Source organism: Alteromonas sp. S005 (assembly GCF_036864475.1).
Lineage (GTDB): Bacteria > Pseudomonadota > Gammaproteobacteria > Enterobacterales > Alteromonadaceae > Alteromonas.
The window spans coordinates 519,043-576,713 of the sequence record NZ_JAZETN010000001.1 but is presented as its reverse complement, the minus strand read 5'-3'; the positions used below and the strand labels follow the sequence as shown (position 1 = coordinate 576,713).

Here is a 57,671-nt window from a genome sequence, read left to right as displayed (position 1 = left end):
CTACTTCTAAATCAACTTCTACACCGAAAGAGCTAACTTTAGATTCAATACCGTCACGTACGTCGCGGTTCTCAGGGTTTCCGAAGCTATCAAAAGTAGAAATATTTGTGTTATATGCAGAATTCAGCGCTTGTGAACTTGCGTCATAACCTGGTACTGGGCCGTACTCACCATCACCTTTCACAAGTACTGGTGAAGGAAGATATGTTGATACCTTATCATCCAAGTTTTTGTAGTGGAAACGGATGTGGCCGTTATCTAGCATTTTAGTAATGTTAAATTTAACCTGACCGCCTTGGTCGCCGTTGTAACCAGTTTCACGAGGGCCTTCACCGCCACGAGCAAAACCGGCAATATGATAATATAGATCATCAGTGATTTCGCCACCGTAGCGGAAATCTAAACGGAACTCTTCATAGTCAACACCGAATGATGTACCGATAGCACCACCACCTACTTCACCAGTATTACTGATCATGTTGATAACGCCGCCGGGCGAGTTACTTGCAAACGTTGATGCTGAACCACCACGCACTGCTTCAACATTCGCCACTGACCAGTCGTAACGTAGGAAGTTATCTGCGTTACCAAAGTTAATGTCACCATACTCTAATACTGGTAAACCGTCTTCATGAAGCTGAAGAAATTTGGAACCGCCTGTTGCTAGCGGGATACCACGGATGGTGATGTTTGCGTTACCGCCACCACCAGAAGACTCAGCGCGAATACCAGGAAGAGCGCGGAAAACTTCGGCTGTTGAACGTGGAGCAAGTTTTAAAATATCTTCTTCGTCAAATGCGCTCACAGAAACACTAGCTTCTTGCATAGTAGCACCGCCAGGTGCAGCGGTTACAACGATTTGCTCAAATTTTTCTTTCGACTTGTTTTCCGCATCTGGCGTTGCAGTTTCTTGTGCAATTACAGACCCTGACAATGCGGTACAAACTGCAAGAGTCAGTGCGTTGAGTGTGTGATGTTTTTTCATGTTTTTCTCCGGCAATGTGTTGGAGTTGTTAAATCCTAAGTAGCCTCTTCCCCTAGACTACTAGGTTTAGTGGCAACACAATAAGCTTAATCGATTAAGAATCTATAACAAAAAAACAACATTGTAAACAACCTGTGAAATATTTATTTTAAAAACACCGTTTAGAAAGAGACAAATGTTAATAGCCTTATTCTAAAGTCCAACTTAAATAGCTTAACAGGCACTATCACCTCAAATTAAAAACATCGATTAAGATAAGTTAATGTAACAGTATGAACGCTAGCAATATGCTCAATAACTTGCTGACTTGTTAGCAGCGCGAACTTGCTAAACTGTGATCTTATTAGAACTATTAATTGAAAAACGTACTATATTGTAGCTGTATATTTTTATGTGTAGGCTGAGATAAATTTAAAAGACGAATAAAATCGAAATGTGTATGCGTAACAAACCTTGCTTAGACAAGTAAGTACTACCGATAGGTTTCAAAGGTTGAATAAACAACACGACAATATCTCAAGAGTCGAAATAGAAAGAGACACCACCGACATGCTTTTGGGCAATAGTTTCGTCGGTCTTCTGATGACGATATTCGCGTTTTCAGGCCTTGTTTTTTTCTTCGAAAACGACCAGCCGTCGGTCTTTACGCACAAGCTGCAAGTGTGGGTTGCTATGGCAGGGGGAGCAGGTACGGTTCTATCGCCAGACAAAAAGCTTGTAGGTTATTATTCTACGGCACTTCTCGTCCCTATGTCGTTATGCGCTATTACAGATGAAGAGGGCGAGTTTTTTATTTTAGGCGTTTTGGGATTGGTCTTTTGGTTTGGTATTTTTATGAGTGCTTTTCGTTACCACAAGTTTTTCATAGGTACGCTACACCTGAAAGCAAGAAACAATAGCCTAGTAGAGCAGATGAAAATTGAGCGCAGCGAAACAGAAAAAGTTAATCAGCTTCTTATTGCCTCTAACGAAAAGCTCGATGCCTCAAACGCGACCCTTGAAGCTGAAGTCGAACGACGAACCGCTGACCTCTACCGACTCTCGAATCGTGATCCGTTGACTAATCTACTTAACCGAAATGGCTTTTTAAAATACCTTAATAACTTACTCGATACCACGCGGGCGCTAGATAATTCGCTGGCGCTTCTATTTATTGACCTGGATGGTTTTAAGCAAGTTAACGACAGTTTAGGCCACAAAATCGGAGACATAGTGCTGGCAGAAATTGCTGACCGTTTGCGCAACTATACAGAAGAAAACCATCTCGGTAGATGGGGAGGTGACGAATTTGTAGCAGTCATCCCCTACGCTAATGTCGACACGGCAAAAGCGGTAGCTCACGCCATGCGCAGTGGTGTCACCATTCCTATTATTGCCAATGATAATCAAATAACCCTTGATGCAACCATTGGTATAGCTATGTTTCCCGAACATGGTGAAACTGCTGTTGATTTGATTCAGCAGGCTGATTTGACCATGTATGATCAAAAGCGCGAACAGCGAGGCTCCATTGGTGTTTTCAGCCAAGCACTTCATCAAGAAATCAAGCGTGAGCAACAACTTTGCGAACGTTTGCGCTGCGCCATCGATAATGGGGAATTTACCGTTTTCTATCAGCCAATTATAGACGTTACTTCAAATACGCCTTCTTCAGTAGAGGCGCTGCTAAGATGGAAATGCGATGATGAAAGTATTTCCCCAGCTGTATTTATCCCACTTGCTGAGCGTAGCGGACTTATGCCGGAAATAGGGGCATGGGTATTAAACCGCGCACTTATCGACCTGTCTCACTGGCATTTTAGACAAGGTCTTGCAATATCAGTCAATGTGTCAGTCTCTCAACTGCTTGATGATAGCTTTCTTAAAACTGTAGACAATGCACTAAAAACTACACAAATCTCTCCGGCGCGGCTTCATTTGAAAATTACAGAGAGCGTTTTCGCTATCGATAAAGAAGTGGTAAGCGTAAAAGTCAATGAACTCGTCGCGCGAGGCATTAAAGTTTCTATTGATGATTTTGGTACAGGCTACTCATCATTGAGTCGCCTACAGTCAATGCCATGCGATTTTATTAAGATTGATCGTTCTTTTGTACAGAATAGCTCTGAAGAGAGTGATACCATTATAAGGGCGACACTTTTGATGGCAAAAGAGTTTAACTGTAAAACTATTGCAGAAGGAATCGAAACCGAAGAGCAAAAGCTTCATCTTGCTCAGCTAGGTACTGATTACTTGCAAGGTTTTTACTTTGCTAAACCTATGAATGCCAGCGACCTAATCTCTTGGTATAACGAAAATTATTAATCACCATGGCTCAACTTTATTTTTATTACTCTGCAATGAATGCAGGAAAATCCACATCTTTACTTCAATCTGCTTACAACTACCGCGAACGCGGAATGCACTCAATTATCTACACAGCAGCGTTAGATGACAGATACGGCGTTGGCAAAGTAACGTCGCGTATTGGCCTGCAAGCCGACGCTAAGTTATACGCGAAAGATGACAATTTATATGCGTCGATAAGCAAAGATTACGAAGCACGTAAACCCGATTGCGTCTTTATTGACGAAGCACAATTTTTAACTAAAGCGCAAGTTAAACAGTTGGTTGACGTTGTTGATGAATTGGGAGTTCCCGTTCTAGCTTATGGGCTAAGAACTGACTTTTTAGGCGAAACTTTTGAAGGCAGTCACTATTTACTGGCTTGGGCTGATAAGCTGTCAGAGTTAAAAACGGTCTGTCATTGCGGAAAAAAGGCAAGTTTCGTAGTCCGTTTGGACGAAAATGGCAATGCCGTAAAAAATGGCGACCAGGTTCAAATAGGTGGTAACGACACTTACGAATCCATGTGTCGTAAGCACTTTAAAGAATTGGTGTGGAGTAAGACTTAAATTCAAATGCACCTAAGCCTTTTGTTTCAGGGTAGTTTCACGTATTGCTCAACTAAGGTTATAAACTTAAAAAGCAAGTTACTTCCACGGGCTTGCTTTTTTTACTTAAACATTTAAGCCACTAACTTGCACACTCGCTAACCTGCCACTATTGTTAAATTGCTGTAAACAAAACTGTATTCAAAGCATTTAGCAAGGATATCGCATGAAGCACACAAGCAAATTCAAACCTGCACTGGTTGCCATCTCAATCGCAGCAGCGCTGCACGGAGCCTCAGCAATAGCACAAGAAACGAAGGATGAATCGCAAGTTGAAGTTATTCAAGTTTCAGGGATTCGAGGGTCGCTAATTCGTGCCCAAGCAGTAAAGATGGACAATGACTCAATTGTAGAAGCCATTTCAGCAGAGGATATCGGTAAGCTCCCAGATTCGTCCATTGCAGAGTCCCTTGCCCGCTTACCCGGGCTTTCCGGTGAACGGGTTGGAGGGAGAACGTCAGGAATATCTGTTCGCGGGTTTAAAGAGGACTTCACCGGAACTTCACTAAATGGCCGCGAGCTGATAGGTATTGGTGACAACCGTGGTGTTGAATATGATTTGTACCCTGCAGAAATAATGACAGGCGCCACAATTTATAAAACTTCAGATGCGTCGCTAATAGTACAGGGTATCGGCGGTACAGTTGACCTTCAAACAGTACGCCCTCTAGCTGCTCAAGAAACGCTTACCGTAACCGGCGTTTATGAACTCGGAGGTAACGACTCTGACAACCCAGAGTTTGATAACAGTGGCAATCGATTTGCCCTCTCATTTGTAGAAAAATTTGCAGATGACACCGTAGGTCTAGCACTCGCTATTGCTTCAACCGAGTCGCCCAGAAATGAGAGAAAATACGGCGTTTGGGGTTACGGTGAAAATGATGAAGGACAGGTCCTTCCTTTTGGTTTAGATTCGCAAGCAATTAGCCGAGTATTAGAGCGGGATACAGTTTCAGCTATTCTGCAATGGCGCCCTACAGATAGACTAGATATTGTATTTGACGCCCTCGATATTGATTACTCTGATTCAGGCGTTATCCGCGGTTTTATAGAACCTTTTGCAGCCGCAAACGTTACCGGCAGCGGTGTAAATAGTTCTGGCACACAGATTAATGCCAACCCTGTGTTAAGAACAGATCCCGCTCAAAAAGACGGTGAGCTTCAAACCTTTGGTTTAAATATAAAATACGACATAAGCGATGACTGGACTGTAATGCTAGATGTCGCAGATAGTGAATCAAGTAAGCGAGACCTACGGGGTGAATCTTATGCAGGCCTCGCACGCTCTGGCGCGCTTAGCGAAGATCAACTCGGCTCGCGCCAATTCCAAATGAGTGCCGATGGCATTTTCTTTACTGACAGTAGCGGTCTTGATGCATTTTCTGACCCAGCCTTATTGCAGCTCGCCGGCCCTCAAGTTTGGGGTGGCGGCATGGCTAATATTGCCGATCAATTTGCCACTGATGCCCTGCAAGCGAACGGCCAGCCTTACAGCTATTTCAATGCGCAAGACGGCTTCTTAAACTTCGCCGACTTTGAGGAAGAACTCACCACTGTGCGCTTTGAAGCAGTTGGCTATGTTAACTGGAGCATATTTAATACCTTTACTGCGGGAATTAACTACAGCGATAGATACAAAGCGAAAGACAACAAAGGCTTTTTCGCAACAGCCTCATCGTACCCTTTTTCAGAAGCGATTCCCCAGCAGTATCTATACAACGGACTAGCCGATCTGACATGGGCGGGAATGGGCAATGTAGTAGCGTACGATGGATTTGCTCCTTACAATGATGGTGAGTACACACTAAACGATGCCGGTCTATTAGAACCAGACCGTTTGGGCGATACTTACACAGTAAATGAAGAAGTCACTACCGTTTACGTACAGCTAGATTTTGAGACCGAAGTGCAGGGTTTCAATGTAAAAGGCAATGTGGGCGCTCAATATGTCCAAACTGATCAAACCTCATCAGGTTTCATTGGTATTGTCGGACCAAACTTCGCCGTATGTGATGATGACGGTAATGAGGCAGTCGATGCCGATTGTATAATAACGGACGGCGATGATTACTCGCATTTCCTGCCTAGCTTGAATATTAGTGTAGAGTTGGATGAAAACCGCTATTTACGCTTGGGCGCGTCTAAAACCATAAGCCGTGCTCGAATCGATCAGATGAAGGCATCGGGATTTGTTAAATTTGATCAAAACATTGAGCTTATTGCCACGGAAAACTCTGAAGAAGCAGTAAGAGAGTTTGGTTCTCCGTGGTCTAAGTTTACAGGAAATCCAACCCTTCGTCCGCTTGAAGCGAATAACTTTGATTTATCTTTTGAAAACTATTTTGATGAAGAAGGTTATGTCTCAGTTGCGCTTTTTTATAAAGACTTAGTTAACTGGACCCGTGACGGTAATCAACTCATCGACTTTACAAACGATGTCACAAACGAAGGCGCAAACTACTTTATTCCAGGGTTTCACGACAGAGTGATCGATGTGGCTGGTAATTATGGCCCTCAGGATACGCCTTACGAAGTGGGTGACTTAGTAACGCCACCAGATCAGGGGTTCTATTCATTCTTCGAAGACGGTCTTGAAGGTGAAATGAAAGGTATTGAGCTGACGGCCAATATTCCATTGAGAATGGTGGGGGATGTACTGGACGGCTTTGGTATTGCCGCTTCAGCAACTATCTTAGATGCTGAACTCGAAGATGGCACAGCTATTCCCGGTCAATCTGACAATACATACAGCATTACGGTTTACTACGAGGCTAACGGATTCGAAGTAAGGGTAGCCGCTACAGACCGCTCAGAGTTCCTTACTTATCAACGCGGGGGCTCCAACAAAATTGAAGCTGCTACGCGGGATGCTGTCACCCAGGTCGATGCACAAATAAGTTATGACTTTGCAGATAGTGGCATTGAATATTTGGAAGGACTAAGAGTTTCCCTTCAAGGCGTTAATCTGACTGATGAGAAGGAAGAAACCATTGATGATGCAGGCATTGTTACGCTCCGCCGGGAGTTTGGTCCCTCATATATGCTTAATTTAAATTACGCTTTCTACTAAAAAAAACACTGGGCATATCTAACCTTGCTACAGGTTAATAAGGCGCACTTATCTCGGGCGTCTTATTAACCTTTTCGAGAAAATTTCTTTAAACAGTTTCTCCAACGCGAAGCTCAAAAGGCAAGGTACTTTTGGTAGAAACCATGCTAAGTAAAGCTTTGGTTGCTTCAACACCTTTACTTGCACTCGATTGACATACAGTAGTTAGGCTAGGTCGAGCACGCTCGGCTTCTTCGATTCCATCAAACCCCGTTATTTTAAGATCTTCTGGGACCTTAACTCCCATATCTAATGCTGAGTTAAGTAACTCGAGTGCGATGATATCACTCATACACAAGACAACATTTGGCCTGGGAGAACTGGTCAACACTTCTTTGGCTGCCTGCTTGGCAAAGTGTCTATCACTTTCTGGAAGGTGCCATATACGCTCATTGCTTACCGTAATATTTTTTTCTTCCGCAGCTTTCAAATATCCATCAAGACGGCGGTGGGCAATTGAGCTATCTACATCAATCAATGGGCTATCATATATACGACACGTAGAGGGTGAATCGATAAGGCGTAGCCCAAATATTGCCACGTTGTCACCCTCTTTTAATGCATGGGACGCAACCCGATAAGCCGCTTCTTCGTTGTCGATATTAATCGACGGCTTATCTTCGATATCAAAATCTACCGTAACAACCGGCTTCGGAGACACTGCTAATTCTTTTACCAGATTATTATTGCGAGGCTGACCATAGCAAATAAACCCGTCAACAAAATCTACTACATCAAGAAGGCTGTTTGAATCACCCGCGTAAAGTAATAAGTGCTTACCATTCTCTTGCAGAGCAGATGAGACCCCTTTGATAAATGTGCTAGCTACTGGGTCGCTCACCATATAGGAGATACTGTCGGCGAGCACTAGAGCCACAATATTTGAAGTGCCCTTCCTTAGAATTTGCGCGGCTTTGTTTGGCCCACTGTATCCAATCTTTTTACACTGCGACAAAATTTCTTCGCGCCTCGCTTTGGATAATTGGTCTGGACGATTAAACGCGTTTGAAATGGTTGCCGTTGATACGCCTAACTGCTCAGCAACATCTTTTAGGGTTAGTTTCGTTTTATTCATTGTTATAAGCTCTTTTAACGAGACTTACTACCCTGATCAAAAATAAACAAAGGGTAGCAAGCTTGCGCTTCGACTACCCTTTGACTATACCATTAACTTAAACGTTTAACGCGCAATTTAGTCACTAATTTAACGTCTAAGTATAAAAATACATTGAGAAGCTTAATTTTAAGAAGCTCTCTTTCTACCTTGTGCCGAAAATTTTATCCCCGGCATCACCGAGCCCTGGCAGTATATAGCCTTTTTCATTCAGTCTTTCATCAATAGCAGCTGTGAATATATCGACATCGGGGTGAGCATCGACTACGGCTTTGATGCCTTCAGGTGCAGCAACAAGAAACAACCCCATTATTCGACGGCAGCCTTTCTTTTTGAGTAGGTCAATAGTTGCGATTAACGTTCCTCCGGTTGCAAGCATAGGGTCGACAATCAGTGCGGTTCGTTCGTCGATATTTTTAACTACCTTATCAAAGTAAGCAATAGGCTGAAGGGTTTCTTCATCGCGATAAAGCCCAACCACACTAATTTTCGCATTTGGAATTAGCTCTAATACACCTTCTAACATCCCCAACCCGGCGCGAAGGATAGGCACTACCGTTATCTTTTTCCCTTTAATTTGTCTTACTTCTACCTCGTCGCCTGACCAGCTTTTAATTGTAGCTCGCTCTGTCGGCAGCGTTCGCGTTGCTTCATAGGTCAGCAGATTTCCTACTTCAGAGGCAAGCTCGCGAAAATCTTTGCTACTAATTTTGGCATTTCGCATAAGCCCTAATTTGTGCGCAATGAGAGGGTGGGTAATTTCATGAACGGCCATGTAAGACTCCTAGTAATCGATTTCATGCTATTTTAACCCAGCCGTACTTGAGTTAAAGCGATTAGTCGTAAAAATATGTTTATTCAATGCTTTGAAATGTCATTTTTTACTCTAGACAGCACTCATATTTGCTTTAACCTAGAGTTGCAGCTTTCAATATCCATATGTACTTATTATGGAGCCATTTAGTAACCCTATGCGATATTTTCACACTCGTTTCGCTGGAATTTAGGGATATATTTCTATTGGTAATTCGTGAGAACAACGGGAAGTACAGTTCTTTCATAAAGCCTGCTTAAAGTCACTTTATAAAACCATGTTTATCTATTTCAAAAGGAATTGTTTATGCCTTACGCTAAACGTTTTCGTTATCTTGCTATAATCGCACTCAGTTTTTGTACTCATAATGCGTTCGCACAATGGGAACAAATTACGCCTCATAATGAAGTTGTCGTATCTGTACCTGGCGGTGGAGAGAAAACCGCTTATCCATCATGTTCCCTTCCCGCTTTACCTGGGCCTGAAGGGTTAGCTCCAAATCCATTTTCGTTTTATTTCGAACAGGGCGAGAGTGACAATTTACTGATTTACTTTAACGGTGGAGGCGCATGCTGGGATGACGCAACCTGCCTTGCTTCTATGCAGCTCGAGTTCGACGACAACCCGATGTCACGGGCCGCTTATAATCCTTCAGCCGTAATCGAGAATACGCCTTTTATTTCGGGCGGAATATTTGAGGATACGGAAGAAAACCCTTTTCAAACTTGGTCAAAAGTTTTCATTCCTTACTGTACTGGCGACTTACACTTGGGCTCTAAAGATACGCAGTATGTTGACGAGCTTGGAATCGTTACAGGCCTACCAGGTGCAGAAGTTACATTAAGACACCGTGGCCACGACAACGCGCTAGTTGTTATGCAGTGGATTAAAGATAAACTGAATAATGATGATTTATCACCTAATAAAGTGTTACTCAGTGGAAGTAGTGCCGGTGGATACGGCGCTACATTCAACTTTCCCTACTTCCAATCGCTGTTTGGACGCACCAAAGTAGCGCTTTTTGCTGATGCGTCCCTAGGCGTTATTTCAAAAGGTTTTACGCAAACAGTGCTAAATTATCAAGGCCCGTGGGGTATTGAAGACACACTTCCAAGAAATTTCCAACGTTTAATAGGTAACTTTAACTATCTAACCCTTAATAAACAGGTGATGTTGCGACTAGCTTATCAGTACCCTTGGAATCGCTTTGCCCAGTATTCAACCGGGACTGATATTGTCCAAATTCAGTTTTCAAAAATTTCAGATCAGGTTTCAAGAGGTAATTTAGACCCAACGACATGGGGAGTAACAGAATCTGATTTAGGCTACATACTTGGCTGGCAGCTTCAAGCTAATGCATCGGTTCATGCGCTGTCAGCATTCACATGGAACTACCAATTTTATATTGGAGAAGGCACGTGCCATATGGTGCTAAACGATTTCTGTGAGGACAATGCATTCCCAGTATCGTCGCCTAGCCCATTCTACAATGAGCAGAGTGCACAGGGTATTTCCTTTAACGAGTGGCTATATACGTTCGCTACATCACGCCGCTTTAGAGAAAATAGCGCAGCATATTATCAGTAGAATACGCAGCTCAAATTCTTATTAGCATTGACCAACAATATGGCGAGTCCAATCCAGTAGCGGTTGGATTAGCCATCTTAAAGACGAAGACTTGTTGGTTATAATTTAGCATTTTTAAAGCAAAAGCCCCTTCTCCCTTACCCTACTTGTAATGTAGCGCCATCTGGCATAGTCACTTCAATTTTCATATTTCCGCCAACGGCTGCTAAATATGCTGCTGCGCGTTGAAGAGAAACATCCTGGATACGCTTCGATTCCAACTTGCTCACGCCAGAAGCCGTTACCGATAATGCCATTGCTACAACTTCTTGTTTAACCCTGTGCTGTTTTCTTATGTCACCTAGTGTAATTTCTTTCATTGTCTTTTACCGAGAATTTCGGGCATTAAAAAAGCCCAGATGGTGATACCTTCTGGGCTTTTGCAAAACGTTCTTACCTGCAGTGCCCAGAAGCCAATACTTGCCCCTGAACACCGACGGTCAGGTGCAATCAGTAATTAAAATTATAAAAATAACCAGTTGAAACGTTTTGCATGATAATTCTCTTTTCACAATGTGCTTGTACAAACGACCCTGTGCCGCGACTAAGCTAAATGTTTAGGCTTCGGTGCTTTTTAAAAATTCAGCAGCGGCCTTCAGTCACTTATCCTTAACCATACCATGTAGATAAGCAATAGCAATGACTTTCCAAAAAGGAAAGTGCCTACAGTAGGCTATGGGTGAGTGATTAGACAAGAAGTACCTTTAAAAGGCTACGCTATCACCCACCGCCGCTTGCTTGAGTGATGCTAGAAAATTGGGGACCTGGTCGCTTCCTTCTTCAGGAGACCAGCTTGCAAAGCCTTTATCATCGACGGCTTCGTAAGGGCCCTCTTTAACTTCCATGAAAACTACTGGGCTATGACACACCGTTGCGTGCCAGGTATTAGGAGGAATCTCAATTCCGCTGGTCTCTCCACTGGCCGTTAGCGTTACTCTGTTTTCAACGTCGCCATCTTCGCTGAAAAATAGAATGTCTAATTCGCCTTCTACCACCATGAAGAACTCCCACTTATGAGACTGTACATGTCGATGAGGCCGCACGTAAGAATCGGCCATCATTGCAATAAAAAGACGCTGGACCATATCAGTATAAGATTTGTGGACGTTAAAATTTGCTCGCCGGCGAGGGCTTGTCTCTGCCGACTGCTTAAGCGTTTCAAACAATGCTTTATCAAAATACTGAATAGTGTCCAACGTCACGTCCTGTTAATTATTGCGATAGTGTCTAAAGCGTATCGCTCCTTCACGAAGCAATGCAAGCTTAAGTGACCAATAGATCTCCTAATGTAAGTTACCACATCATCAAAGGCTCGCGACCTCTATCCATCCACCTTGTATATGCTTCACTTTTTTATCTTGGTGACAGAACACAGGGATCTTCCAGCCTTCCTCGCTTCGTTTTTCTAACCGACTGTCAGGCCAGGTGTACGCCGCTTGAGAGGAGACCTTAACCCATTGTTTATCCGTAGTTACTGGCGCTCGTCCAAGCGACTGCCACCCTTTGCTGTGCGTATTCACTTCCACACCATTTGGGCTAAACCTGAGCATGGGCGATTGGTGTTCATCCAATACCACCATATGATGATCCCCTTTATAACTAACTCGAATTGCCCGTTCAGCGCCTGGGACCACCATAGCGTTCAAGTCCGCGATTGGCGACGACGCATTATCTACGGTTACCAAAGTACGCTTATCAGGGGGCGCCAAAGACTTAAAGTAACCGGAAATATCACTACGCTTTCCGTTTAAAGCAATCGCAACATTCCAGTTATCGATGTGCTCATCTGTTTTTTCAAGTCGTTTGTCATACCAGCCATAGTAGTTATTCTTACTTACCAGCTCCCATTTAGATTCCAGCTTATTGTCTGTCACCCACTCTGGCAATGGTCTAGGCCCTGCGGTTTGTACTTTGTACCACATTGGGTGGTCCCAATTCGCGTAAACGCCGCTTGGCGTTATGCGAATAAAAGGCTCTCCGTCGTTTCCAAGTACTTCAAGCTTTCCTTTGCCGGTAAACTCTACAAGAATTTCATTACCCAATGGTGAGCTTTGAATTTGAGAAATTACATTAGCGTTTTGGGTGTCGACCTTTTCAATGACAGGTAGCCACTCGCCCGCGACAGCTGAAGCGCCGTGGGCAGATGCATTTGCGGCCGTTAATAAACCTGCACACAGCATGATGCTTAGTGATATTACTCGCTTAATCATAGCTATATTCTCCTACTGGCACATCGCCGAGAGTTCGCCTGTTACCGTAATGGCTTTTGATGCAGAAGGAACTAACTCCCCGTTTTCATTACGCGCATTTACAAAGAGCATGTAATCCCCTGGTGGAACCACCGCTTGCTGACTAGGCATTTTCACCACCACTTTTCTGTTGTTTTTGCGCAAAATAGGAAGTTCCACGCTTCGCTGATCGCCATCTATCAAGTGAGTAATGTTAGTGCGTCTTATAAGCACTACCGACTCTATTTTTGCATTCATGGCTGCGGTAGCGGCATCGGTATTTTTAAGGCCTACCGCAAAACGTTCTCCCACCGCGACGGTTTTGTTTCTTTTTCCAATCGCAGGACGGTCGCCAAACATATAAGAGGGCTTATAGATTTCAAAGGAAGGATCTCTTCCGTCGTTTGGCGAAAACCCTGGAAGCGTAACGCTATAGGCATAAGCGGTGTTAATTGGAGCATGCCCACCAATCAACACACTACCATCAGGTAACAAGGCAGCAGAGTTATGATAAGTACGTGGTCTATTTTGTTCGGCAACCTGCTTAAATGTTTCAGTTTCAGGGTCAAATATTTCCGCTTTCAAGATGGGTTTACCTGTTCCAGGTAACACTACCTCATCTCTGTCCGCGCCCGATACGACTAACACCTCACCAGTAGGCAATAGCACCCCTGTTCCATACCAGCGCCCCTGATTAAGACTCCCTGTTGAACGAGAGTCATATAACATTTTCTCGCCTTCAATAGTTACCGAGTCGATACGCGCTAAATTTGTCCCTAAATACAAACCTGGGCTTGTTGCCGCAACACCGGTTAACACGCCACCAGCGGTAAGAAACTCAGCTTTACTGTAATGACCATTTTCATCTGGGGTGAGCGGCAGCATCATTGAAAATGTTGAACCTCTAAATCCAGCACCGAGCAGGGCTTGTACATCAGCTAAGCGATACGGGTCGTCGATTATAGGCGCTAGCGCATCGAAGGGGTTAGCGATAAGCTCTTCCGTTAAACCAGTGAGTAAACCACTTAACGACTCATCAGCTTGCGTGTTAGTCACATTGAGGAAGCTTGCCAAGTCAGAAATACCCGCTTCGCTCAAGTGGAGTGGAAGACCGGCGAAACCAAGGTCAGCCCATGTTTTTGACTGCGGGTCATATGCGGCGACGATATTCCATAATGCCTGATCGTAGCTTTGACCGAATGGGTTAAATGCTTGTCCGCCCCCGTTGTAAAATACATGACCGTTTGGCAGCAGGTGTAATCTTGGATAAAGAGGCAGTGAACGCTCGGCCAGTGGGCCGTTATCAGTCCATTCTCCGCACGATGTGTCGTAGGTTTCGGTAACGGTAACATTGCGACCTGAAGTTTCAGGGCGGGTTAAATAAACCGGCTTCACTAACTTAGTAACGCCACTTGCTACCAGCACGTTTCCGTTTGCTAACGACAATGCACTGGGGTACCAACGTCCAAAATTCATATCCCCTGTTTTGCGCCAGCTGTTATCGTCAGGATTGAAAATACGGCTATTTTTAAGCCCTTCTAGTTCAGACAACCCGAAATTAATCGGCTCGCCAAGTAGGCTCGTGTTCACACCAGGCTCATGATAGTAATCAGTTCCCCCCACAGCCATAAGCTCGCCGTTAGGTAAACCGACCAAATCGGCACAAAAAAGCGCACCGTCGTTGTTGGTTCTATCGTCATCGGTGTTCAAATCAAGGGGCAACGACGTACCTAAAAAGCCCGTGATATCGCCAATAATGGTTTCTGAATCATTGCCATCAGGGTTTGCCCCTGCATCGACGGGTGATGGCGCTATCCAACTCGCTTTGTCGTTTTTCATCGTCAGCACGCGGGTTTGATCGTTAATTATGGCTGAACCGATTTCCAACAGCGCGTTATATTCAACGTTTTCTGTGCCTTCTAACGCATTAAAATAAAGAATACGGCCATCGTTCAATAGCGCCAAACTACCTGCGGCAGGTTTGCATTTCAGCACACCGTCTTCGTTTTCTTCACATTTCCCATTATCTGGATAGTTGTTGAGTGGGTTAGTAATGTTCGTGTTGTCTTGATCTGGGAATTCACCCGTCACTAACGGCTCTTCGAAAGGATTTGTAAAAATACCCTGCTGCTTACAAACAGCAATATCTGAACATTCCGGGGTAACGATGGGAACCTTACCCTTATTACGATCGGCAAGGGCGAAGTGAGAGGTGATACTTAATGTAAGTAATGTGAGTGTGGGTAAAACCAGTGGACGTTTGTGCATTGTGGCATCCTATTCTTGTTAAGTTAACATGCCGTTTTATCTCTAAAGTTAGATCACAAATGTAAACAGCATGTTAACCAAACGACTCAATCGGATGCTTGGATGCAAAAAATATTATATTTTTTATTTTTTGTTTTGAGCCCGCATTCTACGGCTTTGTTCTTGACGCTTCTCTTCTCGTTTTTCTTTCCGATCTTTCTTATCAGGTGTTAACGAGCCTGTTTTGAATTTTGCTTTACGCTTGGCTTTCGCTTCAGCTTTCTTCGCCGCCTCAAGTGCCATTTCTTCTTTTTCGACTTCTAGCATTTCCGGTGTCTCTAGCGTTATTCGCCCCAACTTGCCCGACTGCAGTTCTTTAAGCAGAATCTCGCATATTTTATGAAGATTTACGCGACCACCCGCTTGAATTGCTCCGCGCGTTTTAGCGGCAGCTTCCAGAAACTCTATTTCAGTGTCGGGCAACTCTTCCAGCTTATAGCGCTCCTTCATTACCTCTGGATACGCTTTAATGAGGTAATCTGCTGCAAAAAAACCGACATCGTCGTATTCCATGGCGGTGTTTTTAACAGCACCTGATGAAGCCAAGCGATAAATGGAATGTGGGTTTTCAAGCTTAGGCCAAAGTACTCCCGGAGTATCAAACAAAATGATACCGCTGCCTAAGTTTATGCGCTGCTGGCTTTTCGTCACGGCTGGCTCGTTGCCTGTTTTAGCAATGATTCGGTCAGCCAAAATGTTTATTAGCGTTGATTTGCCCACGTTAGGTATACCCGTGATCATAGCTTTAATTGCTTTAGGCTGACCTTCTTTATACGAACAAATGCTTTTAACCAGCTGCATAATTTGCTTGCTGTTGCCCGGGTTATCGCTAGAGGTTGTAATCGTCTTCACGCCGCGCTCTTTCTCTAAGCTCTCCTGCCAGCGCGCAGTAATTTCTGGGTCTGCCAAATCATACTTATTAAGAATTTTAATACAGGGCTTGTCGCCGCGTATTTTTGCAATTTCAGTATTTTCACTGGAATACGGAATACGTGCGTCAAGCACCTCAATAAGAATGTCTACTTGATTAAGCGACTCTTTAATTTCTTTTAGGGCTTTGTGCATGTGCCCCGGGAACCATTGTAATGCCATGGTTGTGTCCTATCGTAATCGAGTTGAGAGTGCGTGCTTAACGGGTTAATTCATAAGCGCAGATATTTACAGCGCTGGCTAAGTTTAACGAGTCAATCTTACCGCTTCCCGCAATGGTATACGCCGTTGCATTAAGCTGTGATAGTGCGTCAACAGGCACGCCACGTGCTTCGTTGCCAAACAGATAACATTGGTAATCACCAAAGGTGTTAGAGGTGATATTACTTCCATCCATATCCAAGAAAGCGAAACGTTCGAACCGCTCGCCTAGGCTTTCAAGCGCTACGTTTAATTCCATGTTTACATGGAAAATAGCCCCCATACTTGAGCGCACAACTTTCGAGTTATATGGGTCCACACTGTTTGGGCTTAGTAACAGCGTAAAATCACCAAACCACGCTAGCGTCCTTAGTATGGTGCCTAAGTTGCCAGGGTCTTGAACTTCATACAAATAGATGTACTTTTCGGTACTGGGTTTGTTTGCTGAAATGCTGGTTTGTGACCGCTCTGAATATGACACGGAGTTAGGAAGTGGAACGCGAGCGATAATACCTTGAGGTGATTTAGTATCGCTTAGTTGCTGCATTTGTTGCGACGATACCGTTTCTACCTTCATATTAGAGACTGAAGAATCAAGTCTTTCTTTCACCCATGCCTCATACTCAGCCGTTACATAAAGGGTGATATCACCTAATGTACTACTGTCATGCTGAGCAACATTAATTAACTCTAAAACTAAGTGCTCTCCTTCCACCAAATAGAACCCGAACTGCGTTCTAAATTTCTTTTGATGAAGCTTTTTCACGTCACTTAGTTTCATTTGCACTGCCCTTTTTATAACTTTCGGCGCAAGTGTAAGGTATGAAACCCAAAACGCAAAGCAGCAACGCTTAATAGCGCTGTAAAAAGGGCGTCATACAATTACCAATAGGATAAGATATCACCTATCTTTTTTTACAATAGTAATACTTTCGGGGCTGTTTAGTACCGCTTTAGAGAGGTTTAAAGCATAACCAGGCCCTTCGTTACTTAAAATATGAGAGGGTAAATAAAACGTATTAATAGACTCCGCACCGTACATTGCTGCGTCTATTCGCCGCCAATTCCCATCAAGCCAAAACTCATTCCATGCATGACCAATCGCTTCTACATTGCTGTTGTCTTCAACTATTATCGTACCAACGACGACTCTGGCAGGAATAGTAAGCGCTCGAGCTACTGCCGCAGAGAGCACCGCGTATTCTGTGCAATCTCCGCTCTTAGATTTTGCAACCGTCGATGCAAAGGAGAAGCTATGAATATAAGAAGGCTCGGTAATATAGTTTGCAATAAATGCTTCAATCTTCGCGCCTACCTCAGCAGAGTAACTCTGTACTTTTGTTTCTTGAACGCTAGCGCTAATGCCTTCATACTCTTTTTTTACACCTTTACCATAATCAGACAAAAAAGCAGAAGTTACTTCTTTAACCGACGCTTCTTCATAGTCAATTACAAACGTATTAGCAAGATATTGAGAGTGTGGCGGTTGGTCATCTACCACCGCCGTTACATTTTCACTTATTGAAAGCCTTAAAAGATTATTGTGGTGACCCGCTACTTCTATACCACGCCACTGGCCTAAAACCGAACTCACTAAGTCGGGGTCGTAAACCTTTATATCAAGCAATATCTCATTGCCAAAGGGCAACGACACGTTTTCGCTTAGCGTTAGAGGGATTACTGCAAACTTAGGCGTGCTTTGCGCATAAACAGTGTTGGCAGCCCAAAGGCTAAGCAATAATGTGATAATAGTGACTTTTCTTCTGACTATTTTATGTTTCATTAGTTCTCAATAGCCGAGTTACAGCTCTGTTGGCTTACCAGACACATACAAGGGTGAAATGTGGAAATCCATAGGCCCCATTTTCATTTCAGCGTTTTGCATAATAAACGCCTCATCCACCGTATAGTTGACTTTAAAACCTATGACGTCCGCAGTCAGTTTTAGTAAGCCATTTTCAGTGCCATTTTTTTGTAACTCTGTTTCTGTCGCCTGGGTGGGGTCTGCGTCAGCATTCCACGTATAATAGTTAGCCGACGTTTTATCTGACGCCGCTAGTTTTTGCGTTTCAAGGTAGGCGCCAAAGTTTGAAATTAACTCTCCGGTGAAAGCAAGTTCAGAAGAAATTGCTTTGCTTTGTATTTCACCTTCTAACACCCATTTATCGTCTGGCATAGAAATACCCATTGAAGAACTTAATTCACTATTTTCTACTGCATACTGATACGCGTTGATTAACGTACCGTCAGCGCGACTCCATGAGCGAACGCGGGCGTCAGTGGATGCTACCGTGCTTTCATCGACGGGCAATATTAACGACGTTGTCTCAACAATCTCAACATCGCCGTCGGCATCTTTTAAAAATTTTTCCGACACTATTCCCACTAATTCGCCGTGCATCTTCATGCCATTAATAGCGTGAAAGAAAGGCTGCGGGTTTGAGGATTTGTCTACGGCATTCACAAAAGACGCAAATACGTCTTTGAATGTTTCTCGATAGCCCACTTCATTGTGCAAACAAACCTGAAGGCCATTCGCTGTTTCAGCGGACATTCCCTTGAGTAGGCCCGACACACGCTGTTCAGGCTCACCTAGGTTGTACAGCAAGTTGTAGGCGAATACCGGTGTATTCCCCATTGTTGACATATCCAAACTAAAATTAAACTGGCTATCGAGCACTTTCTCCTGTGCTTTTGAAATATTGGATACTGCATATTTCATCATGTTCACAAGAGAATTTGCTAAGCCGTCATAGTCTTGAAAAGCCCAGCATTCGACAGGAGACTCCGAACCAATATCAACGGTGAAATACCAATAGTCTTCAATTGGTGTAGCATCAGACCACGTACCAATGGCAGTTGCGTTGATAGGAAACACTGGTAGCGACACTCTGGTGCGAGGCAAGTCCCTCGCCTCTTTTTTCAATGACGTGTTAAACCAATCAGGTAACTGTTCGCTTGTTACATAATCTTTAGCGCTCAAGGGTGAAGCAACAAGACCTGACATTAAGCTAAATACAAGCAAAGAACGTTTCATCATTTTTAATTCCTTTTAACTTTAAGGTTTTTATTCTTCAGCAACCACATAAATGTCACCGTCGTAAATACCTTGTACAGTAAGCTTCTGGCTTGCCAGGGCCTGAAGGTAATCAATATGCGCTTGCTCCACTTTCTGTCCAGGAACAATAAGTGGAATACCGGGTGGGTACGGAGTAATTAAGCCAGCTGCAGTGCGTCCAACGCTGTTTTGCCATGGAATGGCTTCTCTAGGGCTGAAAAACGCTTTTGACGGAAGGTCGTCTAAATGAATGGGCGGAATGTCTGCCGGTAACGGGCTTTTGCTCTTGCGTTTACTAAGGTTAACAGCACCGTCATCAAGACGTTTCAATGCGTTGTACAGCCTTACAATTTTAGAGCGCATTCCACCTAGCGTAAGCAATACTAAAATAGTGCTATGGGTAAACTTCTCTATTTCTAAACCGACTTCGTCCATCAAGAAACGATGTATTTCTTGGTTTGAATAATCAAGTGCCGAAACGTCAATTAAGATTTTAAGGGGGTCGTGCCCAATGTTGTCACTTTCAAAGTGAGAAAACATATTCGCAAAGTCACTAGGCGAGAGTATTTTAAGTCGCTTGAACTTGGCCATTTGCGATTTGAGTTCGGCAACATTGCTTAATAGCTCATTAAGGATTTTGTAGCCTTCCATTTCCAGCTGCTGCCGACATACATCAAGCGAGGCAATCAGTTGATACTTAGGCGAGGTACTGGTGTGAATAGCAAACACTTCTTTAAAGAAGTCCTTGTCAAAGTCAGGGTCATTCACATGAATAAAGGATGCTTGTGAGAACGCCGACACCACTTTGTGCGCAGAGTGAGTAATATAGTCTGCCCCAGCGGCGATAGCCGAGTAGTCACGCAATGCAGGGTGGAACAAGGAATACGCAAACCATGCTTCGTCAATGAACACTTTAATGCCATGCTCATGGGCTAAATTTACGACTTGCTTAAGGTCGGTCAATAACCCGTCATAGGTACAGCCCGTCAGTACGATAAGTTTAGCGTCAGTATTTTCTTTAATAAGCTGCTTAATTTGCGCCATTCTAGGCGGTGAAAAAATACCGTATTCAGGATTAAATACACTGTCTAAATACACTGGCATGGCTCGCGCCTGAATAATGCCGTAGTGCACCGACTTGTGGCAGTTTCTGTCGGCAATAACTTTGTCGCCCTCACGCAACAGCGTCTGCAAAATAATTTTGTTCGATGTAGACGAGCCGTTCGTGACAAAATAGGAATGGCGAACTTCAAATGTATTCGCGACAGCGGCTTGCGCTTTTCCAATAGCGTGAGTGCCATCTGAGAGTGAGCCTAGTGAGTCTACGCTTACCGATAAGTCACTAACAAATACGTTGCGGCCAAAGAAACGATAAAAATCAATGATATAGGGTGAATTTCTAAAACTTGCGCCACCGCTGTGACCTGGCGTATGCCACGAGTCGTTAGACTCTACCACATAGTCTTTATATTCAGTCCAAAACGGCGTTTCGTTTCTATCGTCAAAGTCATTGATGATATAACCCAGAATAGATTCTGGGTCTGAAATAATGTCGTTACGATAGAAGAATGATTCAATGCCATTGGCTTGGTTTACTATATCTAACCCTTTTACGGCATCGCCTAAGACATACACGGGAAGTTCAGGGCGAATGCGTTTAATGGCGTCGATAACTTTCGCGTTGTTATCAATCACCGCGTTGTGTGCAGAAGACTCTTCGCTTGTTGTTTTCTCGTTCGCGTTTTGTGAACTAACGCTTTCTGCTGCGGGGCTCGTATTTTCATTAAGTACGCCAAATAAAGGCTCAACGTCTGTCAGCTCTTTAACCTTCGCCACCACATCCCAGCTAAATACCACAGCTTGAATGTCACCGTCTTCTCGAACAAATTGCAATGCCTTTGCAACTGAGTTCGCTTCAAGCAGGCTTATTTCAACGTCACTTCGGTCGAAGTAAGCAATGGTATTGCTTATGCTCGACGTAATTTGTTCCAACAGATCAACAGCATCTTCTATAACAAGAATTTTTAAATGAGGGCGCATTAACCAACCATGTAATTAATAATGAGTATTTGGCGCTAAGCTAAAACTCACAAGGCTAAGAATCAATAAACTAAGAATCTATAAAGAAAAACAGTAAAACTAAAAATAGTGTAACTCTGAATTTCATTGGTGTCGTGTAAACTCTTGCTCAACTTTAGCAATAGTTTTTACTTGAGTTGAACAGGGGGAATACACATATGCATACATCTACCTTTCTAACTCAATCCCCACATGCCTACCTTTCAAAATCCACAGAGCACGTAAATAATCTACGAGAATTCTTACATTACGCGAAGAACGTGCTCCCTTCTATTGCATCTACAAAGAAAAACGCCTGGCCAATACATCATGACCACTGTTTCATGCGGGTGATTTTAGACAATACTGTCGGCTGTGCGTGGTATGAGGTTATTCCCTCACCGGCCTATAAAAACCTGACCGACGAACAGGCCTGCGCTGCATTAAATCTGGCGAGACAGATAGCCACTGAGAGTGTCTCGCTTCACGTACTCAACCAGCGCTCGAAACAGTGGCGCAATAAACAGCTAAAGTTGGAGTTTTAGTATGACAAAACGTACAACTATTAATGATGCAATTCTGATTCAAGACGGCCAAGACCTAGAGCGAATAGTGAAAGATAAAAGAGCGCAATGGAGGGCTAATAATGCTAAAGCACGACGCAGGCAACGCCGTTACAAAAAGAAGCTTATTGCAGAACTTCCCCATATTATCAATGATATTCATAGCACATATCCCGAAGACGATGCGTAAAGCACTATCATAATAGATATCAATTACCTACAATCACTGCTAGAAAGTTGCGCTTAATAAAGTGTGGCGTACATTAATTCCTACCAAGAAAGTGACAGGACATACCATGGCGTTTAATTTAGCTATTAATAACGATATTGCAGTAATCACCTTTGACGACGGAAAAGTTAACGCCGTCGGCTTTGAGCTTATTCAGCAGTTCAATGATGCCTTAGATGAAGCAGAGAAAAACGCAAAAGCAGTTGTATTACACGGCGGTGAAGGCAAGTTTTGCGGGGGCTTTGATTTGTCAGTAATGAAAGCTGACGACAAAGCAAAACAACACGAACTGGTATCAAAAGGCGCTGATTTAATTGTGCGCCTGTATAGTTTTCCGCTACCTGTTGTCGTTGCTGCAGAAGGTCACAGCATTGCAATGGGCGCAATTATGCTTATGGCTGCGGACCTGCGTATTGGTAAAGATGCAGATACTAAGTATGGTCTTAATGAAACCGCCATTGGTATGGTGCTGCCGCCATTCGGTATGGAACTAGCCAAAGCCAGACTCGCTAATACTAGCCAAACTGAAGCCTTACTTTTCTCGCGCATCTATCAAGGCAGTGAAGCGGTTAAAGCAGGCTTTTTAGATGCAGCAGTACCTCAAGAGCAGGTATTAGCGACAGCCATGGGTTATGCAGAAAAACTCAAGATGTTACCTAGGAAGTCTTTTGCTGAGTCTAAAATACAATTGCGTAAAGAAACGATAGAGAAGATGAAAGCTTAGCGCTTAAGTTATAACAACGCGTTGAGACTGGTTGTTTCAACGCGCTGTCTAAAGCAATTACTTTACAGGTCCAGAACGGCGTTCAATCTCTTCTTTGAGGGCGTTTCTTAGGCCCAATTCGAAACTCAATTCAGCAAGCACAAAAAGTGGGCCTATGGCCAACCCCATTATGTCGTCTACGAACGCAGGCTTTTTTCCCTCGAAATGATGACCAATAAATTGCAGTACCCACCCACCGATAAAAATGCCTAAAGAGATAGCAAGCCAGATATTTATACTAAGCTGAGCAATAGGTTGAGCGAAATAGACCATAGCTCCTGTAATAAATGCCATAACAACGCCCAGCTTTATGTCTAACTTGATATAGAATGCATTGCCTATCACCCAAACGAACAAAGCTGGGCTAATGACCATAGCTCCCAAAATGGGGGCATTCACAAGAAATGCAGGCTTACTGAGTAAGCAGAGCACCGAAAAAACAATAAGCGGGATGCCGATATAATGGGTGTAGATGTTTTTCTGATCTCTATGGTACTTAGCGTACTCACTTAAGTGTTGTTCTAGATTTTTCATACTGCGCCAACATTTTATTTGTATTGTGATGGTCAGTTTACTCCTTGCGATCCCACGCAAACTGTCGGCTTAACGACAAACAGAAAAAAACTGGCTTAGCATGTACGTTTTTTTAACTGAGTAATATTGCTGAACTTAGTCGTGAAAAGCGACTCCTACCGCTATTGATGAATAATAAGTGGAGTTTTCATGAATAAAAGGAAGTACCTTTTGACTTTAGCAGTACCTGCACTTCTCGCCTTAACGGCTTGTAGTTCAGTTTCTTCAATGTATTCGAATGATGAACAAGGACAAAGTAGTGAGGAGAACAAGCTAACACTTTCAGCTAGCCATTGGCAGGTCGAAAGCATAAATCAAGCAGGCATTATCGACTTTAGCCACGTTACTCTTGATGTGAATGTAAGTGGTGATGTTAGCAGAATAAGCGGAAGCACAGGCTGTAATCAATATACAGGGGCGCTCGATCTTGCGAATGCAAACAAAGCATTCAGTGCAGAGAGCAATGCTCAACTCTTCTCTGCCGATAAAATTGTACTTACCAGAAAGATGTGCGCCCCAGCACTTATGAAACAAGAGCAAAGTTTCGTAGATGCTCTGGCTTCATCGAAAACTTACGCAATATTGGATAACACGTGGCTAGTTCTTTATGACAGCAATGATAACGAAACAGTAAAAGCGATAATTTCATCCTCCTCCCAAGGATCAAACTCTGTTACTGCTAATAAACGCGGCCTTGGAATTAAAAAAGGGTCGAAAGAGACAGCTAAAAAGCAAGATATTGCCGGCGCTACTACACAAGCCAATAGGAGAACCTATAAGTGTGAGACGCCAAACGCCAGTATCACAGAGCTGCGTGTGAATACACTTGGCCCAGATACAAAAGCAGTCTCAATCAACAATATGCATCACATCGTGCAGCTATCACGTTCTGCATCGGGAGCGAAATACACCAATAACAGAGGTGTGGTGTATTGGAATAAAGGTGATGTTGCCACCCTTTCCATAAATTCTGGCTACTATCACTGTAAAATTGACCATTAAAATTCAAGCAGCATCATTATCATACAAGCCCTAAAACTTATTGAGAAAGATTAACTACTTTCTATAGCGAGCGTCGGCGCTTTCTATAAAGTGCCGAAACCGCTATGCTCGTGTAATGCTCGCCATGTGCTTTGCAAAGCACTGCGCCAGCCACCACTCTCTGTCAAATAGTTTCAATTAAACACTTTTTCGCGGTTCCGTCTCTTTGAAACAAACACCGTCCCCGGTAATTAGCATTTTATTTATATATTTAATGTTACGCCTTTAATCACTAAAAATCAGCCACTTAAGCCGTAAATACACGCACTTAACATCCTTATCACTTGCCGTTAAATATGCTTCAACGTTGAAACAATAGTTAGAACACTATACAATTTATTTTTATTGAACAGCCAATTAAAATAAAAACACTGCTTTTCTTTAACTAAATCAAACACTATTAAGCCTGCAGAAACAGTGCTCAGATAGAGGTGAAGGTAAAGAAAACTAAAATGGTGTTTATTAAGCGTAGAGCGATTAGTTCGGGCGCTTCGAACGCTTAGCGAGAAAAATAGTTTCAACACTATTCATCGTATTGAAACCAAAGAGATGTACTCGCTTGTACGTATGTATTTTTCACGCAAAGAGCGCGCTAATTGGCGAGCATTGTCAGCACTATTTAAAGTAGGAGTTTATGCATGTCATTACCAACTTATCAGAATTTCATTCACGGCAAGCCGTTGGCGAACAAAAGCAAAGAAACCTTTGCAGTAACCAATCCGGCAACCGGTGAGGTAATTTATCACGTAGAAGTAGCTGATGAGTTTATTCAACAAGAAGCGATCAAGAGTGCTACAGAAGGCTTTGCGGTATGGTCAGCAATGATACCTATCGAAAGAACTCGCATTCTTAACAAAGCGGTTGCACTGCTTCGCGAACGTAATGATGAACTCGCTAAATTAGAAGTACTCGATACCGGTAAGCCTATTCAAGAAGCTGACTGTGTTGATATTGAAACTGGCGCTGACGTTATAGAGTATTATGCGGGCCTTGCCCCTACTCAATTAGGTACCCAGCAGCCTGTTGGCAGCGATTTCTTCTACACGCGCAAAGAAGCGCTAGGTATCTGTGCCGGCATTGGCGCATGGAACTACCCTATTCAAATCGCTTGCTGGAAATCAGGTCCCGCCCTTGCCGCAGGTAATGCGTTTATATTTAAGCCGTCAGAAGAAACCCCTATGGGTGCGCTTAAACTGGCTGAAATTTTCACTGAAGCTGGTATACCAGACGGCGTATTCAATGTGGTTCAAGGCGCAGCACAAGTAGGCCAATGGCTTACAAACAGCCCTGACATAGACAAAGTATCGTTTACCGGTGAGGTAGGCACAGGTAAAAAGGTGATGCAAAGCGCCGCTGCGTCAAACTTAAAAGATGTCACCATGGAGCTTGGCGGTAAGTCTCCGCTTGTAGTATTCGAAGATGCCGACATTAGCCAGGCTATCAGCGCCGCTATGCTCGGTAATTTCTATACCCAAGGTGAAATTTGCACTAACTGCACCCGTGTTTACGTTCAGCGCTCTGTTTATCAAGCCTTTATTGATGAGCTTAAAACCCGTACCGAAAACAACATTGTTATGGGCGACCCGCTAGACCCTAACGTTAACTTAGGCGCACTTATTTCTAAAAAGCACCAAGAACTGGTACTTGGCTATATTGCCAAAGGAAAAGAAGAAGGCGCAACGCTGTTAACCGGCGGGAACGCTGCCTCTCCGGCATCTGCACCTAATGGCTATTTTGTCGAACCAACAATTTTCACCGACTGCACTGACGATATGACCATCGTTAAAGAAGAGATCTTCGGACCAGTAATGAGCGTGTTAGTTTTCGATGATGAAGACGAAGTGATCGCACGGGCGAATGACACTGAGCTAGGTTTAGCCGCCGGTGTGTTTAGTAAGGATATCCAGCGCGCGCACCGCGTTATTCATCAGCTACAAGCGGGTATTTGCTGGATAAATGCATATGGGAATTCTCCTGCTGAAATGCCTGTAGGCGGTTATAAACAGTCAGGCATTGGACGTGAAAACGGCGTTGAAACGCTTAATAGCTACACACAGACCAAATCGGTTTATGTAGGTATGAGCCAAATTGAGAGCCCGTTTTAAGCCGCAGTAGGAGTACATATGCAAACATTTGATTACATTATTGTTGGAGCAGGTTCTGCTGGCTGTGTGCTAGCGAACCGCCTGTCAGAAAATCCTAAGCACAAAGTTTTGCTGCTTGAAACCGGTGGCTCTGACAAAAGCATTTTCATAAAGATGCCAACAGCGCTGTCTATTCCGATGAATACCGACAAGTATGCATGGCAATTTAATACTGAAAAAGAACCGTATTTAAATAACCGTGAAATGCACTGTCCACGAGGTAAAGTGCTTGGCGGCTCGTCGTCTATCAACGGTATGGTGTATGTACGCGGTCACGCCAGAGACTTTGACGAATGGGAAGCACACGGCGCAGAAGGTTGGAATTATCAAGCCTGCCTACCCTATTTCCAAAAAGCAGAAACTTGGTACAAGGGTAACGATGCTTATCGTGGTGGCAATGGGGAACTTGGCGTTAACAACGGCAATGAAATGAAGAACCCGCTTTATACCGCTTTTATTAAAGCCGGAGAACAGGCGGGCTACGACATCACGAGCGATTATAACGGTAAGCAACAAGAGGGCTTCGGGCCTATGCATATGACCGTCAAAGACGGCGTTCGTAGCTCAGCAAGCCGTGAATATCTTGACCCAGTTAAATCTCGCAAGAATTTAACTATAGTGACGGGCGCGCTGGTTACTAAAGTTGTTCTGGAAAATAAAGCCGCAAAAGGCGTTGAGTATGTGGTTAATGGCAAAGCTGAAACAGCCAACACATCTAATGAAGTTATCTTAAGTGCCGGCTCTATCGGCTCGCCACATATTCTGCAACTTTCAGGCATCGGCGATAAAGATATTCTTGAAAAAGCAGGCATCGATGTTAAACACCACCTGCCGGGTGTAGGTCAAAACCTGCAAGATCATTTGGAATTCTATTTCCAGTACAAGTGCAAGCAGCCAATTACGCTAAACCGTAAGCTCGGCTTAATTTCAAAAGGCTTGATAGGCGCTCGCTGGTTGCTTAACCGTTCTGGTTTAGGCGCAACGAATCACTTTGAATCTTGTGCTTTTATTCGCTCCAAAGCTGATGTGGAATGGCCTGATATTCAGTACCACTTTTTGCCAGCAGCCATCCGTTACGATGGTAAATCAGCATTCGACGGCGACGGCTTTCAGGTACACGTAGGTCACAATAAACCGAAAAGTAGAGGTAGCGTAACCCTTCAGTCGGCTGATCCAACAGTACCGCCGAAAATCTTGTTTAACTACTTGCAGCATCAAGATGATATTGAAGGATTTAGAGCTTGCGTAAGACTGACAAGAGAAATCATCGCACAATCTGCATTCGACGATTTCAGAGACGGCGAAATTCAACCTGGAGAACATATTCAAACGGATGAAGAAATCGATGCCTTTGTGCGCGAAGCTGTTGAAAGTGCTTACCATCCGTCGTGTTCATGCAAAATGGGTGAAGACGAGATGGCTGTAGTTGATTCTCAAACCAAAGTACATGGCATCAAAGGTCTGCGAGTGGTGGATTCATCTATCTTCCCTACCATTCCAAACGGAAACCTAAATGCGCCAACCATCATGGTAGCTGAAAAAGCGGCAGACAAAATTTTGGGTAAACCTGCTTTACCCCCACAGAATGTGGCGGTAGACATTCACCCGAATTGGCAAACCGAGCAACGCTAAACGTTAAAACGATATCGCACCAGTGTACTTGTTGTTGCAACAAGTGCACCTTCCACAGTGCCTATATGCCGCCGATTAAGGTGACAATGCGTGTAGCTGGGTGGTCTGTTTAATAACGAAAAAAAGGAAAAAACATGATTTATTTTTATCAATACTGGGAGGGTGATAATGACAGTATGGCTTAGTGCAGGCATTATTTTCACTTTGCTTTCGGTGGCCTATATTTTATTTAAATGGGGCAACATGAAAGTGGTAGGTGTAACGCCGGTTAGAACCTTTACCTTTATTGCCATTCTTTTTACCTCGGGCTTAGACGTGGGCCTCATTATGTTCCCACTTACTGAATTTGCTGGTTATGCTGACATAAGCGCAAGTCCTGAATACGCATTCACCAATCCACTCGCCATTGAGTTTGGATTTTGGGGTTTCTTAATTTGGGGATTCTACTTTCTTACTTGCTTTTATTTCTGCGTAATAGAACCCAAGGTTAAATTTTTCGAGCTTCCTATCGTGAAGTTCGTAAACAACGTGGTAATCATAGGGACCTGTGCTTTTACAGCTTTCTTACTGCTATCTAACCTTCCATGGTACCTGCCGGCAGTGGGAGATGGAGAATCCATCGTTCCTACGTTCTATCTGATTGTATTTGCAGCGATTGCTTTTGCGGTGTACTCAAGTACTAGCATTAAGTACGTGCGCATTTTAAGCCTTACCACAACGTGGGTATTTATAGCGCTTATTATTGGCATGTGGGCGGCGGCATTTGTGTTTGGTGAAAGTGAGATATCAGCATACTTTAGGAATCTCGGCCTTATTGGCGGCTATTTCGCAAATATTGATCACTTTGTATTGCCAATTAACGACTATCACGAGTTCTACCTATTTTGGTGGTTCAGCTGGAGCATTATGATAGGTCAGTTTACCTCTCGTTTTGTAGGTGGTCTTAAAACTTACCAAGTTATGCTGGCTATGATGGTTATCCCATCTATACCTATCGCCGCGTGGTTTTCGGTACTGTACCACTATCACAGCGCCGGAATTCCTACAGAAGGAATAACCAATATGGCCATGGTATTTGTAGGTATCGTTTTTGTAATCAACTCACTTGATTCACTAATAAGGCTGTATACCGAAAACCTGAATATGACCGTTGAGCGCATTGGTAAAGGTAACTACATTGCTCTGAACATAGTCGCACTATCGTTACTTACACTGCTGTTCAAACTAGACTTCTTGCAAATTCAGTGGGTAGGTGCGTTAGTTATCGCTATCTTCTTTAGCTGCTTTGCTTTCATATTGAGTCAGAAGTTTAAATCGGTGACGGCTATCAAAACCTCGCCAAAAGAAAACAAAATCGACTTTACTAAGATAGAAAATCTCAACTAACTAAATCATTTACTTCTTACCTTCTTAACATTGGCTCACTTTGAGCCAATGGGGGTAAGTATTGCCCGAAGCTCGCGGAAGAGCGCGCTTTATAAGAAATGGGCGAAATAAAACAACGATAAAAAACAGGTGTTTAACAATGAAAAAATTGAATTCTCTTTTTACATCAACTCACATATTCGCAGTGGCTCTCGTAACAACACTATATTCTTCAGCCACGTTCGCTGATTGGAGCGCCAATATTTCTGCGGTATCAGATTATACCTTTAACGGTTTAAGCCAAACACAAAATGACCCGGCTCTTCAGGGCGGTGTTGATAAAGCTTTTGATAACGGGACGTACGTTGGCACTTGGGCATCTAACGTTGATTTTGGTGGCGACACCAACCTTGAGTGGGACGCTTACGTGGGTCGTTACCAAATGCTCACCGATGCTGTCAGCATCGACTACGGCATTGCCTACTACTCCTACCACGGTGGTGACGATTCAAGCGACGGTAACTATCCGGAAATCTATACTAAATTAGGTTATGCCAGCGACTACGGTAATACCGAGCTTAACCTTTGGTACACGTGGGACTACTTTGGCACGGGCTCAAGACACACTGTTGCTATGATTGCTCATACCTTTGAGCTTGCGCCTAACCACAACCTTCGTGCTAGCTTTGATGTATCTAACTCTTTAGACAGCGATACCTGGGTATGGCGTGACGAAAACACGTCTTTCTATCACTACCGTTTGGCCTATCAGACAAGCTACAAAGGATTAGACTTTGAGATTGCTGCTGAAAACACGAACCTCGATATAGATACCGCCGACGAACGTATTGTGTTCGGTGTATCTAAGACCTTTAGCTTTTAATCAAACAGGCTCGCACTAGCTGGGGCTATCGTTTTCTAACATAGAGGATAGCAGTAGCCCCTGACTTGCAGCGCTGGAAAGGCCCTCGACACTCCAGTCTGACCACGCTGCCATTTCTCTTGACGCATTAATGAAAATTGTAACATTTCGGCCGCTGTCTTTAGCCTGATACAAAGCCCAGTCTGCTATCAGAATTGAATGCTCCCACACTTTTGAATCAAGTGTACAACCTTCCCAGGGTAGCCTTGTCGCCCCTATAGACATTGATATAGGCTCAGGAATCTCTAGTACTTGATGAAGCGATGCGATAGACCTATGCAATCGCTTATTAAATTCGACGATATCGCTTGAGTTAATGGAAGGAACAACCAACAGAAACTCCTCTCCTCCCCATCTTATCAACTTGTCGGTATTGCGACTTACTGTCTGCAAAGCTCTTGCGACATGATAAAGTGCACTATCACCTTTATCATGCCCATAGGTGTCATTTAAGTGTTTAAAATTGTCTAGATCGATTAGAAAAATGGCACATACATCTTCAAATTCAGTTTCAGTTTCAGTTTCAGTTTCAATTGAGGTACCAACTTGCTTTGCTTTTCCATTTACTAAATCAAAAATATTAGGTATGAAACGCTTAACTGCTCTTCGATTATATAACCCAGTTAACGGATCGGTGATCGCCGCTTCTTCCAGCGCTTTGTTTTTTTGTTGAAGTTCCTTATTGACCCGTTCAAATGCAGCAGTACGCTCATTGACTCGTGCTTCAAGCACCTCGTTTCGTTGTCGATAAGAGGCAATGCGAAGGCGGTAAATGACATAAAAAATTGCAAGCAAGGCTAAGGCGGCAATTAGCTTAGCCCATATAGATTCCCACCAATTTGGATCTACATAAAGAACTATTGTGTCTCCTGGTAACCAAGCCTCGCCCTCTAGTCTAGATTGAACTTCAAAGGTAGTTTCACCTGCTGACAACTTAGCCAAGAAAGCCTCTTCCCGTGGACCTGAATAAATCCAGTCGCTATCGTCTAGACGGTATCGGTACTCTGGAACAGACTCTGCAGAAAAAACAGGGCGCGAAAAAATAATTTCTGCGTTTCGCTTTTTGTTGAGACTAATTCGATTGCTATAACTATTTTCCCGTTTACCGTCCACGTAAACGCCAGTAATGACTGCTTGTTCTGTTAGCTTTCGACTCTCACTATTTTGTACTGCTAATACACCATTTAATGTTGGTAAATATAGGATATCTTTAAATACAACAGCTCTCAGATTACCCGCTCCATTACAACACCGTATATCGGTACGCGCGCTGAAAGTACCATCATCCCGCAACACAACCGTACTTTTCAATTGAGTATCAGTAATGTCATTTATTTCCACATAAGCAACACCACTAGCACCGCTCAGCCAAAGCTTCTCTCCTCGCACTGTAACGCTGAAAAGGTCTTGAAAAGGGAGGCCATTTTTGATGTTGAACAAGCGCCAACGCTTGTATTTATCAAACATGAACAAGCCGTGTCCGTACGTTCCAAGAAGTAGCCTTCCATCGTTTAACTCAAGAAGTGAAGACGCAAACACACTCGTGCCGCTAAGTAAGTCAACCTCCTGCCATTTACCGTCTTTTAGACCAAATAGACCTGACTCTGTGCCAACCCACAAAACGCCGTCTGACGTTCTTAAGATACTGCGAACAGATAGGTTTTCAAAAGTTGAAATAGGCTTGAAATCGGTCCCGTGAAACTTAAATAGTCCTCTTGTCGTCGCGACATAAAACGCGTTCCCATCGTGGTAGAAGGTGTTAACCTGAAACCCAGTAAATTCGGCTATCGATTCGAGCTGTGTTGACCCGCTTTGCCCCCTGAAAAGTCCCTTGCGAGTCCCCACCCATAATTCACCATCAAGCTCAGTAACGCTGTAAGCATCATTACCTTCAATTGCACTTGTAGCAACAGATAACGACCAGTTGTCCTCTTCGTTTTTTACAAACACGCCTTTATTTGTTGCGGCGTAAAGATGTTCCTCTTGAGCAAAGAAAGACCAAACTCTCGCACTAGATATATCTTGTTTAGGCGCTTCACGCCTTAGATTTGTTTTCCAGAAAATGACTAATCCATTTGTTTTAGTGCCGAGAAACCACGTTTCTTCATCATTAAGAAGCACGCTATTGTCGAGCAAAAGATTATTATTTATAAATGGCGTCAGGCTATTGAGGGTTGGCTTTGCATTTGAAGAAATGTTAAGTAACTGACCTTCATCTGAAACTGCTACAACCTTACCGCTATGAGTGCTAAATATGCTTCTAAATGTAAATTCAGTAGTAGGTGGCATAGCTGTTATCAGACAGTTCTCTACAGAGAGCTTGAAGCGATGAAGTTTTTGATCTTGCAAGATATAAGCTGTATTTGCATGCACTATGAAGCGTTCGGAGTTGGCTGTAGCGCCTAAAGGGTAGCGACATTTTTCTTTTACTGACGATGCAAGGCTCGTTTGCAGTAACTCACCTTTAGCAGTCAACAACCACAAGTCTTGTTCATCGTAGTAAGCATGTGTAATTGTATTTTTTGCGTAATCGTATGACTTTGCTTCGTCGTCTTGAAGTGACCAAATCGAATCAGTGACCACCCATTTTTTACTTTTATTATCTGCAATAACTTGTCTTATTTTCTCATCACCAAAACTAGCGTTAACGACTTCAAATTTTCCATCATAGAAACTCACCAGCCCAATGCCTGTCACTATCCAAAGTCGGCCGGTATTGTCCAAGAACAAATCGTGGATCCAATTTGACCCTAACGCTGGAGTATTTATGGTGTTGAAGAACTCAAATTTTCGACCGTCAAAACGAGCAAGGCCATTTTCTGTACCAAGCCAAACAAAGCCATCTTTATCTTTGATTATCGCCTTAACGGATATTTGAGGGAGCCCATTAGCCGATACGTATTGACCCTCATCATAGGTAGGAGCGCCAGCCACCTTCCACCGCTCAACTCTGTAGCTCTCAGATGCTGAAGTAGTATTGATGGAAGTCAAAAGAAAAACGACGATGGGAAGCAAACAGGTGATGCTATATACAGAAAAATGATGGCTTTTCATTGACCCTCAAAAAACAAATAAAGACGCCCGAAGCGTTATTTCACAAAGCTAAACTTTGATAATTACAAACAAACTAACATCAATATAGTTGTTCACATAACATAAGCTGTCAAATCAACATTGGTATGATATTAGTGGCCAAAAGACCATGCAATAAAACGGCTTAGCTTGCTTCCCTGCCCCATATCAACCACTTTGCACTGAGTTGCACCATAATAGTTGATACTAGTTTTAATGGGTTTTAAGTGAGCACTTTTGGAGACCAAACAGGTAAACCACTCTACGTTGTTTTTTGCCTGTACGCTTTCTTTAATCATGCGTTGAATAAAAGCCAACTCGCCGCCTTCACACCACAGCTCATTAGCTTGCCCCGCAAAATTCAAGTTTGCACCCTGCCTTTGGTAAGAAGCACTTTTGCCTTGCAGCTTGGATTTACGATCACCTAAACCTTGAACTTGATTATCGGTAAACTTTCCACCACTTCGCTTCTGCTTATTGCGAGTTAAATTGGATGTTTTTCTTCGTGTGCCAGACAGCGCCTCTTGGGCCGACTTATGAAACGGAGGGTTGCACATGGTAAAGGTAAATCGCTCGTTTTCTTCAATCACCCCATTAAAAATATGCGCACTATTCGTTTGTTTACGCACTTGGAATTTATCGGCTAACACGCTGTTTTTGCTAGCAATGACACTAGCGTTTTTTACAGCAGCTTCATCAACGTCACTACCTACGAACGACCAGTCATAGGATGTAACGCCGATAATAGGATAGATAGCATTTGCGCCCACGCCTATATCTAATCCACGAACGTTTTGACCTTGCCTGTTTTGCGCACTGCTTTCTGTTGTTTTTAGTAAATCAGCTATACCGTGAATATAATCGGCTCTACCAGGTACAGGCGGGCATAAGTAGCCATCGGGAATATCCCAATACTCAAGGCGGTAATAGTGACGAAGTAAGGCTGCATTAAGCACCTTCACTGCTTGTGAGTTAGTAAAATCAATACTGGTATTGCCACTTTTTGCCCGAACGAGATAAGGTTTAAGCGCTGGGTATGTCTGGCACAGCGCATCCATAGGATAGCCGTTCTTGTGGAGATTTTTTGGGTGCATGAAGCGCTACTTTTTGTGTGAAACTAAGAACTGGGATTGCACGTTTTCATCGAGCAACTGGGCACCGCTACCTTGGGCTGCCACTTTATCGTCGGTATTGTAAAGCCTACAGCGGTCTAATGACAAACACCCACAGCCAATACAGCCTTCAAGCGACGTCTTCAAACTTGTCAGCGCCGCAATTTTTGCTTCGATGTGCTGATTAAACACCGTGCTTAATTTTGCCCAATCAGCTTGTGTTGGCGTTCTGTTGTCTGGAAGTGTAGACAACAGACTCTTTATCTCAGCAAGGGAATACCCCATATTTTGCGCAATCAAAATAAAGGAAACTCTGCGAATGACAGAGCGAGGAAATGCTCTATTTCCGCCATTTGTGCGCACAGAAGGAATAAGCCCTTCGTTGGCATAATAGCGAATTAATGAAACAGCATTGCCAGTACGTTTAGCTATAAAGCCAATGCTTACCATAGGTTCTGGTGCCATGACGCCCCTTTCCAATTTCGAAATAGCGGGTAAAAATCGCTTGATCTAAAGTTAGCTTTAGATACTAAGCTGTTTTTCGTTGATTATCTATACAAGGAGAAACACATGACAACTGCATACTTAGAGCACACGAATATCACTGTTCAAGACCCGGATACATTAGCTAATTTGCTTTGCACACTGTTTGGTTGGAAAGTAAGGTGGAGCGGCGGCGCTAAAAATGACGGCTACACCGTACACGTAGGAAACGATAAGGACTATCTTGCGCTCTATAGACCTAAAACAATTAATGAGATAGACAGTGATTATAAAACTTTGGCCAATATTAATCATATCGGCATTGTTGTGCCCAATTTAGATGAGGCCGAACAACAGGTTCTTTCCCTAAATTTCGATACCTATAGCCATGGCAATTATGAGCCTGGTAGACGCTTTTACTTCATGGCACAGCAAAATATAGAAATTGAAGTAGTATCGTACTGCTAATTTATGAAGTCTACTTCCCCCTCAGGGGCGATTCAGAAAGGCATAATGAGATTATATTTTTGATAAAGCTGTGCGAGCACACCTTGCTCGCGCAAAGCTTCTAATCGTTCATCAAATGCGGTTTTAAGTGCCAAACCATGTTCAGTGAGCGCGAAAGACCAATATAATTTAAAACTGCCTAATTCAGATATCTCATATTCAGCGCGGTCGTCGCGCTCGTTTAAAGCGAGTTGCACCAAACTATCGGCTCCAACATAGAAGTCGATCTTTTTCATTGCTAGCAAAGTTAATCCCTTATACGAATCTTCAACTTCCAGTCCCATCGTCGCCTTTTCTAAATAGGGATAAAACACCATATCTTCATAACCAGAGCGGTAAGCGCCGAGTTTGTTATCAAAAGAATCTCGCGTTAGGGTATCTTGTATTCGGCTTACCATAACTACGGTCTCAATAAGTACAGGTCGCTCAGAATGATAAAGCATTTCAGTCTTGTGCATAGCACCTGTCATATCAATATTTCCTTGCAACACGTTCTTCACGCTACGTTTCCAAGGGTAATAGTGAATATCGACTATGTACTCTGGTTCTGGAAAAATTTTATGTACTAACTCGTTATAAAAGCCGCTTCCGTCGTAGTTTGTATAATCTTGCCAATAGTCAGTGCCCCACTTAATCGACGTTTGCGCAACAGAGTGGAAGCTTATAAACCCACAAAATAGCAAACAAGAACAAAGAGAAAATTTCATCAAGATATCCACTCAATTGATTTATATATACAAAGCGTAAATAACGTGTTAACGGTATAAAGAATAGCCAGTAAATACCAAAACATTCGTCAAAACAACGGAATGCATATGAAAAAAACCTTATTTCTTCTACTCACCCTTGTTGGTTTCAGTGTACAAGCCAATTCTGTGCTGTCGATGAAAGAAAGAAGTGCTTTAATTGATAATATTCTTGAACAGCGTTTCAGTGATGTACTCCCCCACATTATGGATAAAGAAGGCATCGACATGTGGGTGTTGATGTCACGAGAATACAATGAAGACCCTGTTTTAAAAACCATGCTGCCTTCAACCTGGATTTCCGCTCGACGCCATACCATGTTAGTCATTTATAACCCAGGCGATGGTCAACCGCTGGAACGTTTGGCCGTTGCAAGATATGCGGTAGGGTCACTATTTAAAAAAGCGTGGGATAAGGAAGCACAACCTAATCAGTGGAAAGCCTTGAAACACATCATAGAAGCCCGAAATCCCTCGAAAATAGCCATTAATACGTCAAATGCATTTGCTCTTGCAGATGGCATGACTGCTACCGAACACGAAAAGTTTATGGCTGTGCTCCCTAAAGAACTAAAAAACCGTGTAGTGAGTGGTGAGAAGCTTTCAATTGGTTGGTTAGAAACCCGAAGTGATCTGGAAATGCAGTATTATCCTGTTCTGGCCCAAATTGGTCACTCTCTTATAGCAACGGCATTCTCAAATGAAGTCATTACACCTAACGTAACCACTACTGATGATGTTGTTTGGTGGCTTCGAGATCAAACGCGCGTTTTAGGGCTCACCAATTGGTTTCATCCTACTGTTTCCATCCAAAGACAAGACAATGAAGTGTTTGATCAAATCAGCGCTTTCAGCAAGCGTCCTGGTGAAAACATTATTCGACCGGGCGACCTGATACACGTTGATTTTGGTATTACCTACTTGCGACTTAACACGGATCAACAGCAGCATGCTTACGTATTAAAACCTGATGAAAAAGACGCGCCGGCGTCACTTAAAAAAGCACTCAAATCCGGAAATCAGTTACAAGACATTCTGACCGGTAATTTTAAAGTAGGTAGAACGGGTAACACTATTTTGAGTATGTCGCGACAGCAGGCTATCGAGCAAGGTATCAAGCCCGCTATTTACACCCACCCGCTTGGTTTTCATGGACACGCGGCAGGTCCAACGATAGGAATGTGGGATGCGCAGCAAGGAGTACCAGTTCAAGGAGACTACCCAATGTTTGCACAAACGGCCTACTCTATAGAGCTTAATGCGGCGAGCTTTATTAAAGAGTGGGACAAAGAAATTAGAATTATGCTGGAAGAAGATGCATTTTTTGACGGTAAATCGGTAACCTATTTAGATGGTAGGCAAACTGAGTTTCATTTGATTCAGTCAGATGAAAAGCAATAAATAAGCGTATAGCTTCGTGCCTTTTTCAAAAAGTAAGAGTTATCGATTGGCAAGAAAAGCCAGTGTAGAAAAGGGATTTAGAAGTAAAATACGTAAAGTGTCAGGCCTTTCGCCTTTTCAAGCGAAAGGCCATGAAACTGTACAAAATATTAGCAGTAGGTTGCTATCCTAAAACGTGGTCTTATTCAGCTGCTGTGCGAACTACTACGTTTTCTGCGCTGTATTCACGAACAAAGTCAGACATTTCTTTGTGGTTACAGATGACGTTTTCACCTTCCAAACCAAACTTCGCTAGTGCTGCATCTTTACCTACAGAAAGTGCCTCTAGACACGCTTGTGAAGCAACATCTTTATTCTTTGCAACAAGTGCTACTGTTTTTGCGTTTTCAGTTGCCTTGTTGTTTTTGTACATGTAAGCGAAAGTGCGAAGCGACTCGCCGTTACAACGTACAGATGCACTGAATTCTTCAGCGTTAAAACCATTTGCTCGGATAAGGCGCAGAGCCGGGCCAAAACCTTCTTTAGCCGCAGTCAAACACGCTTGTGTTTCGATGTTGTCGTTAATTGGTTTCAGTACTACATCTTTTGCGAAAGATTGAGTAGCAGCAAGAGTTAGTGTTAAAGCAATAGCGAAAGTAGACAGTTTCATTTTTTGAATTCCTATTTTGTAACTAAATTAGATATCACCTAAGTGATGTGTACATTACGACCAAAATTTTCTAAATATAAAGCTATTTTCGTAATTTAATTACAGAAAGCAGGATTTAAACATACAGATCACGACAAAAATGAAATTAATTTACATAAAATAACAACATTTATATAAAAATTTACATATAAGTCTTTTTAGTTACAGGTTACCCATTAAGAGCGTACAAAAAAGCGCGCATGAAATTACTTTCAGCGCGCTTAATTCAAAAAATGATAGTGGGGTAATAGCCGTTATCAGCGTAACCTTAAATTTTTGACCTACAAAATGAGATCGTGCATCCAATTAAGTGATGGCAACTGCTGTTCTGGTTGGTAAAAGAGACGATTCAGCCTGCCCAACAAATTGACTGAACGACTAGGATCATGGGCTTTCACCCTGTGCTCACTTTCGGTAAGCATGAATTCCCAAGGCTGAAGATTAAGGTCGTCTACTTCTTCTTGCGTGACACCAAGTGACTTCAGCGTTGATAAAATGCGTTCCGTCTTACTTTCGATAATCGGGATAATCTCATTGCCATAGAGGTCATCGAGCGGTTTATTGATAGCTTCCAAAGTGTGATTTATCGCTGCCCATACCTCATCGTGATCAAACGCCCAGCCTCGGGGAGCATAGTAACCCTCTATTTCCCATTCAAATTCGGCATTACTCACCGCAATAGAACTTTCTGCTTCAGGAGAATAGGCTAGATCGGGTTTAGCGCCAATGTTGTAGGCGTCTACACTCATGGCAACGCAAATGATCAAGTCACCACAATGTTGCTTGTTTGTATAAAGCGCTTCAAATGCTGCACGCTTAACGCCCATCCAACCATGCACTTTTGAAGGTTGTTCGACAAAGTGTCTTACATCATCTGGCAGGTCTTCGCCATAGGCATTGATGAGCAGTGGAAGTGGGTTTTGATCAGGGGCTTCGTCCGGCATCCACACTTCGTATTCTTGTCGATTATCGGCTTTCCCGCGACTCTTAATTCCGTAGGACAAGTTCACGGGGCGGCAAATACTTCTATCTTCATCTACTTTATGAAAATACTCAGAGCGCATGCGCTTAATAAATGGAGCATCTAACCCTGCTAACGCAGCTGTTGGATAGCGATAGCCTATCTCGCTATGTTCAACCATGTGCAACGTTGGAATAGCTTGCGCTAGCTTACTTTTAAGCCCTGATAACGCGTTTACTTTTGGAAGAACGATACTTCTTTCTGGCTCAATAGTAAGTCTGCTTCCATCTTCGGTGACAAATTTGGGTGTTTTATGAAATTCATAATCTGAGAACCCTAATACACTCACCGCGGCGTTTCTATATTGAGAAAGCTCACTAAAAAGCGCAGTATGATTGCGAATATGCTTAAATAACGGTCTTGATTCGGTCATATTTACTTCCATTTCGGCTACTTCCGTTCTAATACCAGTGTCTATTGACCTAACTTTTTTGGTTTAAAAAGCGATGCCATATTTTTGCGCCCACATCATCGTACTCTTTTACAAGGTTACGGTAGCGCTCGCGCATCGCCACATCTATAAATGGTGAAGGCAATAAAGGGTCAAACACCAATTTATATAACGCTCTGTCTCCTATCACATAAGATTCTTTGGTGGCTTCTTCAAGGGGCAAAGTAGGCAATCGGGCAAGAGATTCCTCTATTTCAACGCATCCGTCTTTATAAAGCGCCTCTAGGTTTAGGTAGCTCCATAGTTTCATAGCCTTGGCTTGCGTTTGATTATCAAAATCGCTGGCACTAAACACAAGTGCTTTGCTCGATAGACCAAGAGTGTGAAGTTTGCCTCGCACCTCACCTATTCCACCTGCAAAATTGTTTGGCCTTATATACAAATCACTTGCAAGTTTCCTCATACCCACAAGTTTAAGTGCACGCTCAGCAGCCCTTAGCTGCTTTTTATCACTCTTAGGAAGGAAACTTGTTTGAGCGACAACCCAATCATTTTGCCAAGGTACAAGCCCATTCTCATCTTCTCGCCACTGATGTATTTCTTTAGCAAAGCAAATGCCTTTATCGCCTAGTTTGTAATAACCCCTCTCAACCAAAGTGATGAGCTTTGCAGACTGCAAGCGGGTTAGCGTTACGCGAATATTATTTTCAGAAATACCAAACAATGCACCTACTCGAACAGCTGCGCTGGCATTCATCTGAATATTGTCTCTTGAGCCTAATAACTTAAGCAGTAGCTTTCTTGCTACGGGCTTTTTCTCTTCTATTTGCTGCAAATTCTACTTACTTCTTCTTCAGAAAGGGCTTAAGCGCTTAATGAGGCCTCAACTACATCGATAGCTTAAATGGTTTAAGGCTAAGAACGCGCCCTCCCATAATTATATAAACACGCGCCATTCACAAACATTACATACTTTACTTATTTTAATATATTCATGTAATGTTTAAGCGTTATGATTTATTGTAGAGACATCAGACAAAGATACGTCTTACATATTTACTGAGCGGAAATGCCATGCCTTTGCCGAATCGATTCGTTACACATGTAGTAGAAAACCAGCCCACTATTCCTGCCCCCTACAATTTGTGGCGTGGTGATGCGTTGCTACGCGTATTTTTAAACCAGCACTTGCCGCCATCCCATCAGCATGATGAAGGTTTGTTAGACAAATATGGTCGACTCGCGGGTGACACACTTATGAACCATGGAGAGCTTGCGAATAAAAACAAGCCCGTTCTTCATACCTTTGATCGCTTTGGCCGTCGTACAGATAATGTAGAGTTTCATCCTAGCTATCACGCGCTTATGGAAAGTGCAATGGAACACAATGTGCACAACTATTCGTGGAAGCATGAAGGTATTGATGGAGCACATACCATCCGGGCAGCACTAATGTATATGCACTATCAAGCTGAATCTGGCACCTCTTGCCCCCTAACTATGACACACGCAGCGATCCCAGCCATGCGATATGGGAAAAGCTTACCGCCCTACTATCTAGATAAAACTATTAATGGCAAGTATGACCCTCGCGCCATTCCGGCAAGTCAGAAGCACGGACTGACGATAGGTATGGGGATGACTGAAAAGCAAGGGGGTTCAGATGTTAGGCGTAACACCACAAAAGCCTCTAAGCAAACTGATGGCAGTTACAGTATCGTTGGCCACAAGTTCTTTTTCTCAGCGCCCATGTGCGATGCGCATCTTATACTTGCGCAAGCTGAAGGCGGTTTAAGCTGCTTTTTGTTGCCAAGGGTGTTAGAAAACGGTGAACTGAATAACGTTCGAATTCAGCGCTTGAAAGACAAGTTAGGCGATTGGAGCAATGCCTCCTCTGAAGTTGAATTTCAGGACGCCACGGCATATTTGATTGGTGAAGAAGGTCGTGGCGTGTCGGTGATCATCGATATGGTGTCACTTACCCGGTTAGACTGCATGATAGGCTCATCTGCTCTAATGCGGCAATCACTGGTTCATGCCTTACACCACGTAAGTCAAAGGGATGCCTTCGGCAAAACGCTAATTAATCAGCCTTTAATGCAAAATGTACTGGCAGATCTAACGATAGAATGCGCAGCTGCTACCGCGCTTACAATGCGCGTTGCAAAAGCGGTAGATAGTGCACAGAATAATAGCCATGAAGCAGCATTGGCAAGGCTGGCCACCGCCATTGGGAAATACTGGGTTTGTAAACGTACGCCTATGTTTGTGAATGAAGCGCAAGAGTGTTTGGGTGGTATTGGCTACGTTGAAGAAAACCCTATGCCCAGATACTACCGCCAAGCCCCACTTAATTCTATTTGGGAAGGCAGTGGAAACGTGCAATGCCTGGATGTACTGCGCGCACTGGCGAGGGAGCCGAATGTTAAAGAGGCCCTGTTTAACGAACTTAAAACACAGGCAGGCAAAAATAAACACTACGATATTCACCTTAGTAAGCTATGTGACGAGCTATCCAATACCCAAAATATGGAAACGCGTAGCCGATATTTAACTGAGCAAATGGCGCTAGCGCTACAAGCCTGCACTCTTCTTGCTACGTCAGTCGATAACGACAACGCCCTGAGCGATATTGCCCACACATTCTGTGAATCGAGGCTAGGCAACGGAAGTGGTTTCGCTTTTGGTACACTGCCCGACACCACGACGTTTGAGGATATTATTTCGCTCGGGCGAGTTTCATACGGTTGAGCGCCATCGTAGGATTTCAGTTCAGATTTTAATAATTGAAATTGATTTTGTTCAATTTGACTTGAAGTTCTACGAGCACACTGGGCTTGCACTATCGTTCTGTATATGAAGCCTGACGCAAGGCCCTGTTCAGCCATAGGTGCAGCAAGCCCTAGGCGCAATGATTTGAAAGATAAAGACCTTTCGTCATTGCCGACCCCATTCTTTTCCCCCCATTTCGACCAACCGAGACGCGGCTCGTCTAAAGGAAAAGGCAAGATCATTGGCGGACGAAAATTGAGCAAGTGACACGCCAACGCGCCCTGTCGCAGACCACTCATAGTATTTCCCCTCTTTGGTGCGGATCATGGTCGTAGCAAAAGAACTCGAGTTTCCACCTTTGTCGTTGACAATTAATTCTCCATCGCCATCATTGCTTTCAACATGTGCTTCAAATTCGACAAACAACTCGTCGAGCGGGACTTGTGCTGTAAGCACCAAGCGGGTACGAGATTCATAACACGCATCAATGAGGGTTACGAACCGTCGCGCTTCGTTGAGGTGATTGGCGTCCAGTTGAGGGACGCGTTCCATAATGATGACCGGAAACCGGTAGCAGAGGGCAATATAGTCGGCCGCCCCGAGCGGTTGGTAGCACAAATCGGAGAAGTTAAACCAGGCGCACCGGTCATTCAATCGGGTGACCTTGACAGTCCGACCAAAGAGGACGGGAATGATCTCAGCCTCAGTTCCAGATGCATTGCCACCGAATATTTTTTCCAACTGCGCCTGTATGTTGTCATTAATCTTGCCATAAACATCTTCGTTCGACCAAAAATAAGATTGACCATCCGCTCGAGTTTCAAGTCGATAATCTACACTAGAGTTCTCCATAGAAATAATGTCGAATGTGTCTTTCAACATGTCGATGAATGGCAAAAAGAGAGAGCGGTTGATGCCGCCCTCGTACAGTGCCTCTGGGGCGCGATTGGAAGTGGCCACAACCACGACATTCAAATCCAACAACAACAAAAATAGTCGTTTTAAAATCATGGCATCGGCAACGTCCGTTACCTGAAATTCATCGAAACAGAGGAGTTGGGCTTCTTGTGCTAATTGTTGCGCAATGATGGGGAGCGCATCATCTCTTGGGTGCTTTTGTTTGTAGACAAAGATTCGATGATGGACTTCTAGCATAAATTCATGAAAGTGAACGCGGCGTTTGGTTATTTTTGCGTGGCTGTGGCTGTTCTTGTTACAGCTTTGATTTTCTTCAGGAGCATCAACCGACGCGTAAAAGAGATCCATCAAAAAGCTCTTGCCCACCCCGACCGGCCCATGAATGTATATACCTCGCGGTGGTGGACCAAAAGACCACAAATCGAACATCTTTCGAAAAAAGGACTGGGTAGATGCCAAGGTTCGCTCCAGTGAAAGTAACAGCGGACCGCTACTTGTAGAGCTGCTCTTTTTGGCTTTATGAGTGCACACTGGTACTGGCGGAAGCGAGGAAAGGGACTCATGCAGAGCATCGAGTTTTGCCGCCAGAGCAAATTGCGCGTCATCTTGTCGCAACTCCCCCGCATCCACCTTGTTTTCATATGCCACTGTTACTGGGCCTGTCGGGGAAGACCGCCGAACTACGCTATGTTGTGCTGCTTTATTATCCATCACCGTCTTCATCATGAACCTGATGAGTTTATCAACATGGTGCTTTGGTACGCTTGATTTCTATATGGGTATCAATTGATTTTGTAGTAAAGACTCAAGTTCAAGGTCTCAACTTGCAAGAGTAAAACATAACCATATGAATAATATTAATAAAATAGAATATTTATATTTTGTTTACTCTCTAAACAAAACATAAAACCACTTAAGTCGGATAACACATACCTCCACAAATACTAAATAACCTAAAAAGGATTAACCGAGTAACCTCGTTTGGCTAAGCGCGCATGGGCTGTCATGGCTGATAGGTCCATCTTTACGCCTTCTATCAAAGCGCCTTGTTCAACGCCATGGGCTGCAGCTGACTGGCCGCATACTATCACTTCAACGCCTTGTTTCATCAGTGCAGTAAGTAGCACTTCATTGCCGTTGGATTGCTCTTTGCGCTTTTTGAAGAACTCACTCTTTAACATTTCTTCTGTGGCTGAACCGTGAACCACAAGTGCAAGGGAAAGGTTGTCCTGTTTCACGCCGTTAGCTACATGCATGTTGATAAAACGTGCCAGCGACTCAAACTTGCGGTTAACCTCTCCTGTTTTTGCTGCTTTAGCTACGTCAAACGCAACCTTGAATGTCTCATCTTTAGCAAAACTAACGCCCTCCACGGGCGCATGTTTTCCAAAAGAACTAAACACTGGGCCATACTCAAAATCTGATTTTGCTGAAACCTGCCCCGTTATAAAAAATGACACTGCCAAAACAAGTGCCGCTTTGCTGTTCACTTTCGTCATACTCATTTTCATATTCCTTGAGCTTTAACGCGCAGGTAGCACTGTTTTATATACTTCGAACGTCATGTCGCTTACATCGCTACCCGCATCTTCGATTTTGCTGTTGGTATAATAAAGCTCATCGTTATAAATACTAAAGGTATCAGCCCAGCTCACCACATCGCCTTTCACAAGTGTGCGAAGGTCGAGACTCGGTGTAAGGTACTGCACCTCTTGCTTTTCCAGGTCAGCTAAATAGACATTGCCTTCGTGATAAATCATGCCATCTGGCGCACCTGTTGTAGCGACTTTTCGCACTTTTTTAGCCACTTCCTCATTCGATGCTTTCTTTATATCAGAGGTATTAATGGCATATAGTGAATACCCCGACAAAGCATGGAAATATAATGTGTCATTCAACGTATCTAACGCGATGCCGTCTGATTGAACGGTCATGTTGAAGGGTTTACCTTGAATGTTTAACGACTCTACCTCAGCTTTTGTGGTTTCGTGATTATCTAAAATGCGATAGCTGGTATTGTCATCGAGGTTATAAACCACTAAACCCGCGTGTGCCGAATCCGTCATGTATATACGATTCGTGTTCTCGTCTACGCGTAAATCGTTAATGTAGGAATCAGAGTGATATGCATCTTCACTGAGGATCAAAGTTGCTTCGATTTCGTTTGAAGCTAAGTCAACGACAAACAAACGAGGCGCACCAACTACCCCACTAAACTTAGGATTTCGAGTATCTAAAACATACAGCTTGTCTTTGTGGGCAACCACTGACTGCACGGCCAAAAAGCAATCCTTTCTTACCTCGCTTTGCGCTACACACTCGTTTGTTTCAGTATTGGGGTATGCAACAAACTCTCCGTTATCGGTAATCTGAGCCACAGAAAATCTCACGCCGTCTCGCCAATTGGGCGCGTTCACAAATACTCGCCCATCGTTACTTACCGTTACACCAGTAATTTGTGTGCCTTTAATGTCACCGACCAATTCAACTTGAGAATCCTGTGCGTCGTTTGCTGCTGCGCTTACAGAAAAAACTGCCGCCATGACAGTGGCAGTTAACGTGCGCTTCACTTGCTTAATATGCATATCCTTTACCCTTTAAGTCTTTTCTTTAAACATAGCCGCTCGCTTACTGTAAACATTCAAGCGTGCGCTTTGGCATGCATATAAGAAAACGAGTAAGCAGCATTTAATAACAATGCATACGGTTTAAATACCTTAGCAGAGCACAATTCAACGACGAGTGACGACAATTCAGCGAATTACGTTCAGTGAGCAGAAGGCTGTAGCTTATCGTCAACCCGTTAAGTGTTAATTCAGATCTAAAATAGGGTATTCTGTCGTTAAAGTGAGAAATAGTTAAACTTTTCTGCTGACGGAGCATCCTTTTAACAGCAGTAATTTAGAGAGGATTTGTTATGCGAAGTAGCACTTCAACAAAATGTCACAGAGGCTTTTGGAAACAGAAGTATGATATTAAGTCAGCCTTGTTGTCGTTGTTAAGTTTAGCGTTAGTTGTTGGATGCGCCAGCAAACCTCAAATCAGCGTAGATGACACGCAAAACTTTGCAGACATTAAAACGTTTTATATTCAAGCGCCACTAAACCCTGTTAACGAAACTCTCGCTAACCATTTGTCTTCAACCATAACTGAGCGTTTGATTACAAAAGGCCTAACGCCAACAACAGAGAACGACGCCGATGTGTCAGTAGGTTATCTTCCATCTACGACCACAAAAGAAGATGGAACCACGTTAAATTTAGGATTGGGTACAGGAACCTTTGGGCGCTCTGGTGGCATTTCTCTCGGCAGTATATTCAGCATACCCGTGGGCGAGCAAACCTCTTTCCAACAAGGTCTTCAAATAGATATAGTAAAAGATGGAAAGTTTATTTATAGCGCATCGGGTAGCGTTGAACTCGAGTCTAAAGACAGTATTAGTATTCAAAACAAGCTTGATGAACTGGTAACAAGCTTGCTTGAACAGTATCCAGCAAGAGTTGCTCAGAACTAGCGAAACAGGTTTATCAAAGTTGAGCTCTCCCCTGTTTTTTAAAACAAGTGCTGAGAACACTATAACGTTTGCAAAAAAGCGCCGTACAGGCGCTTTTAGTTTGTTAAACATGGTCTACATTAGCTGTGCTGACGTTGCTTTTTGCCACGTTTCTTTTTCATATTATCGAACTTTTCAAGCTGCTCATCGGTTAGAATATCCGCGACTTTCATGCGAAGTTCAGCACGCTTAAGAAAACGTGCTTTTACTTTTTCAGCTTTTTGCTCTGCAATCGCATTAACCTTTTCTTGATAGTCAGCGTCATCAGGGTTTAGGCCCGCTAGAGCATTCATTTTTCTGCGCTTACCTTCTTCACCCATTTCGGCTCTTTTAGCCTGACGCTCAGCTTTAAGCTCCTCTTTCAATGTTTCAAACTGCACTATTTGCTCGTTAGTTAGATCAAGTACTCTTTCCATTTTATGCAAAGGCAGGAAATCTCCACCTCTACGTTCATCTGAATTCTTACCACCTGCGTAAGCAGTGGTTGCGATACATGCACTTAATAAAACACCGGTAATTAATTTTTTCATCTTAATCTTCCTACTTGTTTTGCCATGTTTATGCATGACGTTAAAAAATATTGTTGTTTCATCAACGGAATTAAGTATGCGTGAATCAATCGATAAGTAGGGTTAAGCTAGTGTAAAGTTCGGTAAAGTTGAAAAACACTGCAGTGAATAGGGGTAATATTCGGGCATGGAAAATGACAAAATAAACGTTTTACTCGTCGACGATGACAAAGACTTATGTGCCCTACTCCAAGAATTTTTAGAAGGGGACGGATTTCGTGTTGATGCCATTCACAGCGGCGATGAAGCGATAAAAACACTACTCAACACCGATCAGTACGACACCGTAGTGCTAGATATTATGTTGCCCGGTACGTCGGGCCTTGATGTGTTGAAATCAGTAAGAGCCGAAAAGCAAACCCCTATTTTAATGCTGACAGGTCGTGGTGATGACATAGACCGAATTGTAGGCCTTGAATTAGGTGCTGATGATTACCTACCTAAGCCTTGTAACCCAAGAGAGCTTGGCGCTCGTATTCGCGCTATCATCCGAAGAACACAGTACTTAAAAGCAACGCCTTCCGCTTCGCCAAGCGAACTACATGGTATCCATTTAGATATCGGCGCACGCCAGGTCACCGTTAATGGGAAATCCGTTGCGTTAACGGGGGCTGAGTTCAACGCTCTTAGCTACCTGATGGAGCGTGTGGGGCAAACCATTTCCAAGCAGGAGATGACGCAAGAAGTATTGAAACGTCCATTGGAAGCCTATGATAGAGCAATGGATGTTCACGTTAGCAGAATTCGCCAGAAGCTCTCAGCCGCTGGGGTTACTAACGTTATTCAATCTGTCCGCGGTGTTGGCTATCAAATGCTAACCGTACCTCAGCAATCAGAATAGAGGACAGTCATGGTTATTGGCAACACTAAATGGCCAGCTTTAAAAGCTAACTTGGGGTTCAAACGCTTGTTCTGGCGAATTTTTGTTGCTTTTTGGATAGCCAGCTTAGCGGTCATGGCGGCAACTGGCTACGTCTTAGTAAACGAATATACCTCAAGTAACTATACTAAACGTTTTTTTGACGATGCGACCAATCAGGCAGAAAGAATTGTATGGCGATACGAGCATGAAACGTTTACAAAAGGCAGGGCGAGAAACGAGATTAAAGAGTGGATCAAACGAAGAAACGGACGAGAAAAACAGCTGATCCCTATGTTAATAACCTCGGTAGATGGCGATACAATTTATCACTACCGCATGAATAAAACGCCTGACGACCAACGGGTCACACGTGAAATCTATGGCCCTTCAAACACGCAATACATCGTTCAGTTTAGACAACCGCAAACACCGCGAATCTACAAACAAGTATTAAGCCGCTTTCAGTCAGTGCAGTTTGTATTTATATTTTTAGCCTCGGCATTAGTAAGTGCCCTACTTAGTTGGAGCATTGTAAAACCGATTAAGTATTTAGGCGCCTTTAGTCGACAATACGCGAACGACCAAACAGCGTTGCAGGTTCCCTCTCAGCTACTTTCTCGTGGCGACGAACTCAGTGATTTAGCAGCCGATATAAATTTCATGGTTCGTAAAACCGCTGATGCTATAGAGGCACAGAAAAGGTTATTACACGACGTATCCCATGAATTGCGCGCGCCACTAGCTCGGCTTCAAACGTCAGCAGCAATCATCGAACAGCATCAACCAGGTAACAAACACGTTCTGCAAATACATAGTGACTGCCACCGAATGGACCAACTCATTCAGCAAATTTTAAACTTCTCAACGCTGGAGCAAACACCGCAGGCAGCAGAACCATGTGATGTGATTGCATTATGCAATCGTGTTTTGGATGATATGGCTATTAACTATCCAGGTATTCCGACTTCACTAGACTTTGACAAGTCCCGTAAAAATATTGCCATAATAAACGGCTTTCCCGAAGCGCTGCACCAGGCGTTAGACAACATCGTAGGTAACGCGTGTAAGTACTCCGACAAAGGGCAACCAGTATCTGTAAGGGTTTCTTCGGATACCAATAATGTTGTCATCGTTGTTGAAGACAATGGCGTGGGCGTAGATAACAATGAAATTAAAAAGTTGATGCAGCCATTTTACCGAGCAGGAAATCAGATGCATACCGAGGGCTTTGGACTGGGTTTAACCATAGCGCTAAAAGCAGTGGAAAAGCATGGCGGAACACTCACCATGCAAAGCCCGAAACGAGGCGGACTAAGGGTTGAAATTACAATACCTAAAGACGCGCCCTCTTGATTGTGAAGCGCGTTTTAATGAAATGAGGCGCATAAAAAGAGAGGGCTAAATTCATTTAAGAGATGTACAATTTCTTTTTGCACAATTTTACTGACATAACCAAGTAACTAGTTGCCAAAAATAGAGGAAGTCGATGCAAATTAGCGTTATGCTTGGCTGCATGAAGAAGCGCAGATTAACATAATGGCAACGCAGCAGCCGCTTTCCGTCCAGCAAAACCTTACCATTAGGTTATTGCGTGTATTAAGGTATAACAAAGCACGTATTGAACGTGCGCTTACACTTATGCCAGAAAAGCACAAGCCACTTTTTCATGTGCTTCCATTTCTAGTTCACGTAAATCACGAGGCACTTCCGGGTTATATTGCCCCGCTATCGTCGGGCGAGACCGTTCCTTTTGGCATCAGTAACTACTCTTTTAGGCCTGATATCGAAAAGGCACTTTTACGATGTTTCCCCTCCGAGAGTTATCTTTTTTCTGATATCAAGCAGATCTGGCCGAGGCAACGGGCTATAGAATCACTCGTCCTAATGGGGAGTGTGGGCACGATTGCGCAAACTGATGACTCAGATTTCGATTTTTGGGTGTGCATTGAAGGTAATCGCTTTTCAGATACAGAGCTTTCCTTACTACAAGAAAAGCTTACGGCTATTGAAAAATGGGCGGACAACATCTTTGGCATTGAAGTGCACTTCTTTTTATCTGAGATAAATAAAGTAAAGGAAAATGACTTCGGTATTGCTGAAGGTGAAAGCGCAGGCTCTGCACAAGCACTGTTTTTAAAAGCCGAATTTTACAACACCAATATTGTAGTAGCGGGCAAAGCCCCCTTCTGGTGGCTTACACCAGAAAAAACCACAGAAAAACAATACCAGGCCATTTATAACAGTTTGGAAAAAGGCGGCTCACCTGATTTAGACTGGTTTATGGATTTAGGTCACTTAGAAAAACTCGATGCCAGCGAGCTGTTTGGTGCAGCCATTTGGCAGTTGGGGAAAGCAATGGATTCTCCATTCAAGTCGGTTTTAAAAATGGCAAAGCTTGAAGTCTACTTGGCCAACATTTCCCATGGGCAGCCGCTCTGTAACCTACTAAAAAAACACGTTCACCGGGGTGCTGAAGCGCCGGGTCGGGTCGCAGACATAGATCCATACGCATTAATGTTTGATGAACTTATTACCCACTATAAAGCCAACGGACAGCCCGAGGACATTGGGATACTGCAGCAATGCTTATATTTAAAATGCGCATGCCCCTTAAGCCAACCCCTTTTCGAGGGAGAAAAGCCAAACTTTAAACGCAAAATTTTAGCGTCCTATGCAAGACAGTGGGGATGGAGCCGAAAACAGATACTGCATCTAGACAATCAACAGGATTGGGCGTTTAGTGAGCGTGTGCAGCTTAGTCGCCGTGTCCATAGCTTTCTTTTAAAATGCTACCGACGCATTTCTAAGGAACTCAGCGACCACCAGCAAGTGATGGATGAAAAAGACATGACCGTCTTGGGCAGGCGCTTAAGTACCTATTACGCAAAAAAAGAAGATAAAATAGAATTTCTTCGGCGTGCCTTCGATGAAAGCCTTTATTGTGAAAAAATCACAATTGCCATGCGCCAGCTTAAAAACGGTGATGAGGTATGGTCTGCCTACGCCGGTGATTTGTTAAGTAAATCCGGCATCATTGACGAAGCACAAAAAATATCCCAAGCGCCTAGTGCGATTGCGCTAATGGTATGGCTGGTATCAAGTAAAATTATCGATACCAGCAGTAAGGTTTATTTAGACTATAACTATGGCGAAGTAAGTGAATTAGATCTTAACGATCTCTTAAAGCATTTGTGCAAGTATTTCCCGCCCGTTAAAGTATCATCGCTTCCCCGCAACGACCTACTCGCGCCCGAGCGTATAACCGCAACCTTCGCTATCGTAAATTTCCCGACTTTACGTCAAAAAGCCACGGTTGAAGATGTAGCTGTTATATATAAAACGTCTTGGGGCGAAACCTTTTTAAAATTCGGCAATGATGTTTTAGATACATTATGGTACGACCTTCAAGAAGTGTCACCCAAGCCGGTTTGCTACGTCATGGTACCAAGGGGAAATCAACAAGCGCGTATCCTAGGCGAATTTTTAGAGTCAAACGACCTTAACTTTAACGTCCTTTACTAAAAAGAACCACACGCTTCTTTTGCAACACGTCGCCGCCCCCAAGCCGTTGCCTTAGTTTATTTCTCTTATTTTTTTAAGGCACATACCTGCTCAAAAATACGAAAGCACTGAACGAACTCCTCTTCCCTTACAAAAAGGGTTTAAAAAACACACAAAAAAACTTGCGCTTTAGAATTACAAGTGTAATCTAAATACATCGACTACAACTGTAATCATTAAATTAGATATTGTCACTATGAGTAAAATGTCAGACAAACCTGAAATTTCAAACGCCGAATTTGAAGTACTAGACGTACTGTGGGACGACCACCCCGCTACATCAAGTGAAGTGGTTTCACGGTTAAACGATAAGAAAGATTGGCATGAAAAAACCGTAAAAACACTATTGGGTCGCTTGGTGAAAAAGGAAGTATTAGGCTTTGAAAAACAGCAGCGCCAGTACCTTTATTACCCGCTTATTGCTCGCGAAGATTATACAAAGAAAGAAACGACAAGTTTTGTAAGTCGATTATTTAAAGGAAAAATCGCGCCTATGGTTGCTGGGTTTGCGAATCAAAACTCGCTGTCTAAACAAGATGTGAACGAGCTTAAAGCGCTTATAAAAGAGTGGGAAAAAAATAATGATTGATTGGATTATCGCTCAACAAGGCATTTTGTCACTGACGCTCATTTTACTCATTGTCTCTGAACACTTTTTTACATCTAGATTAGGTACCTCGTTAACGTATAAGCTATGGGCGCTGATACCAGGTTGCCTGATAGTTAACAACCTTCCACTGTCGATGGTTAGCATTCCATCAAATAGCTTTGCCCGCTATGTAGTCGGCGTTAAACCAACAGCGGACACTATTGCAATTGAAACCTGGTTTACTCTTTGGGCGGTAGGTGCAAGCATTATCACTGCCTATGTTTTAGTACATCATTTTGCAACATGGACTTCGATAGGGAAACGACGCGCAATCCACACTAATGCCTACTATTCCAGTAAAGCAGCCACCCCTATGCTGTTTGGCTTCATCGCGCCCAAAGTGCTTATTCCCTTTTCATTTAAAAGCACGTTTTCACAGCAGCAACAGGCACTGGTATTGGAACATGAAGCCGTCCATCGTAAACATTGTGACCACCTGTGGAATACGCTAGCACTCGCTATTGCCATTCTATTTTGGTTTAACCCACTAGTTTGGCTTGCGCTTAAGTCTTTCAGAATAAACCAAGAACTGGCTTGTGATCATGCTGTACTAAAAAACAAGACAGAGAAGGAAAAACTCACCTATGCAAAAGCACTTGTGCAGTGTGCCGAGCATTGTTCACGCACTATAACTTTGTACCCAACCTTTGGAGAAAAGACGACTATGATCAAACGTTTAAATGCTATAAAGCAACCAATGAGCAGCAATAAAGTGCTGGCAGCGAGCGTACTTTCTGTTGCCGCATTACTAACTATTAATACCGCGTTGGCCAATGTGCCACCACCGCCAAAAGCTGAAGCCAACATGGATAAATCGAAAGTTAATGAAGCATCCCCAGTTAAACGCGTTCCGCCAATCTACCCAGAAAAAGCAGCGAAAAATGATTTGGAAGGCTTTGTCGTGCTGTCTTTTGATATCACTGAAACAGGCACAACAGATAATGTAAAAGTGGTTGAATCTCAGCCAGCTGGCGTGTTTGATAAAAGTGCTAAAGTGGCATTAAAACAGTGGGAATATAAACCACGCATTCAAGGTGGCAAAGGCGTCAGACAGACTGGGCTTCTCGTCCAATTAGACTATCAACTGGGCTCGCAACTTGATACAACAAATGCTGAAAAGAACGCCACTCCTGATGTAGAGCGTATAATTATTCCGCCTAAAACAAAGTAAATAAGGCCGAAAATCTGTCAGAATATTAAAAGGAGCGCACCGCTCCTTTTAGTGTTTTGTTTTACGCTGAAGTTTTAAATCCACCGTTATAAAAATCTATACTTATTCTTACTTTAATACAGTTAGCCAAATTAGTATCATTTTAACCCCGCAATATGATGGTGAGTATGGAAACTCTCAATGCAAGCTTCTAGAGCAACAGTCTATTTATTTACGGTGTTAAGCCTCATCCCTCTAGCAATATTTAGTTTATTTGGTTTTTATTTAAACAATGACATTTATTTTCAGATTGATACTCTCGCTCTCTGTTGCTTTGTATTTTGTCTCTTAGTACTTTTTAGTTATTGCAAGAGGTTTGTATTTACGGCTTTTGTAATATGCATGCTGACAAGCTTAACGGTCTTTGCTTCAGCATCCAGAGAGTATTTTGATTTTTACGGACTCTACATTAGTTTTGAATCGCTCAAGCTTTATCGAGAGCTATTTTTAGCGATCAAAAATTTCAACAGCATACCAGCTCTAATCTTCATAATGTGCATCTGTGCACTTGGCGTTCTCCTTCATAAAACATTGTTTAAAAAATTACATCGCTTCTCGTGGATTAAGGGTACTTTAACGTTTTTGATACCTTTTATTATTGGGTTGTTTTTAGTCAGCATTCACACAACACGAAATGATACTAATAAACTGCTTAACCTAACGAGTAACGAAAGAAGAGACGTAGAGTTTGAAAACCCACTAATGTACTTTTTTAGAAGTACGCCCATAGCGCTATGGTTAGTACCAGAGTCAGAGGATAATGCCGCAGAAAATAAAGCGAAGGTAATAGCAAAAGCACTTAGAAAAAAAACGCTCGTCGAACTACCAGAAGAGTATAGCTCGCAAAATTTTGACCATCTTATATTAGAGTATCCAGGGCTTAAGCATAAAAACAGTAATGTAAACCCCTTAACGTTTTATCCGTCAACTCCATTGACGCAAAGTTTACCTAATAAGAAGAATGTAATACTTATTGTATTAGAGAGCGCTCGATTTAAAGAATTATCGAAAGACATTGACGTGCTCCAATAGATTCACACACCCAGTTAAGAGATAATTATCTCAACTGGAGTGTATATGAAAACCCGAAAAAGCTACTCGAAAGAATTCAAACTGGATGCGGTGAGTCTGGTTACAGAACAAAATTACAAGATTACTGAGGCTGCTCGCAGTCTTGGTATCAGTGCCAATATGTTAGGCCGCTGGCTTAAAGAGCAAGAATCAGAAGGGGCTCACGCATTTCGTGGCAATGGTAAGTTGACGCCCGAGCAGGAAGAAATTCGCCAACTGCGAGCAGAGAATAAGCGCCTGAAAATGGAGAAAGAGATCTTAAAAAAGGCAACGGTCTTCTTTGCCAAAGAAACCAAGTAAAATACGGTTTCATCACCCAACATAAGAAGACCTGGCCGATTAGCCTGATGTGCGAGATTCTTGGTGTCAGTCGCTGTAATTACTATAGTGCCGTGCGACGCAAGGAACACATTGAACCGGATCCGCAACATGATGAGTTAATTGAGTGGGTACAGAAAGTAGCAGATGCCAGTGACTTTACCTATGGCGTAAGACGTATGAAACGCGCGTTGAATTCGCTTGGTTATCCGGTTGGAAAACAGCGAACGAGAGCCTTGATGAAAGAAGCTGGAGTGAGCGTCAGACGACGTAGAAAATACAAAGTCACGACTAACAGCGACCATCAGCAACCTGTCTTCGATAACGTGCTGTCACGCGACTTTGATGCTCAAAAGCCAGACCAGGCGTATGTCTCTGACATTACCTACATCTGGACGCAAGAAGGCTGGCTGTATCTGGCCGTAGTGATTGACTTATTCTCACGAAAAATCGTGGGCTGGAGTATGGCATCGCGGATGAATGCCCAGCTTGTGTGTGATGCCTTAACGATGGCTTTGTGGCAACGTAAACCTAAAGTGGGCCTGATACATCATTCGGATCGCGGCTCTCAATACGCAAGCCGACAATTTAGACAGTTACTGACGCAATACAAGGTAACAGGTAGCATGAGCAGGAAAGGTGATTGTTGGGACAATGCCGTCGTAGAAAGCTTCTTCGGCACATTGAAACAAGAGCGAGTGCAGTGGCGTCACTACCAGAGTCGCCGTGCTGCCCAGCAGGATATTCTGCAATACATCACTATGTTTTATAACAGTCAGCGAATGCACTCATATCTGGATTACAAGAGTCCAAATCAATATGAGGCTGACATGGCTAACTTACAAAAAGCGGCTTAACTGGGTTGTGTGATTTTGGTTGACCACGTCACATAACTCCTAATCTACTTGAGATTGCAAACGAGTCTTTTTGGTTTACGAATAATTATGCTACCTCTAGAGCTACCATTAAGTCTGAGCAAGCTATTTTATGTAGTTCTATAGATGGAAACCTTCTTACACCTTTTGCACGCTCCGAAGGTGTTTATCGCGGAAAGTGTTTACCACACATATTGAAAAAGCATGGTTACACAACGTCTTGGTTTCATGGCAACACAATAGAATTTTACAATAGAGAAGTTTTTCATCCCTCGCTAGGCTTTAATAACATTTACTCAAAAGAATCATTTGAACGTGATGGTTACAGTGACGCGCAAGATATTGGATGGGGTGTTCCTGATCCTATTCTTTATAATACTGCTTTAGACTATTTTGATGAGCAATCGCGCCCTTTTTTCACTGAAATATTAACCCTTACGAACCATCAACCATTTAACTGGGATTACAAAGGGTTTAAATTTCCAGCTCATCTAAAAGAATTAGACGACGATATCTACAGTAATTATCAACGCTCTCTTTATTACGCAGATGTTGCTCTCGGAGATTTTTGGCACAAACTCAAACAAAAACCGTTTTACAGCCAGTCGGTCATCGTAATAACAGGTGACCACGGAGTACCTTACTACCCAGAAGATACCGTTTTACCCAGAGAGCAATTTGAGGTTTTATTCAAAGTCCCTATGCTAATTCATGTCCCTAACTCGATGCCGCGCCAAATCGACGCAGCGAGGAGTCATTTAGATATTGCACCAACTTTGCTTTCTCTTTTAAATATCAATGAGGAGAACTCTTTTCTTGGGCGCCCCCTAATAGGCAGTAAAGCTAACGATGAAAAACGACCAATATTTCTGATGAACATGGATAGTTATGGCTTTATTTACGGAGCGACAAAGTGTTTTCCAAAAGCAGATATGTGCTCTAACGGCTCTAGCTGCCTTAATGAAAAGCGCTTTTCATGTGCAATTGATTCTTCAGAAGATGTTAAAGCGATAGAGCAATCTGCACACCTCATGAAATATTTAAAACTCAAAACTCTAGCCGCTTTCATAGAGTAAAAGAATAGCCAAAACCTTATACAGCTAAAACTAATTTGTCTTAATAATGTGATGGATTTTTTTATGCGTGTTGGTAAGCGCTCTTTACAATTTCTCTACAGTAATTGAAGCATCATTAGGATAGAATGTTAGCATTTACCAACTAACCCATGCTCGTTTTACAAAGTTTAATTGGCAATATGTATACCGTATAGACAATTTACATCAGTGTTGAGGGAGCT

48 protein-coding genes (1 of these 48 running past the window's edge) are annotated in these 57,671 nt (G+C 43.1%); 24 read left to right on the top strand and 24 right to left on the bottom strand.

The window, feature by feature from the left end; translation table 11 throughout:
* A protein-coding gene (locus V7R55_RS02390) for a TonB-dependent receptor (protein WP_334057005.1) crosses the window boundary here: on the bottom strand, positions 1-985 show its 5' end (the start). Its footprint begins 1,526 nt before the window's first position; 985 of the gene's 2,511 nt are visible here — the first part of the coding sequence; it begins with the start codon at positions 983-985; the stop codon falls past the left edge of the window.
* 492 nt (positions 986-1,477) lie between these two features.
* On the opposite strand from V7R55_RS02390, the gene V7R55_RS02385 reads away from it, so the two are divergent.
* From V7R55_RS02385 to V7R55_RS02375, 3 genes are all read left to right on the top strand, one after another.
* Positions 1,478-3,289 (top strand): putative bifunctional diguanylate cyclase/phosphodiesterase, encoded by a 1,812-nt coding sequence (locus V7R55_RS02385; RefSeq protein WP_334057004.1) that lies wholly within the window; start codon positions 1,478-1,480, stop codon positions 3,287-3,289.
* 5 nt (positions 3,290-3,294) lie between these two features.
* On the top strand, positions 3,295-3,879 hold the full coding sequence (locus V7R55_RS02380) for a thymidine kinase (RefSeq protein ID WP_334057002.1): 585 nt from the start codon (positions 3,295-3,297) through the stop codon (positions 3,877-3,879).
* 205 nt (positions 3,880-4,084) lie between these two features.
* A complete protein-coding gene (locus V7R55_RS02375; protein ID WP_334057001.1) occupies positions 4,085-6,988 on the top strand; it encodes a TonB-dependent receptor in 2,904 nt (967 codons plus the stop codon).
* An 88-nt stretch (positions 6,989-7,076) separates the two neighbouring features.
* On the opposite strand, the gene V7R55_RS02370 is transcribed toward V7R55_RS02375, so the two are convergent.
* On the bottom strand, positions 7,077-8,102 hold the full coding sequence (locus tag V7R55_RS02370) for a LacI family DNA-binding transcriptional regulator (protein ID WP_334057000.1): 1,026 nt from the start codon (positions 8,100-8,102) through the stop codon (positions 7,077-7,079).
* Between the two features lie 184 nt (positions 8,103-8,286).
* Entirely contained in the window at positions 8,287-8,916 is a 630-nt protein-coding gene (gene upp / locus V7R55_RS02365) for a uracil phosphoribosyltransferase (protein WP_334056999.1), read from the bottom strand.
* A 345-nt stretch (positions 8,917-9,261) separates the two neighbouring features.
* On the opposite strand from upp, the gene V7R55_RS02360 reads away from it, so the two are divergent.
* Positions 9,262-10,542, top strand: a complete 1,281-nt coding sequence (locus tag V7R55_RS02360) for a pectin acetylesterase-family hydrolase (protein WP_334056997.1) — start codon at positions 9,262-9,264, stop codon at positions 10,540-10,542.
* Between the two features lie 137 nt (positions 10,543-10,679).
* Here V7R55_RS02360 and V7R55_RS02355 read toward each other — a convergent pair whose 3' ends face one another.
* From V7R55_RS02355 to V7R55_RS02315, 9 genes are all read right to left on the bottom strand, one after another.
* The gene (locus tag V7R55_RS02355) at positions 10,680-10,901 is read right to left on the bottom strand and encodes an XRE family transcriptional regulator (RefSeq protein ID WP_014950268.1); all 222 of its coding nucleotides are present in this window, start codon (positions 10,899-10,901) and stop codon (positions 10,680-10,682) included.
* 384 nt (positions 10,902-11,285) lie between these two features.
* Entirely contained in the window at positions 11,286-11,777 is a 492-nt protein-coding gene (locus V7R55_RS02350; protein WP_334056995.1) for a WbuC family cupin fold metalloprotein, read from the bottom strand.
* A 108-nt stretch (positions 11,778-11,885) separates the two neighbouring features.
* Positions 11,886-12,791: a hypothetical protein gene (locus V7R55_RS02345; protein WP_334056993.1), complete on the bottom strand. Its 906-nt coding sequence runs from the start codon at positions 12,789-12,791 to the stop codon at positions 11,886-11,888.
* 12 nt (positions 12,792-12,803) lie between these two features.
* Positions 12,804-15,077, bottom strand: coding sequence for a galactose oxidase early set domain-containing protein (locus V7R55_RS02340; RefSeq protein ID WP_334056991.1), 2,274 nt, complete (start codon positions 15,075-15,077; stop codon positions 12,804-12,806).
* A 123-nt stretch (positions 15,078-15,200) separates the two neighbouring features.
* Positions 15,201-16,208: a ribosome biogenesis GTPase YlqF gene (ylqF, locus tag V7R55_RS02335; RefSeq protein ID WP_334056989.1), complete on the bottom strand. Its 1,008-nt coding sequence runs from the start codon at positions 16,206-16,208 to the stop codon at positions 15,201-15,203.
* Between the two features lie 37 nt (positions 16,209-16,245).
* Complete coding sequence (locus tag V7R55_RS02330; RefSeq protein WP_334056988.1) at positions 16,246-17,028, bottom strand: TrmH family RNA methyltransferase; 783 nt, start codon at positions 17,026-17,028, stop codon at positions 16,246-16,248.
* Positions 17,029-17,148: 120 nt separating this feature from the next.
* Positions 17,149-18,030, bottom strand: a complete 882-nt coding sequence (locus tag V7R55_RS02325; protein WP_334056986.1) for a transglutaminase-like domain-containing protein — start codon at positions 18,028-18,030, stop codon at positions 17,149-17,151.
* Positions 18,031-18,048: 18 nt separating this feature from the next.
* Positions 18,049-19,287 carry a hypothetical protein gene (locus V7R55_RS02320; protein WP_334056984.1) on the bottom strand — a complete coding sequence of 413 codons (1,239 nt, stop codon included), beginning with the start codon at positions 19,285-19,287 and terminating at the stop codon, positions 18,049-18,051.
* Between the two features lie 27 nt (positions 19,288-19,314).
* The gene (locus V7R55_RS02315; protein WP_334056982.1) at positions 19,315-21,345 is read right to left on the bottom strand and encodes an aminotransferase class V-fold PLP-dependent enzyme; all 2,031 of its coding nucleotides are present in this window, start codon (positions 21,343-21,345) and stop codon (positions 19,315-19,317) included.
* Positions 21,346-21,542: 197 nt separating this feature from the next.
* On the opposite strand from V7R55_RS02315, the gene V7R55_RS02310 reads away from it, so the two are divergent.
* From V7R55_RS02310 to V7R55_RS02300, 3 genes are all read left to right on the top strand, one after another.
* A complete protein-coding gene (locus V7R55_RS02310; protein ID WP_334056980.1) occupies positions 21,543-21,908 on the top strand; it encodes a hypothetical protein in 366 nt (121 codons plus the stop codon).
* 1 nt (position 21,909) lies between these two features.
* Positions 21,910-22,116, top strand: coding sequence for a hypothetical protein (locus V7R55_RS02305; protein ID WP_334056978.1), 207 nt, complete (start codon positions 21,910-21,912; stop codon positions 22,114-22,116).
* Positions 22,117-22,222: 106 nt separating this feature from the next.
* A complete protein-coding gene (locus V7R55_RS02300; RefSeq protein WP_334056976.1) occupies positions 22,223-22,879 on the top strand; it encodes a crotonase/enoyl-CoA hydratase family protein in 657 nt (218 codons plus the stop codon).
* Between the two features lie 57 nt (positions 22,880-22,936).
* Here the strand turns inward: V7R55_RS02300 and V7R55_RS02295 are convergent, their stop codons facing one another.
* The gene (locus V7R55_RS02295) at positions 22,937-23,452 is read right to left on the bottom strand and encodes an Mpo1 family 2-hydroxy fatty acid dioxygenase (protein ID WP_334056975.1); all 516 of its coding nucleotides are present in this window, start codon (positions 23,450-23,452) and stop codon (positions 22,937-22,939) included.
* Between the two features lie 189 nt (positions 23,453-23,641).
* Between V7R55_RS02295 and V7R55_RS02290 the strand changes: the two genes are divergently transcribed.
* From V7R55_RS02290 to V7R55_RS02270, 5 genes are all read left to right on the top strand, one after another.
* Positions 23,642-24,493, top strand: a complete 852-nt coding sequence (locus tag V7R55_RS02290; RefSeq protein WP_334056973.1) for an META domain-containing protein — start codon at positions 23,642-23,644, stop codon at positions 24,491-24,493.
* A 677-nt stretch (positions 24,494-25,170) separates the two neighbouring features.
* The gene (gene betB, locus V7R55_RS02285; RefSeq protein WP_334056972.1) at positions 25,171-26,637 is read left to right on the top strand and encodes a betaine-aldehyde dehydrogenase; all 1,467 of its coding nucleotides are present in this window, start codon (positions 25,171-25,173) and stop codon (positions 26,635-26,637) included.
* 18 nt (positions 26,638-26,655) lie between these two features.
* On the top strand, positions 26,656-28,308 hold the full coding sequence (gene betA, locus V7R55_RS02280) for a choline dehydrogenase (RefSeq protein WP_334056970.1): 1,653 nt from the start codon (positions 26,656-26,658) through the stop codon (positions 28,306-28,308).
* A gap of 168 nt (positions 28,309-28,476) precedes the next feature.
* Entirely contained in the window at positions 28,477-29,694 is a 1,218-nt protein-coding gene (locus V7R55_RS02275; protein WP_334056968.1) for a BCCT family transporter, read from the top strand.
* A gap of 139 nt (positions 29,695-29,833) precedes the next feature.
* On the top strand, positions 29,834-30,556 hold the full coding sequence (locus V7R55_RS02270; RefSeq protein ID WP_334056966.1) for a TorF family putative porin: 723 nt from the start codon (positions 29,834-29,836) through the stop codon (positions 30,554-30,556).
* Between the two features lie 15 nt (positions 30,557-30,571).
* Here V7R55_RS02270 and V7R55_RS02265 read toward each other — a convergent pair whose 3' ends face one another.
* From V7R55_RS02265 to soxR, 3 genes are all read right to left on the bottom strand, one after another.
* Positions 30,572-33,649, bottom strand: coding sequence for a ligand-binding sensor domain-containing diguanylate cyclase (locus V7R55_RS02265; RefSeq protein ID WP_334056964.1), 3,078 nt, complete (start codon positions 33,647-33,649; stop codon positions 30,572-30,574).
* 131 nt (positions 33,650-33,780) lie between these two features.
* Positions 33,781-34,761 (bottom strand): 23S rRNA (adenine(1618)-N(6))-methyltransferase RlmF, encoded by a 981-nt coding sequence (rlmF, locus tag V7R55_RS02260; protein WP_334056962.1) that lies wholly within the window; start codon positions 34,759-34,761, stop codon positions 33,781-33,783.
* Between the two features lie 6 nt (positions 34,762-34,767).
* Positions 34,768-35,244 carry a redox-sensitive transcriptional activator SoxR gene (gene soxR / locus V7R55_RS02255; RefSeq protein ID WP_014977126.1) on the bottom strand — a complete coding sequence of 159 codons (477 nt, stop codon included), beginning with the start codon at positions 35,242-35,244 and terminating at the stop codon, positions 34,768-34,770.
* Between the two features lie 105 nt (positions 35,245-35,349).
* On the opposite strand from soxR, the gene V7R55_RS02250 reads away from it, so the two are divergent.
* Complete coding sequence (locus V7R55_RS02250) at positions 35,350-35,730, top strand: VOC family protein (RefSeq protein WP_334056960.1); 381 nt, start codon at positions 35,350-35,352, stop codon at positions 35,728-35,730.
* 32 nt (positions 35,731-35,762) lie between these two features.
* Here V7R55_RS02250 and V7R55_RS02245 read toward each other — a convergent pair whose 3' ends face one another.
* Entirely contained in the window at positions 35,763-36,476 is a 714-nt protein-coding gene (locus tag V7R55_RS02245; protein ID WP_334056958.1) for a substrate-binding periplasmic protein, read from the bottom strand.
* 102 nt (positions 36,477-36,578) lie between these two features.
* On the opposite strand from V7R55_RS02245, the gene V7R55_RS02240 reads away from it, so the two are divergent.
* Positions 36,579-37,916 carry a M24 family metallopeptidase gene (locus tag V7R55_RS02240; RefSeq protein ID WP_438823564.1) on the top strand — a complete coding sequence of 446 codons (1,338 nt, stop codon included), beginning with the start codon at positions 36,579-36,581 and terminating at the stop codon, positions 37,914-37,916.
* A gap of 181 nt (positions 37,917-38,097) precedes the next feature.
* On the opposite strand, the gene V7R55_RS02235 is transcribed toward V7R55_RS02240, so the two are convergent.
* From V7R55_RS02235 to V7R55_RS02225, 3 genes are all read right to left on the bottom strand, one after another.
* Entirely contained in the window at positions 38,098-38,565 is a 468-nt protein-coding gene (locus tag V7R55_RS02235) for a DUF3718 domain-containing protein (RefSeq protein ID WP_334056954.1), read from the bottom strand.
* A gap of 320 nt (positions 38,566-38,885) precedes the next feature.
* Positions 38,886-39,998: a hypothetical protein gene (locus V7R55_RS02230; protein ID WP_334056952.1), complete on the bottom strand. Its 1,113-nt coding sequence runs from the start codon at positions 39,996-39,998 to the stop codon at positions 38,886-38,888.
* A 49-nt stretch (positions 39,999-40,047) separates the two neighbouring features.
* On the bottom strand, positions 40,048-40,851 hold the full coding sequence (locus tag V7R55_RS02225) for a PaaX family transcriptional regulator (protein ID WP_334056950.1): 804 nt from the start codon (positions 40,849-40,851) through the stop codon (positions 40,048-40,050).
* A gap of 239 nt (positions 40,852-41,090) precedes the next feature.
* On the opposite strand from V7R55_RS02225, the gene V7R55_RS02220 reads away from it, so the two are divergent.
* The gene (locus tag V7R55_RS02220) at positions 41,091-42,767 is read left to right on the top strand and encodes an acyl-CoA dehydrogenase family protein (RefSeq protein WP_334056948.1); all 1,677 of its coding nucleotides are present in this window, start codon (positions 41,091-41,093) and stop codon (positions 42,765-42,767) included.
* A 186-nt stretch (positions 42,768-42,953) separates the two neighbouring features.
* Here the strand turns inward: V7R55_RS02220 and zapE are convergent, their stop codons facing one another.
* From zapE to V7R55_RS02205, 3 genes are all read right to left on the bottom strand, one after another.
* Positions 42,954-44,417, bottom strand: coding sequence for a cell division protein ZapE (gene zapE / locus V7R55_RS02215; RefSeq protein ID WP_334056946.1), 1,464 nt, complete (start codon positions 44,415-44,417; stop codon positions 42,954-42,956).
* Positions 44,418-44,659: 242 nt separating this feature from the next.
* The gene (locus V7R55_RS02210) at positions 44,660-45,211 is read right to left on the bottom strand and encodes a DsrE family protein (protein ID WP_334056945.1); all 552 of its coding nucleotides are present in this window, start codon (positions 45,209-45,211) and stop codon (positions 44,660-44,662) included.
* 18 nt (positions 45,212-45,229) lie between these two features.
* Entirely contained in the window at positions 45,230-46,291 is a 1,062-nt protein-coding gene (locus tag V7R55_RS02205; protein WP_334056943.1) for an L-dopachrome tautomerase-related protein, read from the bottom strand.
* A gap of 332 nt (positions 46,292-46,623) precedes the next feature.
* Between V7R55_RS02205 and V7R55_RS02200 the strand changes: the two genes are divergently transcribed.
* The gene (locus tag V7R55_RS02200) at positions 46,624-47,220 is read left to right on the top strand and encodes a DUF4136 domain-containing protein (RefSeq protein ID WP_334056941.1); all 597 of its coding nucleotides are present in this window, start codon (positions 46,624-46,626) and stop codon (positions 47,218-47,220) included.
* 119 nt (positions 47,221-47,339) lie between these two features.
* On the opposite strand, the gene V7R55_RS02195 is transcribed toward V7R55_RS02200, so the two are convergent.
* The gene (locus V7R55_RS02195) at positions 47,340-47,789 is read right to left on the bottom strand and encodes a Spy/CpxP family protein refolding chaperone (protein WP_334056939.1); all 450 of its coding nucleotides are present in this window, start codon (positions 47,787-47,789) and stop codon (positions 47,340-47,342) included.
* Between the two features lie 166 nt (positions 47,790-47,955).
* On the opposite strand from V7R55_RS02195, the gene V7R55_RS02190 reads away from it, so the two are divergent.
* From V7R55_RS02190 to V7R55_RS02155, 8 genes are all read left to right on the top strand, one after another.
* Entirely contained in the window at positions 47,956-48,669 is a 714-nt protein-coding gene (locus V7R55_RS02190; protein ID WP_334056937.1) for a response regulator transcription factor, read from the top strand.
* Positions 48,670-48,678: 9 nt separating this feature from the next.
* Positions 48,679-50,043, top strand: coding sequence for a HAMP domain-containing sensor histidine kinase (locus V7R55_RS02185; protein WP_334056935.1), 1,365 nt, complete (start codon positions 48,679-48,681; stop codon positions 50,041-50,043).
* Positions 50,044-50,226: 183 nt separating this feature from the next.
* Positions 50,227-52,212, top strand: a complete 1,986-nt coding sequence (locus tag V7R55_RS02180) for a class I adenylate cyclase (protein WP_334056933.1) — start codon at positions 50,227-50,229, stop codon at positions 52,210-52,212.
* Positions 52,213-52,447: 235 nt separating this feature from the next.
* On the top strand, positions 52,448-52,840 hold the full coding sequence (locus V7R55_RS02175; protein ID WP_334056931.1) for a BlaI/MecI/CopY family transcriptional regulator: 393 nt from the start codon (positions 52,448-52,450) through the stop codon (positions 52,838-52,840).
* Entirely contained in the window at positions 52,833-54,071 is a 1,239-nt protein-coding gene (locus V7R55_RS02170; RefSeq protein WP_334056929.1) for a M56 family metallopeptidase, read from the top strand. The genes V7R55_RS02175 and V7R55_RS02170 overlap by 8 nt, the downstream gene beginning before the upstream one ends.
* Positions 54,072-54,251: 180 nt before the next feature.
* The gene (locus tag V7R55_RS02165; protein ID WP_334056927.1) at positions 54,252-55,142 is read left to right on the top strand and encodes a hypothetical protein; all 891 of its coding nucleotides are present in this window, start codon (positions 54,252-54,254) and stop codon (positions 55,140-55,142) included.
* Positions 55,143-55,187: 45 nt separating this feature from the next.
* Positions 55,188-56,356, top strand: a protein-coding gene (locus V7R55_RS02160; protein ID WP_085929700.1) for an IS3-like element ISAma1 family transposase whose coding sequence is annotated in 2 segments (ribosomal slippage) — positions 55,188-55,437 and positions 55,437-56,356 — 1,170 coding nt in all. Because the reading frame shifts where the segments join, the coding sequence is not laid out codon by codon here.
* Between the two features lie 32 nt (positions 56,357-56,388).
* Positions 56,389-57,450 (top strand): LTA synthase family protein, encoded by a 1,062-nt coding sequence (locus V7R55_RS02155; RefSeq protein WP_334057138.1) that lies wholly within the window; start codon positions 56,389-56,391, stop codon positions 57,448-57,450.
* Positions 57,451-57,671: the final 221 nt, after the last annotated feature.

Bases quoted from the DNA above. Each gene is read 5' to 3' on its own strand.
- V7R55_RS02170 (WP_334056929.1), top strand. From the start codon at position 52,833: ATGATTGATTGGATTATCGCTCAACAAGGCATTTTGTCACTGACGCTC.
- V7R55_RS02245 (WP_334056958.1), bottom strand. From the start codon at position 36,476: ATGAAATTTTCTCTTTGTTCTTGTTTGCTATTTTGTGGGTTTATAAGC.
- upp (WP_334056999.1), bottom strand. From the start codon at position 8,916: ATGGCCGTTCATGAAATTACCCACCCTCTCATTGCGCACAAATTAGGG.
- V7R55_RS02325 (WP_334056986.1), bottom strand. From the start codon at position 18,030: ATGAAACATAAAATAGTCAGAAGAAAAGTCACTATTATCACATTATTG.
- V7R55_RS02295 (WP_334056975.1), bottom strand. From the start codon at position 23,452: ATGAAAAATCTAGAACAACACTTAAGTGAGTACGCTAAGTACCATAGA.
- V7R55_RS02275 (WP_334056968.1), top strand. From the start codon at position 28,477: ATGACAGTATGGCTTAGTGCAGGCATTATTTTCACTTTGCTTTCGGTG.
- V7R55_RS02380 (WP_334057002.1), top strand. From the start codon at position 3,295: ATGGCTCAACTTTATTTTTATTACTCTGCAATGAATGCAGGAAAATCC.
- betA (WP_334056970.1), top strand. From the start codon at position 26,656: ATGCAAACATTTGATTACATTATTGTTGGAGCAGGTTCTGCTGGCTGT.
- V7R55_RS02195 (WP_334056939.1), bottom strand. From the start codon at position 47,789: ATGAAAAAATTAATTACCGGTGTTTTATTAAGTGCATGTATCGCAACC.
- V7R55_RS02250 (WP_334056960.1), top strand. From the start codon at position 35,350: ATGACAACTGCATACTTAGAGCACACGAATATCACTGTTCAAGACCCG.
- V7R55_RS02360 (WP_334056997.1), top strand. From the start codon at position 9,262: ATGCCTTACGCTAAACGTTTTCGTTATCTTGCTATAATCGCACTCAGT.
- V7R55_RS02345 (WP_334056993.1), bottom strand. From the start codon at position 12,791: ATGATTAAGCGAGTAATATCACTAAGCATCATGCTGTGTGCAGGTTTA.
- zapE (WP_334056946.1), bottom strand. From the start codon at position 44,417: ATGGATAATAAAGCAGCACAACATAGCGTAGTTCGGCGGTCTTCCCCG.
- ylqF (WP_334056989.1), bottom strand. From the start codon at position 16,208: ATGGCATTACAATGGTTCCCGGGGCACATGCACAAAGCCCTAAAAGAA.
- V7R55_RS02330 (WP_334056988.1), bottom strand. From the start codon at position 17,028: ATGAAACTAAGTGACGTGAAAAAGCTTCATCAAAAGAAATTTAGAACG.
- V7R55_RS02375 (WP_334057001.1), top strand. From the start codon at position 4,085: ATGAAGCACACAAGCAAATTCAAACCTGCACTGGTTGCCATCTCAATC.
- V7R55_RS02240 (WP_438823564.1), top strand. From the start codon at position 36,579: ATGCATATGAAAAAAACCTTATTTCTTCTACTCACCCTTGTTGGTTTC.
- V7R55_RS02340 (WP_334056991.1), bottom strand. From the start codon at position 15,077: ATGCACAAACGTCCACTGGTTTTACCCACACTCACATTACTTACATTA.
- V7R55_RS02210 (WP_334056945.1), bottom strand. From the start codon at position 45,211: ATGAGTATGACGAAAGTGAACAGCAAAGCGGCACTTGTTTTGGCAGTG.
- V7R55_RS02200 (WP_334056941.1), top strand. From the start codon at position 46,624: ATGCGAAGTAGCACTTCAACAAAATGTCACAGAGGCTTTTGGAAACAG.
- V7R55_RS02315 (WP_334056982.1), bottom strand. From the start codon at position 21,345: ATGCGCCCTCATTTAAAAATTCTTGTTATAGAAGATGCTGTTGATCTG.
- V7R55_RS02370 (WP_334057000.1), bottom strand. From the start codon at position 8,102: ATGAATAAAACGAAACTAACCCTAAAAGATGTTGCTGAGCAGTTAGGC.
- V7R55_RS02265 (WP_334056964.1), bottom strand. From the start codon at position 33,649: ATGAAAAGCCATCATTTTTCTGTATATAGCATCACCTGTTTGCTTCCC.
- V7R55_RS02205 (WP_334056943.1), bottom strand. From the start codon at position 46,291: ATGCATATTAAGCAAGTGAAGCGCACGTTAACTGCCACTGTCATGGCG.
- V7R55_RS02230 (WP_334056952.1), bottom strand. From the start codon at position 39,998: ATGACCGAATCAAGACCGTTATTTAAGCATATTCGCAATCATACTGCG.
- V7R55_RS02290 (WP_334056973.1), top strand. From the start codon at position 23,642: ATGAATAAAAGGAAGTACCTTTTGACTTTAGCAGTACCTGCACTTCTC.
- V7R55_RS02310 (WP_334056980.1), top strand. From the start codon at position 21,543: ATGCATACATCTACCTTTCTAACTCAATCCCCACATGCCTACCTTTCA.
- V7R55_RS02300 (WP_334056976.1), top strand. From the start codon at position 22,223: ATGGCGTTTAATTTAGCTATTAATAACGATATTGCAGTAATCACCTTT.
- V7R55_RS02270 (WP_334056966.1), top strand. From the start codon at position 29,834: ATGAAAAAATTGAATTCTCTTTTTACATCAACTCACATATTCGCAGTG.
- soxR (WP_014977126.1), bottom strand. From the start codon at position 35,244: ATGGCACCAGAACCTATGGTAAGCATTGGCTTTATAGCTAAACGTACT.
- V7R55_RS02190 (WP_334056937.1), top strand. From the start codon at position 47,956: ATGGAAAATGACAAAATAAACGTTTTACTCGTCGACGATGACAAAGAC.
- betB (WP_334056972.1), top strand. From the start codon at position 25,171: ATGTCATTACCAACTTATCAGAATTTCATTCACGGCAAGCCGTTGGCG.
- V7R55_RS02180 (WP_334056933.1), top strand. From the start codon at position 50,227: ATGGCAACGCAGCAGCCGCTTTCCGTCCAGCAAAACCTTACCATTAGG.
- V7R55_RS02235 (WP_334056954.1), bottom strand. From the start codon at position 38,565: ATGAAACTGTCTACTTTCGCTATTGCTTTAACACTAACTCTTGCTGCT.
- V7R55_RS02165 (WP_334056927.1), top strand. From the start codon at position 54,252: ATGCAAGCTTCTAGAGCAACAGTCTATTTATTTACGGTGTTAAGCCTC.
- V7R55_RS02175 (WP_334056931.1), top strand. From the start codon at position 52,448: ATGAGTAAAATGTCAGACAAACCTGAAATTTCAAACGCCGAATTTGAA.
- V7R55_RS02305 (WP_334056978.1), top strand. From the start codon at position 21,910: ATGACAAAACGTACAACTATTAATGATGCAATTCTGATTCAAGACGGC.
- V7R55_RS02355 (WP_014950268.1), bottom strand. From the start codon at position 10,901: ATGAAAGAAATTACACTAGGTGACATAAGAAAACAGCACAGGGTTAAA.
- rlmF (WP_334056962.1), bottom strand. From the start codon at position 34,761: ATGCACCCAAAAAATCTCCACAAGAACGGCTATCCTATGGATGCGCTG.
- V7R55_RS02220 (WP_334056948.1), top strand. From the start codon at position 41,091: ATGCCTTTGCCGAATCGATTCGTTACACATGTAGTAGAAAACCAGCCC.
- V7R55_RS02320 (WP_334056984.1), bottom strand. From the start codon at position 19,287: ATGATGAAACGTTCTTTGCTTGTATTTAGCTTAATGTCAGGTCTTGTT.
- V7R55_RS02185 (WP_334056935.1), top strand. From the start codon at position 48,679: ATGGTTATTGGCAACACTAAATGGCCAGCTTTAAAAGCTAACTTGGGG.